Genomic DNA, 56353 nt, shown 5'->3' with positions numbered 1-56353 from the left:
CGGACGGAGACGTCCGGATTGCCCGTGTCGAACTCGAATGCATGCGCACCGCCTGACGACAAGGTCGCCAGCAAGGTGGCAGCGGCAACGGCTGAGAGGCGAAAGGACGAGCGGGTTTCGGCGGATCCCGTCTTGTGGTGGGAGTGATGCACGTGTTTCCAGTTTCTTCGTTGGTGAGTGGGAGGTCTCTCCTGCATATGAGCAGTGACCGGGCGGAATTCTGGGATTCGCGCGCACTCGCCACCCCCTCCTTGGTGGAGGGGGGAGGGGGGTAGGGAAAGTCTGGAGCGGCGCTCAGCCGCCGAGCGCCGTGATCGCAGCCACCAGCGCAGTGCCGAGCCCGACCATCATCAGGCCGACCTTCCAGCTGCCGTACCCGGCGTAGCGGCCCAAGGCGAGGCCGCCGATGAAGAGCATCGTCAGCGCGACGATGCGGGACACGTTCATTGCCGTCCTGACATCCTGGATCAGCGCAAAGGGCAGCACCACCGGAAATGTTGCCGTCACCACGATCAGGAAGATCGCGACCCCGGCGAGCGCGTCACGCCACAACAGCCTCGGCCGCGACGGGATGGACGGCAGGGCCACCATTCGGCTGCGAATCGCCTCGAGTTCGGCCGCCAGCACGAAGCGCGCGCCGACGCGCGACAGGGAACCGGCGACAAGATCACGCCCTGTCTGTGCATCCGCCGCATCGCGGACGGTGCGCACCAGCGTGACCCATCGCCCGCGATCGGTCACCGTGCGGACCAGGTACATGACTGCATCGACCAGTCCCCAGGCGAGGTTGCAGCCCAGCGCGGCGATGAACATCTGCCGCAGATCCTCGCGCCCTGAGTCGGCCACCGACACGGCGCCCGTGAAGGTGAGCGCCATGAAGAGCCCGAAAAGCATTTCCGATACGCGATCGACCGGGCTGAGGACCGGCTCTCTCGCCACTTCGTTTTTGTTTTCGGATTCAGGCTGCATCATTTCTTTTCGGGCGGGTGAATGGAGTCCCCGAGACTGATCAGGTTCTGCGGAATCACGCGGATCACGCCGCCGCGTGGGCTGTCGATGTCGGCAATGAGGAAGAACGCAATGGCCAGGACCAGCGGCAGAACCAGGAGCTGGCTTCGTTCGGCAGTGGCATCACGCACGCCATAGCCCACCAGCAGATGACAGCAGGCCGCGATGCCCAGCATCAGAAGCCATGCGGCGCGGGGAATCCGGTTCCACCAGGCCGCCTGCGTATAGCCCTGCGCATTGAGCACATCGTTCATGCCCGACACCGCGAGCGCGACTGTCGGCGACAGCGGTGCCGCTGCCACCGGGGCCACCACCGCCGACCACAATTGCGTCTGCAGCTTCGCAGTCCGTGCGTTGACTTCAGCCAACTGCCGCTCGTCACGCGTCGTATAGAAAAGAACCCGCTGATCGAAATACTCGCGCAGCAGGCCGCGAACCTTTTCCGCGTCCGCCGCAGGCAGCAAGTCGGCCCGCACGTACTCGGTGCCTATCGCATTGGCTTCCGCTTCTTCGAGGTTCTTGCGCTGGTCGTAGCGGCCAACGGCCATCGAGAAGCCAAACCCGACGAGCAGCCCCAGAAGCGTCAGCGTCGCCCCCACGATGATGCCGAAGTTGTCGCGCGTGCTCTCTTGCGGGCGGCCCCATCTTCTGAGCAGCCGGGCCCCGGCCCACATGCAAAAGGTCAAAAAGAAGAACGTGATGACGAAGACGAGAAGGGGGTAGTCGACCACTTTGATCATTGTTTTTTCCTGGCATTTAGCTTTCGGAAAGCCTTCAGAACGTGAACTTCGTCGAATACTGCAAGCGGTAGTCCACCTGCGAGCCGCCGACCTTGTCTTCGAGGCGCCCCCAGATCAATTCGGTGCCCATGGTCAAGTTCCTGGCGATGGCATAGAGCACGTTGACGGACGAATAGCTTCCCTCATGAAAGGCCGTGGCAATCTGCCCACCGGTATTGTTCTGCCGATGCGCGCTGTAGCCGATCGAACTGCTCCACTTGTCGTTCCAGGCGTGGGTGAAGTAAACAAGCCATCCGACGGAGGGGACCGCCTCGGCCCGCAGGTTGCCGCCGGGCGCGAGGTCGACGCCGCCGTCGTTCATGTAGCTGGCAATGCCGCGCCCCGCTGCAAGTTGCCAATTCAGATGATCCTTGGCGGAGATCTCGAATGCGCCGCCGAGGTTCAGGCCATAGCCGTTGACCGTGCCGGACGGCTTTCCACTGACCGATTCGGTGTTGTGATAGCCCAGTTCCCGAAAGATGGCGGCGGCACGCAAGTGCCCCCACTCCCGTTCGAGCCTGAATGACGCGACAGCGTCCGGGACCGGGTTGTGGCCCGTGATGCCTTGGCCGAGAGCCGGATCGACCCTTGCCAACCTCCCTGCGTCGATCGCCGAACTGGGCGACTCCAGCGTGATCGCCGCCAGCATTCCCGGCCGGTCGAGCGCCACGAATCGAAGCTGCGGCGTTCGCACGAAGACCATGCCGCTCGGCCCCCAGTAGTCAATGACGTCCGGGAGCACATCGATGTCCATGAAGTTCGAATACGTCTGCCCGATGCCGAACCTGTTCCATTCGATCCAGACGTCGAGCAGGTGGGGCTGGGTGCCGCCACTGGTTCCGAACAGGTCCAGGCTCAGGTCGGTCCTGATCGGACCTGCCGACGTCGGGATGAAGGACTTGAAGCCCAGGCTGGATTGCCGCACGCTCAACAAACCCGTGCCGTTGCTGCCGCACCCTGGCGTGCCCGGGCAGACGATCGGAATCTGCGATGGTCGCAGCGTCGCGCGCCAGTCAGGGTGCATGCGCCCGGCGTCGTAGATGGCGTCGAGCATGGCCTGTCCGTAGAACTCGACGCCGGCCTTTCCTTCCTTGGGCGCGTTGGCCCCGTCCGCGTTGTCGGACTGCGCATGTGCTGCGCCGGCGAGGGCGAGCACGACTGCGACGCCGGCGGCGTGTCGTTTCATCTCGTCCCCCACAAGTGACGCCCAAGTCTCGGCGCTCTTCGTCGACGGGAATTGACGTTTCTCAATTTGCCGCTTCGCGACTCATCTAGGATTTGCCGGGTCACCACGGAAGTTCAGGAGCCGGTATGCGATGCAGAGCGAGGGAGAGGTCCCCATCAGGTCCCGGCCTTTCGTCCCTTGTGCTTTTGGCGGCCAGCCTGGCTGCTCCGAAGAGCGCCAACGCGTCGTTTCTTCCGCCCGAGATGATGAGCTCGGCGGCAACCGGGCTCGCTTGGTTCATCATCTTCGCCGTGCCGATCGCCGGCATCGTCCTGTTCTGGATGGTGCACGTGCTGCCGGAAAAGATCGCGCACAAGCGGCACCATCCGCAGCGGGACGCCATCAAGACGCTGTGCCTCCTGTCGCTGTTTTTCGGAGGCCTGCTCTGGCCGCTCGCCTGGCTGTGGGCCTATATCAAGCCGGTGGGCTACCAGGTCGCCTACGGCACCGAAAAGCACGAGGACTACTACCACGAGACGGGCGCGCGGGCACTGTCGGGCGAGCTTCTGGAGCATGAGATCGAGCACCTGCGCGAAGAGCTCGACGCCATGGATGCCAAGGGAGGATTGACCGCCGAGCTCAGGGTTCTGCGCAAGAACCTGGCGGCGGTCACGGCGCGCGGAGGCTTCGCCGCCGCGGCCAGAGATGCGAGCAACTGATGGAAGCACTGCTCCTTGGCATCTACGCCTTCTTCGTCTGGCTCTTCTTCATCAAGCTGAAGTGGCTGCCATGGAACACGGCGACGCAGGTCACGGTGGTGATCATCCCGATCGTCGCGCTGACGATTCTGGTCCTGACGCTCAACGTCGTCGCGCCGTCGACAGGGGACGTGCGCGTGATCAAGTACGTCGTGCAGATCGTGCCGCAAGTGCGAGGCCGCGTGCTGGAGGTGCCCGTCGAACCGAACCGCCTCGTCAAGAAAGGCGAGCTGCTGTTTCGCATCGATCCGACGCAGTACGAGAACGAACTCGCCGCCGCCAAGGCGAGGTTGGTCGCGGACGAGGCCAAGTTCGCGGCGTCTCAGGCGGCCTTGATCGAAGCTTCCGCAGGCGCCCGGCAATTGCAGGAACAGCTCAAGGCCACGACTGGACAGGTCAGGTCGCTGCAGCCGAAGTACGAACTCGCACAAATGCGGGTGCGACAGAACCGCGAATTGGTGTCAAGCGGCGCTGGTGATCGATTCGCACTGGAACAGGCGGAATCGAACCTGTACGACCTGCAAGGGCAGATCGCGACGGCCAACGCGAACGAAGCGCAGGTCACGCAAAAGCTGTCAGGACGCGTGAACGGAGAACAGGCTTCGGTCGCATCGGCGCGCGCCCAGCTTGCCACCGCCAAGGCGCAGGTCGACATCAGCCGCGCGGACCTCGGCAATGCGCAATGGAACCTGGACCAGACGGCCGTCTATGCGCCGACCAGCGGGTACGCCATCAATGTTCAACTGAGGCCAGGCTCGTACGTTGTCTCTGTGCCGCTGGCGCCCGCCATGAGTTTCGTCGAAGAGACCTATCAGGTGGTCGCCCTTTACGACCAGAACGAATTGCGGCTCGTCGAGCCGGGCAACGCAGCGGAGTTCACGCTCAAGACGTACCCGGGACGTGTCATTTCGGCCAAGGTTGATTCGATCGTCTGGGCGCAGGGCCAGGGGCAAGTGGCTCAATCAGGCCAGTTGCCGCAGACCGCCGCGTATCCCCAGATGCCAGGGCGCTTTCCGGTCAAGTTCATCATCGACGAGAAAGACGCGGGGCTTTTTCTTGCGGCGGGCGCGGACGGCCAGGGCGCGATCTATACGGAGCACGTGGAGATGATCCACATCATCCGGATGGTGATCCTCCGGGTCGGCGCCATTACCAACTACCTTGTGCTGAAGCTGCACTGATGCGAACACTTGCGTTTCATCGACGGACTGTCGCGGCGGTGCTGACACTAGCGGCCGTGCTGTGCGGTTGCGCGCTGAAGCTTCCGCCGACGTCGGTCGAGTTGCAGAAGGAAGTGCTGCCCCAGGCGCCGGTGCCTCCGGGGTTCAGGGCCGGCGGTGGAGTGACCGCGCCCGTCGCGGACGGTTGGCTCGCGACCTTCGACGAACCCGCGTTGACTGCGCTCGTCAACGAAGCGCTGGCCTACAACGTCGACCTGCGCGTGGCCGCGGCGCGTGTCGAGCAGGCCGGCGGGTACGTGGAGGCAGCATCGGCCGCATTGCTGCCTGCGGTGGGCGTCGTCGGCCTCGGCGGCGGCAAGTCAGGCGGGAGCGGAGGGCTGCAAGGCATCTTCCTGAACGCATCGCTCGAACTGGATGTGTGGGGGCGGCTGCGCTATGCAAAAGCGGCGGCCAAGGAGCAGTCGCTGGCTGCGGAGGCCGACTATGCCTTTGCGCGCCAGTCGTTGGCGGCCATGGTCGCCAAGGCGTGGTTCCTCTCGGTGGAGGCGGGGTTGCAGCATGCCATCACGCAGGATGCGCTCAGGTCCTCCGAGGTGCTGCTGCAGATGTCGGAGGATCGCTTTCGCATCGGCAATGGCAGCAACGTGGCCGTGGCCCAGTCGCGTGCGAGCGTGGGTTCGTATCGCGATGCACTGAAGCAGGTGGAGTTCGCACGCGAGCAGGCGCTTCGTTCGCTCGAACTGCTGCTGGGTCGCTACCCATCGGCGGAGATCGCCGTCGCGACACAGCTTGCCCGCATGCCTCCCCCTCTGCCGGTCGGCGTGCCGTCCGAGTTGCTGGAGCGCCGGCCCGATCTGGTGGCTGCGGAGCGCCGCGTCGCCGCTGCGTTCGATCGCGTCGGCGAAGCCAAGGCCGCGCAGCTTCCGCGAATCAGCCTCACGGCGGGCGGCAGCAACGTATCGAGCGACCTGCTCGTTCTGAAGGACCAGAGCAGCCCGATCTGGAGCCTGGGCGCCAACCTGATCGCGCCCATCTACCAGGGCGGCGCATTGCGGGCGCAGGTGGAAATCCGCACGGCCGAACAGAAGGTGGCCGTGGCCGACTACGCGCGCGCAGGCCAGAAAGCCTTCGGCGAAGTCGAGAGCGCGTTGAGCGCGGAGTCGATCCTGCGCGAGCGCGAAGCGATCCTCACCGCAACGATCCGCGACAGCGAGCAGGCGCTGGAGCTCACGCGCATCCAGTATCGAGTGGGTTCGATCGATCTGCGCACCGTGCAGGAGAGCCAGCTCACCGTCTACGCGGCGCGCACCTCGCGCCTGCGCGTTCAGGCCGAGCAGTTGGCGCAGCGAACCAACCTGTATCTCGCATTGGGCGGTGGCTTTGACGAGCCGCCCCTGGCAACGGCTGCTTCGCCGTGCTGCACGCAGTGAAGGAGATTCCAAATGGCGCGACTGTTCATTGGAAACATTCCGGATGGGACGACCGATGACGAGATCAAGGCGTTCCTCGTCAAATACGGCTGCCCGGAATTCGACGAAATCCAGCACGTGCCGGGCGCTGGCACCAGGCCTGCGGCCATCATGACCTTCAACGGAGTGCACCCGGAGGCACTCAAGAAGGTCAAAGAGAGGATCCATGACATGTTCTGGAAAACGGGACGCCTCACAGTGCAAGTGCTGAGCGACGACTTCGCCTGATCGATCCTCTACAAGGACGGGCCATGGGACTCATCGGTCGGCTCTTCGGGAACAAAGGCGGCGACAAGGGCGGCGACAGTGACGCGCCGCCGGATGAGGACATCGAGCGGATGGTGGAGCGCGTCATGACCTTGAATCCGCGCCTTCGACTGGCCCGCGGGCATGAAGCGCGCCTGAAGTCGGCAGTCTCGAAAGCAGCGCGCCATCTTCGCGAACTCGTCGCCGGATTTCCCGCGCTGCGAACGCTCGATGCGGCAAGTTGGGCATCCGATCCCTACATCAGGGCGTTCTTCGGCTCGGCGGACGACATCGGGCCGGCGCTCAGCCGGTCTGAAGATCTGCGCCGCTTTCTCGACCAGGAGCCCGCGTTGCGCGAAGTGTTCGCCGTGCTCGGCATGGCGATGAGCGAACGCCGAACCCTCGGTGTCGTCCAGGAAGGTGGCATCACGCGCTCGGACGTTCCGCAGACGACGCTGAGCTTCAGCGACCACCAGATCCGCATCTGCGGCCCCGAAGACGCCGGGCTTCGGCGCGAGATCGTGTTTCGGATGATCGATCAGTTGGCCATCGAGGCGCTGGCGCGGATCGAGGCGGACACTTCGCGGCGAGATGTCCTGCAGCAGGAGCGTGCGCTGCTGACAACGCGCTTGCGCCTGATCGAGCGCCAGGGCACGGGCATGCGATCGATGCTGGGCGGCGAGGCCAAAGGCGATGCCGACCCGGCAGGCTTGCGCACGCAAATGGAAGAGAACGACCGCGAGCTCAAGAGCCTGGGATCGCGCGCCGAGGCGCTTGACCGGCAACTCGACGTCATGTGCGAGGCGTTCGCGGATGCAGGCCGGTTGATCCACGTCACGAAGCGGCGCCTGCGGCTGAGCCGCATGAACGTGGTGCTGCCAGAGCGTCAAGAGCATCCAAACGAGCAGGACGAAGACGGCGGCCACACGCTCGATCTGGAGATCGCGCGTGTCCCCGGCGATCCACCCACCGAGCGCGCGTTCGCGCTGGTGCGGGTGATGCGGGCGGATGTGCCGCAGCGCCGCAATCTGCTGGACGACGCCGCCCGGCTGCTGTGACACAGGACCTTCATCAACGAGGAGCTGGCAATGTCAAAGAGCGACAAGAGACACCATCAGGGCAAATCGAACCACAAGGACGGCGCACAGGAGTTGCCCGAGGCGGCGCAACAAGGCGACGCGAAAGTTGCTGCGGGCGACAAGTCGCAGCCGCTGTCCGGCAAGGACTACGACAAGGCACTGCGCGAACTGCACATCGAACTGGTCAAGTTGCAACAGTGGGTGCAGCACGCGGGCCTGAAGGTCTGCGTGGTCCTGGAGGGGCGCGATGGCGCGGGCAAGGGCGGGACGATCAAGGCGATCACCGAGCGCGTCAGCCCGCGCGTGTTCCGGGTCGTCGCCCTGCCGGCGCCGACGGAGCGGCAGAAGTCGCAGATGTATTTCCAGCGCTACTTCGCGCACCTTCCCGCGGCCGGCGAGATCGTGATCTTCGACCGAAGTTGGTACAACCGCGCGGGCGTGGAGCGTGTGATGGGCTTCTGCACCGACGCGCAGGCCAAGGCGTTTCTGGCCGGCGCACCGCTGGTGGAGCGCGCCATCCTCGATTCCGGAACCATCCTGCTCAAGTACTGGCTCGAAGTCAGCGCCGAAGAGCAGACCCGCCGGCTCGAAGCGCGCATCGAGGACGGACGAAAGATATGGAAGCTGTCGCCGATGGACCTCAAGTCCTACAACCGCTGGTTCGACTATTCGCGCGCGCGCGACGAGATGTTCACGGCCACTGACTTGCCGGCGGCGCCGTGGTTCGTCGTCAACTCGAACGACAAGCGGCGGGCGCGTTTGAACCTCATCAAGCACCTGCTCGCTCACATTCCCTATGAAGAAGTGCCGCGCGAGAAGATCAAGCTGCCGAAGCGGCAAGCGCGGGGCGACTACCGCGAGTCGGACCACCCGTTGAGGGTCGTGCCCGAGATCTATTGAGCATGCGCCATCACTTGCGCGGCCGCGTGGGATTGCCGATCCCGGGCTGGCTTCGCGACTATCGGTCCGAATGGCTCTCCGCGGACGTCGTTGCGGGGCTGATCGCGGCGGCGGTCGTCATTCCCAAAGCCTTCGCCTACGCGACGATCGCGGGTCTGCCGGTGCAGGTCGGCATCTACACAGTGTTCGTCCCGATGGTGATCTACGCGCTCCTCGGGACTTCGCGTCCACTCAGCGTGAGCACGACCACCACGATCGCCATCCTGACGGGCACCGCGTTGGCGGCCGTGGTGCCGGACGACAACGCTGCGGGCCTCGCGACCGCCACCGCGACTCTGGCGCTGATGACCGGCGTCATTCTCGTCGTGGCGGGATTGCTCCGGCTCGGCTTTGTCGCGAACTTCATCTCCGAACCAGTGCTGATCGGATTCAAGGCGGGGATCGGCATCGTCATCGTGGTGGACCAGATCCCCAAGCTGCTCGGCATTCATTTTGCGAAGGGCTCGTTCTTGCACAACGTGGTTTCCGTCGTGCACAGCCTGCCGGATGCATCGGTGCCGACGGTGCTTGTCGGCGTTATCACCGTGATCGCGCTGGTGGCGATGGAGCGCTTCACGCCGCGCGCGCCCGCTCCGCTGATCGCAGTGGCGGGAGGCATCGCCGCGATGAAGTTCCTGGGGCTCGAGAGTTATGGCGTTGCACCGGTAGGGGCGGTGCCAACCGGATTGCCGCCAGTGACGCTGCCGGATTTGCAGCTGATCATTCCGCTCTGGCCTGCGGCGCTGGGGATTGCGCTGATGAGCTTCACCGAGACGATTGCCGCGGGGCGGGCTTTCGCGCGCAGCGGAGATCCGACGCCGGAGCCCAATCGGGAGCTTTGGGCGACAGGACTCGCGAACGTCGGCGGCGCGCTGCTCAATGCAATGCCGGCGGGCGGAGGCACCACGCAGACGGCCGTGAACCAGCTGGGTGGCGCGCGCACCCAGCTTGCCGAACTGGTCACCGCAGCAGCCGCATTGGGCACTGCGCTCTTCCTGGCGCCTTTCATCGGGCTGATGCCGCACGCGACACTGGCAGCGGTGGTCATCGTCTATTCGATGGGCTTGATCAAGCCGGCGGAGTTCAGGGCCATCATCAAGATTCGGCGCACCGAGTTCGTGTGGGCGCTCGTTGCAATGGCGGGCGTGGTGCTTCTCGGAACGCTGCAAGGCATCGTCGCCGCGATCGTGGTGTCGCTCGTCGCGCTGGCCTACCAGATGTCCGATCCGCCCGTGCATGTGCTCGGACGCAAGCCGGGAACGAGCGTGCTGCGGCCGCGAAGCGATGAGCATCCCGAAGATGAATCCTTCGGTGGATTGCTTCTCCTGCGGCCGGAAGGGCGGATCTTCTTCGCCAACGCGGAGCGCATGGGTCTCAAGATGATGGCGCTGGTCGATGCGGCGCACCCGCAGGTGGTCGTTCTCGACATGAGCAGTGTGTTCGATATCGAATACACCGCGCTCAAGATGCTGACCGAAGGCGAGGAAAGGCTGCGCAATGACGGGATCGCGCTCTGGCTCGCGGGCCTGAATCCCGGCGTGCTGGCGATGGTGCAGCGTTCACCGCTGGGCGAACGTCTCGGCCGCGATGGCATGTTCTTCGGCGTCGAACAAGCCATTGCGCGGCATCGAGCCACTGCCTGATGCTCTGGAAGGGGCGGATCAGCTGCCGGGCACGTCCACCTTGCGCCAACTCGAATCCGGGTTGAAGCGCGTGAGGGCGCGTGCCGCGGCATCGGTGTTGGAGCCGAGATCCTTCTCGTACAGGGTGCCGTCATGGCTGACCATGAAGCTCATCACGCCCGTGTCTCCGTAGCGGATCGGCCATGCGATCAGTGCAAAGCCGGCACGCATGCGCCCGCCGATCACATAGTCGTAAGCACCGCCCGGTGCGTCCTTGCCCTGGGCTTTCAGGATGCGGAAGTGATAGCCGTGATAGCCCTCGCTGCTCTTCTGGCCGCCGTAGAGCGGGCCGAGCGGGCTCTCGTCCTGGCCCGTGGCGTCGGGCCAGTAGAGGCCGTCGTGCTTGCCGGGTGAACTCACGAACTTCTGCGCGTATTCGAGCACGCCGTTGTTGTCGCGGTCTTTCTGCGCGTATTCCTTCTGCGCATCGAAGTACGCGAGCGCGGCTTGCATTGCGGCGAGTTCGTTGCGCCCGATGCGCCGGGTGCGCATGACGTCCGCACCGGCGCGCGGATCGAACTTCCAGCCGGCCGCGCTCTTCACGATCGGCACCGGCAGGGTCCAGTCGCTGTCGCCCACGGCGAGCATGGCCTTGCCCGGCGTTTCGAGCACGATCTTGTGCTGCCTGGACCAGGCGCCGAGGAAGTCGTAGATGTCGTCCACATCGACGCCGCCCTCAGGAACGAAGCGCCTCCAGTCGGGGCCGAGCACGAGTGTCAAGGCGGCGGTATCACTGCGGGTGACGGCATCGACGAATGCTTGCGCTGCCGCGTCCGGAGAGGGGTAGGCGTGCTGCGCGAATACAGGGCCTGATGCGAGCGAGAGGGACAACGCCATCGCCGTCCCGGCCGCCAAGGACTTGAACTTGCCCATGTTCAGCCACGATGTCCGCGAGTGCCGTTGAGTGTGTTGCGTCATGAATTCCTCCAGTCGATCACTTCAACGACGGCCGCCGCCACCGCGCCCACCACCGCCGCCGCCTCGCATGCCGCCACCTCCGCCGCCCGCGCGAGCGCCGCCACCACTCATGTGTGCGCCTCCGCCACCACCACCGGCACGAGCGCCACCACCGCCGCCCCCGTAGTTGTGCGACATCGACTGTCGGCTTGCGTCTCCGCGGCTTGTCTGCTGGCGGGCCTGATTTCCGTCGCCGGCGCCTCTCAAGGCGTTGTCGCCGCCGCGTGCCCCGGCACTCCCGGGACCCCCGACGCCTCCGGCGCTGCCCGGTCCTCCAGGACCGCCGATGCCTCCGGCACCTCCGACGCCCCCGACGCCCCCTGGACCACCAGCGCCGCCCGGACGTCCAGCGCCTCCAGGTCCACCCACATTTCCGGGGCCACCCGCGCCGCCGACCCCGCCGACGCCTCCGGCACCACCGACGCCTCCGGGGCCGCCAGCGCCCCCGGGACGGCCAGCGCTGCCCGGACCGCCCACGCCCCCTGCGCCGCCGGGACCGCGACCCGCGCCGCCGGCAGCAGCCTGCGCTCGATCGCGTGTGCCCGGGTCATTGCGAAGCTGATCGCGCCCTTGGCCGGGGTCCATGCCGCGCTGTTGCAACTGAGATTGAGCCTGCTGACGCTGCGCATCCCGGCCGCGGTAGTCGCCGCGCTGGTCTGCGCCTGCCACATTCTTTCCGAACTGCTGCTGGCTGGCCGAATCGCGATATGGCACTCCGCGCCGGTTCGCTGCGTTGTGCTGGAAGTTCGTCTGATTGGCGCTGATCTGCCGATTGGCGTTGACGCTGTTGTACCGATTGACGTTCACGTTGACGTTACCGCCGCCCCAATTGGCATTGCCCCAAAGTGCAGCAGTGGCAGCCACGCCCACGCCGAAGGCGATGCCGGTCGCGAGTGCCGCGCCCGGGTAGTAGTAGGGAGCGGGCGGGTAGTAATAGGGCGGGTAGGCCGGATAGGGCCAGGCGCCATAAACCACCGTCGGGTTATAGGAAGGCACGTAGACCACCTGAGGGTTGGCGGGCTCGATCTTGATGACTGTCTGCTGCGTCTGCGGCTCTTGCTGGACGATGACGTTCTGCTGCTCGGAGCTCTTGAGGTTGCCCGTCTGCTGGGCCTTGGCGCGCAGCCGCTGTGCGGAATCGAGCACGTCCTTGGACGACGCGAGAAATGCATCGCCCAGGTTCTGCACCCAATCCGGCTTGTCGCCCATCATCTGGAGCACCTGGGGAAACGCAACCAGCGACTGCACGCTCGGGTCCCATGGCTGATCGGCCACGAGCTTCAGCGCCGCATCGCCTTTCTCGTCCCGATGCGCCTTGGACCATCGCGCTGCATCCGCGACGTCCGATGGATAGGTCGAGGCCATCAGCACCTGCGACAGCAACTGGTCCGGATACAGCGCGATGGGCGCCATCATCTGGTCCAACTGTTCGCGCGAGAAGGTCTGCCCCTGCTGCGCCCCGGCGAGCGCCGTGAACAGCGACGCAGCGACCATCAGCGAACGGGCAAAGCGGACGATCAGTGCACGCATGGTTCGCCTTCCTTAATTGAGAACGAAGAGCGGAAACGGAGCGAAAGCCTAGGTCTGCACGAAAGCGTCGTCAATGTGGTTCTCCAGAGCGTAGCGAATCAATTCGGCAGTGCTGGAGAGATCCAGCTTTTCCTGAATCCGCGTCTTGTGGGTGCTCACGGTCTTCACCGACAGGTGAAGCGCATCGCCGATGGCGGTGAGCGGTTGGCCTGCAGCCACGCGCCGCAGCACTTCGAGTTCGCGATCGGTCAGCTGCGCATGTCGGGGAGCTTCCGACGATCCATTGAGTTGCTGCACGAACTTCTCGGCCAGGCTCTCGGTGACGTAGGCGCCGCCCGCCGCAACTTTGCGCACCGCACCAACGAGCTCCCTGGCGGCAATGTCCTTGGTGACGTAGCCGTTGGCCCCCGCCTTGAAGGCGCGCATTGCGTACTGCTCTTCGGCGTGCATGCTGAGGACAAGAATGCGGACACGGTTGAAGCCCGACTTGATGCGTTGAACCAGTTCAAGCCCCGTCATGCCGGGCATCGACAGGTCGATGAGTGCGAGGTCGAACTCACTCCCTGCGAGAAGGTCGAGCGCCTGATAGCCAGTCGTCGCCTCGGTCAAGACCCAGTTGTTGGCGGCCGGATCGAGCACTCGGATGAGGCCTTCCCGGACGACCATGTGATCGTCGACCAGGAGTATTCGCAGCGCCGGCGCGGAAGCAGTGGCGTCCATCTCAATACCTCCTCGGACCCAGCAGAACAGAGCTGCCCGGATCTCAGTGTTTATTTCGATCGACTATGACGCCAAACGCGCGGCTTCACAAGACGTTGACAGACTGCGACGTTCGGAATTTTCCTAGCCAGCGTTCGGCGAAATCCGAATCTCCCGGATTGAATCCGCCGTTGTGCAAAGCATCGCACCGATGTTCGTCGGGCAGCTTGCGAGGCAAGCTTCGGCCTCCCGGCCAGTGCCCACAACCTGGAGAGCACGCAATGAACATCCCCCAAGCCCATGAGACTCCGTCGTACTTCAGCGGCAACATCGGCCTGAGGCTTCACGGCAGTGATCGTCGCGACTCGACCCCTCTTCATGACATGCTCGACCTCATCGGCGTGACCGCTGGCGACGATTGGCCCATGTCGACCTTTCAGCCGACGGTGCGCCGACTGCAAACAGGAGAACTTTTGTTTCTAGAAGGTGCGCCGGCGACCTCCATCCACATCGTTCGTACCGGCGTCTTCAAGGTCTTCAGGACTGCCGAGGACGGCTACGAACAGGTGTTCGGCTTCGTCCGCAGGGGGGAACTGCTTGGCTGCGACGCGCTGTTCGACGCTCGCCACCAGATGGCAACCGTCGCACTGGAGGACGCCAGTGTCTTCGCCATCGCCTTGCCCGACTTCCATGCTCTGGCGCAACATCTGCCGTCCTTCGACCGCGGCATCCTGCGGGCGATGGCCAGGGCCATGCTCGACCTGACGCGCGTGTCGGAGATGATGGCTGCCGCCGCGTCCGAGGTGCGGCTGGCGAGATTCCTGCTGCATGTGTCGCGCTGCATGTCGACGTGCGGGCAATCGCCAAGATCGCTGCGCCTACAGATGACGCGCCGCGACATCGGAAGCTACCTGGGGGTGGCCCACGAAACGATCAGCCGGTCGTTTGCTGCATTGATGGAAGCCGGCCTGATCGAAGTCGAGCAGCGCAAGGTGGAGATTCTCGACCTCGGTTCATTGCAGTCGTATGCGCAGGGCACGCGCGCACCTGCAAAGACGCAAAGACCGGCACTCAATTCCTGAGCGCGGCCTAACTCGGCCGACTCGGACTACTGCGCGGATCGGGCGGACTGGGCGATCGAAAGATCCGCAATGAAGTCTCGCGCCTGCTGGAATTCGGTGCTTTTGTCGAAGTAGGCGAGGGCGCCGGCCTTGATGAGCGTGTGGCGCATCGACGTCCAGTTGAACTGCGAAAACATGACGATCTTGATGTGAGGCTCGTGCAGCCTGACATGGCGCAAGACATCGATGCCGCGGTCGTTCCCGCGCAGTTTGGCGTCCAGGACGATGAGATCGGGCGTGCTCGACGCGATGGCTTCGACAGCCGTCGCCAGGTCATCCGCATAACCGACGATTTCGACGCCCGCCGCGGTCGCCAGCAGCGCGCCGAAGCTTCGCTGTATTGCCACGGAATCATCGACCAGCAGCACTTTCACGTCCGGCCCTCGCAAAGTCGTTTGTTGACCCTGCGGCCATGTTGCCGCCGAACAGCCGCACGCAGAATGCGTCTGGTCAATGATTCATCAGAAAGCACGGCATTTTTGAGGCATCCTAGCGGCGGCCTAAAGCCCTAACGCAACTGATCCATCCCTCATGGCTTCATGGTTTGAGAACCTGTCGATCCGGAGCCGAATCGTCCTTCTTGTGGCGGGCGCGCTGCTTCCTCTCGCGGTGCTCGTGACTTGGCTCATCAAGGCCGAGATCGCGGAGGAGCCGAGTTCGGCCGTGTTGGCGATCGTGATCGCCCTCGGTTTGTGCCTCTTCGCACTTGCCTTCGCGTGGCGGCTGGGCGCCGGCATCGTGGATCCCATCGCTCACCTGAAGGAAACCGCCACCTTGATCGCAGCCGGCAAGGAAGCCACTCGGGCCAGCCTCATCGGGCCGCCGGAAATCAGGGCGGTGGCGCAAGAACTCAATCGGGTGATGGATGCCAAGGCGCTGAGTGAGCAAGACCTTCGCGAGAGCGCCTGGAAGCTTCAGGCGGCGCTGACGAGCATGAGCGATGCCGTCTATATCTCTGACGCGCAAGGGCGAATCATCGAGTTCAACGACGCCTTCGCATCCTTGCACGGCTTTGCCGACAAAGCCGCTTGCCGACGCGGCCTGGCGGAATACCTCAAGAGGCTTGAATTGTTCATGCTCGACGGCGAACCGTCGACACGTGAAGAATGGCCGCTGTCGAGGGCGCTGCGAGGAGAAACGGCGACCAATGTCGAATACCGGTTGAGACGCCTGGATTCAGGCGCGTCATTGATCGGCAGCTACAGCTTCGCGCCGATTTGCTCCGAAGGCGGCGCGATTGCGGGCGCCGTGGTGACGGTTCGCAATGTGACTGAGATGAGAGAGGTGCAAGCCGACCTTGCGTCGTCGCATTTGGCGCTGCAACGGCTTATTGCCTCACGCGACCGGGTGCAGGAAGAGGAACGCAAGCGCATCGCACGAGAACTGCACGACGATCTGCAACAGACCTTGTCCGCGATCCGCATGGATCTGCATTTCATTGCCGAGCGCTTGGGAGAGGATGCGCCGGAGCTGCCGCTCCTCCTTGGCAATGTCGATCGTCTCGCAGAAAGAGCAGTCGTTTCGACGCGGCGTATCGTCAACGACCTCCGTCCGCCGATGCTCGAAGACCTGGGCCTGGTGCCGGCGCTGGAGGCCATGGCTGCGCAGTTCGGTCAACAGACCGGCATTGCGTGCAGCGTCGATGCGCCCGAGGAAGTCATTTCAAGCGAATGGGTCGAAGCGCAGCCGATCGCCATTTGCCTCTATCGCGTCGCCCAGGAAGCGCTCAACAACGTGGCCAAGCATTCGCACGCGAGCGAAGTTCAGATCCGGCTCGGAAGTGCGACTCCCGAGTCGATCTCGCTGCAGATCAGCGACAACGGATGCGGACTGGATGCAGGGGACATGCATAAGCACGGGTCTTTCGGAATCCTGGGCATTCGCGAACGGATTCGTGCCCACGGTGGTGTCGTGCGGATCGACCGCGGGCCGGAAGGAGGCACCGTGCTCGATGTGCTGGTTCCATGTGCAGGTGCTCCGGGGTTGCTGGACCACGGTGCCCCGTTGAAAGGTGCAATGAATGGAGACGGACCGCGTAGCGACTTCGACGACGCCCAGGCACTGCCAAGACTGTTGACTCGCGCGACGGACAAGATGCTGCAGGACGTGATCGATGCGATTGCAGGGACTGTCGCAGTCATGGACCGGCGCGGCACGATCCGTTTTGTCAACCGCGCATGGAGCGAATTCGCAAACCACAACGGACAGCCTGATTTCAGCTTGGTCGGTCCGGGCGTGAATTACATGGAGGTGTGTCGGCGCAGTTCGCTCAGCGACGAATCGGCAGTGAAGGTGCTTCGGGGCCTCGAAGGCGTGGTCTACGAGGATCGCAAGACATTTACTTGCGAATACTCCTGTCACTCGCCCGACGAGTTGCGGTGGTTCCGGATGCATGTGACGCCCATGGCCAATGGTGATGTGATGGTCGCCCACTTCTGGATCAACCCGGAAGATCATGCGGTCGGCATCGATGGCGGTGTCGGGGCCGGAAAGTCCTGACGCGATCTGTCAAGGCGCAGGCGCATCGCCGTTGCCGTTTCCGTTGCCGTTTCCGCTGGCGCCCCGTGCCTTGGCCGTCACGGCGCTCCGCACCAGCCCGATGTGCTCCCGCAGCGTGTAGGCCTCGCTCGCGTAGCTCAACGGCGCGCGGATGCGTGCAGCGGCCTGCTCGATGCGGCCGAGGTCGAGCAACCACTGGTCGAGTGGCAGGGTGCCGGTCCGTGTCCTGACGTCCCGTTCGAGCAGTGCCAGCTCTCCATACCAGCGATAGATGCGCGAGCGCATGCGCCAGCGAATCAGTCGCGGCACGACATTGGTCAATGGAACAATCACGAAGATCACCGGCAACAGCAGCACGATCAGGCGTTCGAGGTAAGCGGCGACCGTAAAGGGCAGGTACCGGTGAAGCATGCTCGGGCCGAATCGATGATGGCGGCTCGCATCGCTCGACACCGGCAGGTCGACCATCGACGTATTCGGAAATTCGTCGTCGGCCTCGAAAAATCCCTGATTCCCATGCAGCTCGCGCGCGGCCTCCAGCAGCAAGTTGATGATCGCCGGCGACAGACCGTCGCGCGCGACCAGCATGGCCTTGGTGCCGATCAGCTTCACCTCATCGTTTGGAATGTGCTCTTCGAGATCGATGGTCCCTGGCGGCAAGGTCAGTTTGGTGATGTAGGGAAAGCGGCGCTGATAAGCCTCCGCGCGCCCCAGGCTCAGCAGCTTCAGTTCCGGGTCGTGCAGGGCCTGCCATATGGCCGGAAACTGCGCGGGTCCGATCAGGAACGCGGCGTCTACCGTTCCAGCCTGCAGCGCGCGCAAGGCCTCCAGATTGACCAGCGGCACCAGTTCGGAGTTGAGGCTGGTGATGTTGTTGGCGGCAAGCAGCGGCTCCATGAAGGCCCGCACGCCGCTGCCCGGTGAACCCACGGCGAGGCGCCTGTGGCGAAGCTCGTCGAAGTGCTCGTGGACGACCGTGTCGCGGTAGAAGATCCACAATGGCTCGTAATACAGCGCGGCGAGCATGACCAGGTCGTCGCGCTCGTGGGGGCGCACCACGCCGCCATGCACGAAAGCCACATCCACCCCCGACTTCGGATCGCGCAGCAGGCGCTCGTTTTCGTCGGCGCCTCCAGTGATGCGTTCTTCGACGGTGACACCATCCCGCGCCAGGATCTGCTTGTAGCGCTGCGCGTACTGGTGGTACATACCGTCCGGCAGGCCCGACGCAAGAACGATATGGCGCGGAATCGCACTCAGCAACAGCCATGCGCCCAGAAATGCCAACGCGATGCTCGCCACCGCGATCAGCGTCCAGCGCAGTTGTTCGTGTCGCGGTTCGACAGGGAGGTCACCGAGTCGCATCAGAGCCTGCATCCTGCCATTGGCTGATTGCTTCGCGCTTGAGAGTTGTCAAGTCCAGCAAAACCCATCGCCGGAGAATTCCGAGGTCGTCTACTTTCGAAGGTCGACCCATGACTACGCTTTTAAAGCCGGACCTGGTCCTCGAAACACGGGTCGCCCGAAAGCTGATGGACGTGTTCATCCGCGCCGGGCTGGTCCTCGCACTGACGCTGTTGTGTTTCAAGATCTTCGCGCCGTTCATCTCGATGATGGCTTGGGCGCTGATTCTGGCAGTGACGATCTATCCGGGGCATCAGGCATTGGCTGCCAAGCTGGGCGGCAAACAGGGGCTGGCGGCGACTTTGGTCGTGCTGGGCGGCATCGCGCTGATCGTGGTTCCGATGGCGGTGGTCCTCGGCTCGATGGGTGATTCGGTGCATGAGACCGTTGAGCGGCTGCGGGACAACAAGCTCGCGGTTCCGCCGCCGCCGCCAGGAATCGCGGATTGGCCGGTCATCGGGCCGAAGGTGAGTGGCGCCTGGTCGCTGGCACACAACGACTTGCCGTCGGTCGTCCAGAGAATGCAGCCGCAGCTTGGCGAGCTGGCCTCCAAGGCACTGGAGATGGTGGCGAGCATCGCGGGCACGGTGCTTCTATTCATGTTCTCGTTCGTCATCGCGGGGGTGATCATGGCCTTCGGGGAGTCGGGCGCCGACGCGTCGCGATCGATCCTTGGGCGCATCGTTGGCAACCAGCGGGGCGTGGAGTTCGCTGCGCTGGCCACGTCGACCATCCGCGCAGTCGCATTGGGCGTCGTGGGCGTAGCCTTCATCCAGGCGATGGTGGTGGGCATCGTGATGATCGTCGCCGCCGTTCCATTTGCCGGCGTGCTCGCAATGGTTGTCCTGGTGCTTGGCGTTGCGCAGGTGCCGGCGCTGCTGGTGACGCTGCCCGTCATTGCCTACATCTGGCTGAGCGGCAACTACGACACCATGCCGGCGGTCATCTACTCGGTGCTATTGGCTGTTGCGGGCATGCTCGACAACGTGCTCAAGCCTCTCCTGCTGGGCCGGGGCGTGGATGCGCCCATGCCGGTGGTGCTGCTGGGTGCATTGGGCGGGCTGGCCGGCGCCGGCATTCTCGGCATGTTCATCGGCGCGACCGCGTTGAGCCTTGGCTATCAGATCCTCATGCGGTGGGTGGCGACGGACCCGAACGTCGTCGTCGTGGAGGCGGATTTGCCGAACTTGCCTTGATTCCCCTGGTGCAGGGCACGACGTGCTGAGGAACCTGGCGGTCGGGCTACCGACCATCCTGTTTTGCCTGGTGCTGCAGGCGAGCTTCACGTTCTGGAGCGTTCGCTACTACTCCGGCAGGGCAATTCATCAAGCGGTCATCGCGGGACCGTTTGTGCAGATCCGCTCGCTTCTCGTCGTGATGGTCGTGCTGGTGCTTGGCAATTTCCTTCAGATCATGATTTGGGGATTTCTGTTCATGATGCTGGGCGAGTTCAGCGAGTTGTATGAGGCGGTGTACCACTCGGCAGTGAACTTCAGCTCGCTCGGCTATGGCGATGTCGTGATGACCAAGCCCTGGAAGCTGCTCGGCCCACTGGAGGCCGCAAACGGCGTATTGATGTTCGGTCTGACGGGCGCCGCGCTGATGGCGGTGCTGCAGCAGATGATCAGGGCGCAGGCCGAGAGAGACGGGCAAAGTCTTTGAGCCGGGCGCTTCCCCCATTTGATTGCCGAGGAAGCGGTGGCGCGCTAAAGTGCGGGCGCACCTTGGCGCCGACTTTCACAAACTCAGTGGACCACTGCTAAGAACAATGATCGAACCGAAACAAGCCCTGAAGAGCGTTCTTCGAAAATTCGATCTTGCTCTGGTGAAGGCGGCCAGCCTGGATCACATGCTGAAGACGGATGCTGACATGAAGTTCCTCATGACCATGTCCGACTCAAGCTGCGCAGCGGCCATACTGCAAAACTTCCCGCTGTCGAAAAGTCAGCTTCGGCAAGATCTTTTCGTGCTTTCGGAACTTCAATTCAAGCGAGGCGGGTCCTTCGTTGAGTTCGGCGCCACTGACGGCGTCGGCCTGAGCAACACGCACTTGATGGAAAAGGAGTTCGGCTGGTCCGGCATCCTTGCCGAGCCAGCGCACTCCTGGCATAGCCAGCTTTCGCGAAACAGGACCGCCGCGATTGAACACGAGTGCGTGTGGTCGAAATCGGGACTGAGTCTCGAATTCAACGAAGTCGACGATGCGGAACTCTCGACCGTCGCATCGGTGGCAAGCGGCGACGCGCACGACCGGCAGTCGGGCAGTCGTTACCTGGTGAAAACCATCTCGCTGGACGATATGCTCGACAGGCACCACGCACCGCAGGACATCGACTATTTGTCGATAGATACGGAAGGCAGTGAGTACGAAATTTTGAGCGCGTTTGATTTCGGGAAGCATTCGTTCAAGGTGATCACTTGCGAGCACAACTACACGCCCGCTCGCGAGAAGATCTTTACCCTTTTAAGTCGCAACGGATACACACGGAAACTCGAGGAAATCTCTGGTTTTGATGATTGGTATGTGAGGCAATAGCGCCGGTCCACACCAGCGCGTCGCTGTCAGCGCTCCGCACTGCCATAGATCAGCCCCCCGTTCACAGGCACGCAGCTGGCTGGGACGTTGCTCACGTCCACGTTGGTGACGCTGGTGTTGCGCACGTCGCCGGTGCGGATGCCGGGGATTGGTTTGTGCTGGCGGGCGTAGAGGTGCAACAAGCGATGCACAAAGGTGCAATTTCGTTGGGCGCTCTGTCGGCGGAAGATGTGGGTCGCCGATTCCACACGTGTTTCCTACTGCCGAAGGAGAATCCATGTCCACCGCAAGCAAGCCGAACATTCTTTTCATCATGGCCGACGACATCGGCTGGTTCAATGTCAGCGCCTACAACCTCGGCGTCATGGGGTATCGGACGCCGAACATCGACAGGATCGCCCGACAGGGGGCCTTGTTCACCGACTTCTACGGACAGCAGAGTTGCACAGCAGGACGCGCCGCGTTCATCACCGGGCAGGCGCCGATCCGCACCGGCCTCACGAAGGTGGGAACTCCCGGTGCCACGTTGGGCCTCAGTGCGGAGGACCCGTCCATTGCCGAGTTCCTGAAGGGCTTTGGCTATGCCACTGGGCAGTTCGGCAAGAACCATCTGGGCGACCGCAACGAGCACCTGCCGACGGTGCATGGCTTCGACGAGTTCTTTGGCAACCTGTACCACCTGAACGCTGAAGAGGAGCCGGAGTACGAGAACTATCCGAAGGACCCTGCCTTCCGGAAGAAGTACGGTCCACGCGGCGTGATGAAGTGCAAGGCGACGGACAAGGATGATGCGACCGTCGACGAGCAGTTTGGCAAAGTCGGCAAGCAGGTCATCGAGAACACCGGCCCGCTCACGCGCAAGCGCATGGAAACCGTGGACGAGGAGTTCATCGGCGCCGCATTGGACTTCATGGATCGCAAGACGAAGGAAGGCGCGCCGTGGTTCTGCTACTTCAATCCCACGCGCATGCACGTCTTCACGCACCTGAAGGAATCGTCGCGTGGCAAGACCGGCATCGGACTCTATCCCGACGGCATGGTCGAGCTCGACGGCTACGTTGGGGAACTGCTGCAGAAGCTCGATGACCTCGGCGTCGCCGACAACACCATCGTCGTCTTCACCACCGACAACGGCGCCGAAGTGCTGTCGTGGCCCGACGGTGGCGCCACGCCGTTTCGCGGCGAAAAGGACACCAACTGGGAGGGTGGGTGGCGCATCCCCTGCGTGATGCGCTGGCCGGGCGTCATTGAGCCCGGACGGGTCATCAACGACATCTGCTCGCTGCAGGATTTCATACCCACATTCGCGGCGGCCAACGGCGAACCCGATCTGCCAGCCAAGGTGAAGAAGGGCTACCAGATCGGCGAGAAAACCTACAAAGTCCATCTCGACGGCTACAACCTGATGCCCTTCTTGTCGGGCAAGGAGGAAAAGTGCCCACGCGAAGGGTTTCTCTATTGGAGCGACGACGGCGACATGATGGCGATGCGGATGGGGCGCTTCAAGATCGTCTTTGCCGAGCAGCGCAGCACGGGACTCGCTGTCTGGCGCGAGCCGCTATCGCAGATGCGGATTCCGAAATTCTTCGACCTGCGGGCCGATCCGTTCGAGCGTGGAGAGGAAAGCTTCAAGTACAACGATTGGTTCGTCGAAAACGTTCCTCTGCAATACGCGGCACCCCCGCTGCTTGCCAAGTGGCTGGAGACCTTCAAGGAGTTTCCGCCACGTGCGCGTGCCGCGAGTTTCAGCATCGACCAAGTGGTTGAAAAGTTGATGCCGAAAACCTGAGCGCGGTGCTGAGCCGACGCAACGCTTTGCGGACTCGAGGAATGTAGACCGTGATATGGCCTGCCCGGAGGGGATCGAACCCCCGACAACCTGCTTAGAAGGCAGGTGCTCTATCCAACTGAGCTACGGGCAGTGAATATGTGGCCGGGATTTTACGGTGCCGATCGACCCCGCACTTTCCCGAGTCTCCCCGGTCGCTCGAAACTCAAACCACCATCGGCACGGCGGCCCCATCCATCGACAGGATGGCACCAGAGACATAGCCTGCATTCGGCGATGCGAGAAAGACGACCGCGTTGGCAATGTCCTCCGGCTTGGCGAGCCGGCCGAGCGGCATGCGAGCCTCGGCGTCGCGCAGCACTTCGGCTTCCGTGACCTTTCGCAGTCGCGCATCGGCCGCAATGCCTTCGGCCATCCGGTCGGTCAGGGTCAGTGCCGGATTCACGGCGTTCACGCGAACGCCGCGCGGCCCGTAGGCGGCAGCGAGGCCGGCGGTCGCGAGCATCAACGCAGCGTTGGCCGCGCCGCCCGCGAGATGAGTGGGCGAGGCGATCTTGCCGCCCATGCCGATCACATTCACGATGGAGCCGGAACCGCGCTCGCCCATCCGCTTGATGACCGGATCCATCACATTCACATAGGTAAAAAACTTCGCCTGCATGGCGTCGTGCCACGTCTGCGGCTGCAATTCGTCGAAGGGGGTCCGCCGTGCCGCCCCGGCGGAGTTGACCAGGATGTCGATCGGACCCGATCCGACCTGCGCTGCTTCCACCATCTGCAAAGCCGCGCGCGCGTCCGTGAGGTCTGCGCAATAGCCGCTCACTTTGTGCCCCGCCGAACCCATTTTTGCCACCGCGGCATCGAGATGTGCCTGCGTCCGTCCGGACAGGCTCACGCGGGCGCCTTCTTGCAGGAACGCCAAAGCACACGCCAGGCCGATGCCCCGGCTGCCGCCGGTGACGAGCACATGTTTGCCAGCCAATTGAAGATCCATGTCAGCTCCGATGCGATCGAGAAGCCTGAATTGTGAGTGCGTCAGCGACGGCGTGCGCGCGGGCTGGACTTTGGCCGATACTCCCTTTTTTTTCCGTTCCGTTCCGCTGGCTACCCTGCGAGAGAGTTTTCGCCCGCGCGAGTGTTCGATGTTCTGGAGTTTTGAATGAAGTTCGCCTTGATCCTTGCGGCCGTGCTGTTGTCCGGCTGTGCTCAATTCGGAAAAGTGTCCGGCACCGCCATGAACGATCCACAGGTGGGCAGCTACTGCGAGGCGCCGGTCGCGGGCGCTTGCCTGGGCTGCAACATCTCGTGTCCGGCCGGCGCCAGCGCCAGGGCGAGCTGCAGGGCGGGCGCCACGACCGCGAGCGTGTGCACGCGCGGCGCGGTCTGCGAGTGCCGCTAGCGGCGCAGCAAAGGCATAGGCACGGGTCATGGCCATTCTTGTCGGCACCGCTTCATGGACTGACAAGACGCTGATCGACTGTGGGCGCTTCTATCCAAAGGAAGTGAAGACACCCGAGGCGCGCCTGCGCTTCTACTCTTCCATCTTTCCGCTGGTGGAAGTGGACAGCAGCTATTACGGCATTCCTGCGCCGATGACTGTGTTCAATTGGACCGAACGCACGCCCGAGAACTTCGTCTTCAATGTGAAGGCGTTCCGGCTCTTCACCGGCCATCAGACCGACCCGAAGGTGCTGCACAAGGACATCAAGGAGGCATTGGGCTCGACCAAGACGCTCCACTACCGCACCACGCCGCCGGAGATCCGAACCGAGTTGTGGAGACGGTTCATCGATGCCATCGCGCCGCTCAAGACCGCCGGCAAGCTGGGTCTGGTTCACTTCCAGTTCCCGCCCTGGTTGATGTGCAACCGGGAGGGCTATGCGCATGTCGAGCATTGCATCGAACAGATGGATGGGCACACGGTCAGCGTCGAGTTTCGCCATGCTTCATGGTTCGATGAGTCGAATCGCGCGGACACCATGAGCTTTCTGCGTGAATTGCGCGCTGTTCACACTGTGGTCGATGGGCCTCAGGGCTTTGCGAACAGCGTTCCCTTGCTGGCCGAGACGACGAACCCGGACTACGCACTGGTGCGGCTGCACGGCCGCAATGTCGACACCTACAACACCAAGGGCGCGAGCTCCGCTGCGGAGCGTTTCGACTACGACTACCCGGATCAGGAACTTCGCGAAATCATGGTCGAGGTCATTCGGCTGGCCTACAAAGTGCGCAACACGCATTTGATCTTCAACAACTGCGACGAAGACAAGGGCCAGCGCAACGGTATTGCTTTCATGAAGATGTTGCTGGCGCACGGCTGAAGGGCGCTTGCAAAGCGGTTCTCGCAGGCCTATAAGAATCAGCCGGAAATCGCATTCGGGAGGCCAAATGCCGGACGATCTGAGCAATTTCAAGCCGCTGGATCCGGGTCGCATCAACACTGACGACCGGGTCGAGATCAGGTACTGGTGCGGGCAATTGCACTGTAGCGAGGCGGCGCTGCAGAGCGCCTTGTCCAAAGTCGGCAACCACGTGAGCGCCGTGCGGGAGCATCTGGAGTCGAGTGGGAGAGCGGGCTGAGCTTGCAGGGCGCCCAAATGGGAACGGGGGCCAAATGGAAACGGGGACAACGGCATTGGCCGTTGTCCCCGTTCACGATGGATGGTCGGGGCGAAAGGATTCGAACCTTCGACCCTCTGGTCCCAAACCAGATGCGCTACCAGGCTGCGCTACACCCCGACAAGCCCGCGATTCTAACCTGACGAAAAGCGCGTTTTGCTTTTTTGCGGTCAGCGACGTTGATATTGCGATTTGCCGAACAGGATTTCCCGTTCCTTGTCGCCTGTGATCGGCGTGCGCAGGTCTGCGAGCACCTTGACGCCGCGTTGCACTGCGGGCCGGGCCGCGATGCCGTCAAACCACTGCTTGAGGTGCGGATACTCGGTGAGCACGATGCCTTGGTTTTCCCAGCTGCGCAACCAGGGAAAGATCGCGATGTCGGCGATCGAATAGGTCTCGCCGGCAATGAACTCGTTGGCCGAAAGCTGTTTGTCTATCACGCCGTAGATGCGCTTGGCTTCGTTCGAATAGCGGTCGATCGCATAGCCGATCTTCTCGGGTGCGTAGTTGCGAAAGTGATGAGCCTGGCCGAGCATCGGGCCGACGCTGCCCATCTGGAACATCAGCCACTCGAGCACCGCATACCGGCCTCGAACATCGGTCGGCAGGAACTTGCCGGTCTTGCCTGCAAGGTAGACGAGGATCGCACCCGACTCGAAGAGCGAGATCGGTTTGCCGTCCGGGCCCTCGGGGTCGGTGATGGCCGGGATCTTGTTGTTGGGGCTGATCTTCAGGAATGCGGGATCGAACTGATCGCCTTTGCCGATATTGACCGGGTGTGCGCGATAAGGGAGGCCGCATTCCTCCAACATGATGTGAATCTTGTGGCCGTTGGGCGTGGCCCAGGAATAGGCGTCGATGGGTGCTTGGGGCATGTCTCTGGATCCAGATGTGGTGACAAGGCCGGCCAGCATAGCTTTTGCCGGCCTTTCGTGCAGGACAGGGCGTGCAGGGCAGGCGGTGGAGGGATCGGATCAGCCCACCTGCGCTTCGTGCGCGTAGCACCACATCCAGTCTTCGCCGCGCTCGAGGGAGGCGACCACCGGATGTCCGGTTGCCTTGTAGTGCCGCGTCGCGTGCCGGTTCTTGGACGAGTCGCAGCAGCCTACGTGGCCGCAATGGACGCAAAGACGCAGATGGACCCACTGGTCGCCCATGGCGAGGCATTCCTCGCATCCGGCCGACTTGGGCGGAACGATCGTGTCGGGCACGTGGGAACAAGGACGGATGCTGGACATCGGGTGCTTCCTCAAGGTTGAGTCGATGACGCAAGGTGTTGATGGATGAGTGCGACCACTGCCGCGCCTTCGCCGATTGCGCCGCCGACGCGCTTGACGGAGCCCGAGCGCACGTCGCCGACCGCGAAGACGCCCGGCACACTCGATTCGAGCGGCGCCGCGACTTTCGCCGGAAAGCCGCCGCGCGCCTCTGGCCCGGTCAGCACGAAGCCGTGCTTGTCGAGCGCGACACCGCAGCCTTCGAGCCAATCCGTCTCGGGCACGGCGCCGATGAAGAGAAAGATATTGCGTGCGGGGCAGTCATGCTGATTGCCGCTGCGGCGGTCGCGCCATGTGGCGCCGTTCAGGCCGGTCGATGGCTCGCCTTGCAACTCCACGAGTTCGGTATGCGGATGAAGCTCGATGTTGGGCGTCGCTTCGATGCGATCGATCAGGTAGCGCGACATGGTTGCCGCGAGCGAGGGCCCGCGCACCAGCACGTTGACCTTGACCGCGTGTTGCGAAAGAAATACCGCCGCCTGCCCTGCAGAATTGCCGCCGCCGACCAAGGCGACCTCCTGATGCGCGCAGAGCTTGGCCTCCAGCGCCGACGCCCAGTACCAGATGCCGCGCCCCTCAAATTCGGCCAGCCGCGGCACTTCGGGGCGGCGATAACGCGCGCCGCTGGCAATCACCAGAGTCCTGCACCGGAGCTTGCGCCCGTCGACCAGCTGCACGGAGACTTCGCCGTCCGACTCGGCCCGGCTGCAATCGAGCGAGGCGACCTGCGCCGGAATCAGCATCTCGACGCCGAACTTCTGCGCCTGCACGTAGGCGCGGCCGGCAAGGGCGCCTCCGGAGATGCCGGTCGGAAAGCCGAGGTAGTTTTCAATACGGGCGCTGGCGCCTGCCTGGCCGCCGAAGAAGCGGCAGTCCACGACGATGACGCGCAAGCCTTCCGATGCGGCGTAGACGGCGGTTGCCAGGCCCGCCGGTCCGGCGCCGACCACCAGCACATCGAAAAGATCTTCGTGCTCGATGGAGTCGACCATGCCGAGACAGCGCGCCAGCGCGTTCTCAGTCGGATTGGCCATGACGGACCCGTTCGGGCACACAACCAGCAGATCGACCTCGCCGTACTGCTCGAGCAGCGCGGCGGCGTCGGCGTCTTGCGTGGCGTCGACGACGTGGTAGGGATGCCCGTTGCGACCGAGGAAGTTCTGGATTCGCATCACCTCGGCCGATTGCGGCGGGCCGATCAGCACAGGGCCGCTGGCGCCCGATTCGATGAGAGCCACGCGCCGCAGGATCATGGCGCGGACCAGCCTTTCGCCGAGATCGGCCTCGGCAATGATGAGGGCGCGCAATTGCTCCGGCGGCACCAGCAGCGTTTCGACTTCGCTTTCCGCATGCCCGTCGACCAGCGCCGGCCGGCCCGAAAGCTGCGCGACTTCGGCGAGGAACTGGCCTGGCCCTTGGCGTTCGATCGGCACGACATGCCCGAGCCCGTCGCGTTGGCTGATCGCCACCACGCCTTCGAGCACGACGAACATGCCGGGTCCGGGTTCCCCGGCCGTGAAGAGACACGCGCCGGCGTGGTAATGACGGACGCTCCCGAAGCGCCTGATGCGTGAGATGTCCTGCGCGCTCAGCTTGGGGAACATCTGATGGCGGCGGGTTTCGACCTCCACCCTGGTTTCGTTGGCCATGAAATCTCCGTTGGCGAATCTTCGGCATTAAACGATGAAGCGCGAGGCTTCGCGCGCGTCACGCAAATGCCACCCGACTGACATGCTTGTTTCACTTCATGTCCCGAGACTCCGTCTGCAGAAAGGGACCCGAATGAAAGAACTGCCCACACCGACGTTTCCGTTCTCGCAACTGGGTTTGCGTCCTGCTTTCTGGCCGGGCTCGGGTGCGACTCAGCGTCCAGCAGCAATACTTGTGCCCAAAACATCGCAGGTGCCGGCGGCGCCAGAGCCTTTGGCCGGCGGCATCAGCGTGAGCTGGGCGCGCCACCAGGACGACGTCCGTGCAGCGCAGCGCCTGCGCTTCGAAGTCTTTGCAGGCGAGATGGGCGCGCGCCTGGCGACGCCGATCGAAAACCACGACATCGACCTGTTCGACGACTTTTGCGAGCATCTTCTGGTCCGAGACGACGCGACTGGCCGCGTCATCGGCACCTATCGCGTGCTTACGCCCGCCCAGGCGAAGCGTGTCGGCAGCACCTACAGCGATACTGAATTCGATCTGACTCGCTTGCGTGACTTGCGCGAGCGCATGGTCGAGCTGGGCCGAAGCTGCGTGCATGCGGACCATCGTCAAGGCGGAGTGATTCTGGCGCTGTGGGGCGCACTGGCTGCTTTCATGAAGCGCAACAAGCTGGACACGATGATCGGCTGCGCCAGCATCCCGATGTGCCATCACGGTGTGACCAGCGGCGATGCGGCCGCCAGCATTTGGCGCCAGCTTTCGGCAACCCACATGGCGCCCATTCAGTACCACGTCCAGCCGCGGCTGCCGCTGCCGGTGCATCGGCTCGACAGCGCCCTGGACATCGAGCCGCCGGCCCTGATCAAAGGCTACCTTCGGCTGGGGGCCAAGGTTCTCGGGCCACCGGCCTGGGACCCGGACTTCAACACGGCCGATTTGCCGATGCTGATGCGCATCGACGATCTGCCTGCACGCTATCGAAAGCACTTTCTCGGCCATTGATACCAAGGGCGACACAAAGGGCGACGAGGCCGTCACGCCGTTGTCATGCAACTGTCACGATGGACGTGGAAACTGTCATGTTTTGGCTTATGGTTGAGTCCGTGCCGGTCGTACCAGAATTTTTATCCACGCCGCCCGAAACCGTCGACAGTCTGGCTGTCGCCGGCAAGCCGGCACTGACGCTGCTCGACCGCGACCACAGCATCCTGGCTTTCAATGAACGGGTGCTCGATTGGGCGCAGCGCCCCGAGGTGCCGCTGATAGAGCGGCTGCGTTATCTCTGCATCGTTTCGTCCAACCTCGACGAGTTTTTCGAAGTTCGCGCCGCGCCGCACCTGGGGGCGAGCGTGGCGGGCGTGCGCAAGGGCAGCTACAGCGTCGATTCCTTCGAGCGGCTGGCCGAGGCGGCGCATGCGCTGGTGGCGCAGCAATACTCGCTCTACAACGACAAGCTGATTCCTGCCTTTGCGAGCCAAGGCATCCGGATCGTCTCGCATGGGGAGCGCAATCCGGTCCAGCGCAAGTGGGTCAGCGACTATTTCGAGCGCGAAGTTCGGCCGCTGCTGATCCCTGTCGGGTTGGACCCGGCGCATCCGTTTCCGCAAGTCGCCAACAAGTCGCTCAACTTCATCGTGCGGCTCAGCGGCAAGGATGCCTTCGGCCGCGAGAACCCGATCGCCATCGTGAAGGTGCCGCGGGTTCTGCCGCGCGTGATCCGGCTGCCGGCGAAGGTATCGGGCGGCAAGACGCTGTTCATCGCGCTGTCGAGCATCGTGCGGGCGCATCTTTCGAGCATGTTTCCGGGGCGCGAAGTTGGGGAGTTTTCGCAGTTTCGGGTGACGCGCCATTCCGACCTCGCCGTTGACGAGGAAGACGTCAAGAACCTGCGTACTGCGCTGCGACAGGGCTTGCAGCACCGGCACTATGGGCAGGCCGTTCGGCTGGAGGTGTCGTCGAGCTGTGCCGAATCGCTGGCGAGTTTCCTGCTGGCGCAGTTCAACCTGCCGACGCAGGCGCTTTACCGCGTGCACGGGCCGGTCAATCTCGCTCGGCTGACGCAGCTCATCGACTTGCTCGACGAGCCGCAGCTGCGGTTTCAGCCTTATGAGGCCTCCTACCCGATCACGCTTTCGCCGGGGCAGTCCTTCTTCGACAGGCTGCGGCGCGGCGACGCGCTCATCCACCAGCCGTTCGAGAGCTTCGAGGGCGTGTTGGCCTTCCTGCGAGAGGCAGTTCAGGACCCGCAGGTGCTGGCGATCAAGCAGACGATCTACCGCACGGGCACCGACTCCGAGCTGATGGATCTGCTGCGCGAGGCAGTGCGCCGTGGCAAGGAAGTGACGGTGGTTGTCGAGCTCAAGGCGCGCTTCGATGAAGAGGCGAACATCAACTGGGCGGAAATGCTGGAGTCGATCGGCGCGCAGGTCGTCTACGGCGTCGTCGGCCTGAAGACGCACGCGAAGATGCTGCTGATCACGCGACGTGAAGGCAAGCACATGCGCCGCTACGGCCATCTTTCGACCGGCAACTACAACCCGCGCACGGCGGCGCTCTACACGGATATCAGCCATCTGACCGCCGACCCCTTGTTGACGGCGGACATGGAAGCGGTCTTCGTCCACATGGCCAGCCAGAGCCGCCTGCCGAAGCTCAATCGCATGTGGGTCGCGCCCTTCGACCTGCATCGCAATCTCATCGCCCGCATCAACGCGCTCGGTGCGGCCTCGGAAGCCGGCGAGCCGACGCGCATCGTCGCCAAGATGAATGCGCTGACTGACGAAGACCTGATCGCCGCACTCGTCAGCGCGGGGCAGAAGGGCGTGAAGATCGACCTGATCGTGCGCGGTGCATGCACGCTGCCGGCCCGCATGCCCGGCGTGACGGACAACATCCGCGTGCGTTCGGTCATCGGACGCTTTCTGGAGCACTCGCGGGTTTTCTACTTCCGGCAGGCGCTTGACGAATCGCTTTACCTGTCGAGCGCGGACTGGATGAATCGCAATATGCTGCGCCGGGTCGAGCTGGCCTGGCCGGTGACCGATCCGGTGCTGCGCCAGCGTCTCATCGACGAATGTCTGGTGGCCTATCTGCACGATGGGCGTGATGCCTGGGACCTGGGTTCGGACGGCGTCTACAGGCGCGTCGACAAGGACACCCATCCGGGTGAGGAGGGCGCTTCGCGCGCCATTGAAGCGCATGGTGCGCAGACGGCCCTGATGAACCGCTACGCGTCGCGCGGACTGCGGCGCGCCGCATTACGAGACTGATCCATGGACCTGATTTTCTGGCGCCACGCTGAAGCGGACGATTGGACGGAGGGCTGCGACGACATGCAGCGTTCCCTGACGTCGCGAGGCGAAAAACAGGCCAAGCGCATGGCCGCATGGCTCGATCGCCAATTGCCCGACGGCACCCGCATCGTCTGCAGCCCGGCGCGCCGCTGCGAGCAGACGGCGCTGGCGCTCGGCCGCAAGTACAAGCTTCGCGGCGAACTGGCGCCCGACACCACGCCCGACGCGCTGCTTTCCGTGGCGGGTTGGCCGAACGGCAAGTCGGTGGTGCTCCTGATCGGCCACCAGCCATCGCTCGGGCAGGCCATCTCGCTGCTGCTGGGTCTGCAGCAGGACAGCTGCCCCGTGCGCAAGGGCGCGGTTTGGTGGATTCGCACCCGCGAGCGCGACGGCGACGTGCAGACCGTGGTCGTCACGGTTCAGGCGCCGGAGTTGCTTTGAACCCCCGCTGACCTCAGACCTTGGCGAGCTCGACCCGCCAGTTGGTCTTTTGCCAAGCCAGTACCTCTTCGCGCAGCAGATGCGCGGATTGCGGATAGAGCTCGACCCACTGCGAGCGGCAGGCGATCGTGAAGATCTTCTCGTCGCGCCGCGAGATGCGCAGTCCGGCGAGGTCGGGATCTCGCCGGGCATGGCAAAGGATCACGGCCACCCGCAGAGCCAACAGTTGCAGCACGAAGGTGGGGTCGTCCAGCACGGTTTCGAGCTTGCGCAGCTTGCCCCGGTGGCCGAGCACCAGTTGGCTCAGCCAGTGCATCTCGTTGACGGCAAAGCCCGGCGCATCGGCGTTGTCGAGGATGTATGCGCCGTGCTTGTGGTATTCGCTGTGCGAGATGTGGGTGCCGATCTCGTGCAACTGCGCGGCCCAGCTCAGTTTTCGCAGCGAGCGGCCGGCGCGACTTGCGGTGTCGGCGCCCCGGGCGCTCGGATCGAGCTGCAGAAACAGCGTCGCGGCCGTTTCGCCGACGCGCTTGACCTGCGCTCCATCCACTGCGAAGCGGGTTGCCAGCCGGGCCACCGTGCCGACGCGCAGGTCGGCAACCGTGTCGTCGCGCTCGAGCAATTCGTAGAGCACGCCGTGGCGCAGTGCGCCTTGGGCGACTCTCATCTCGTCGATTTCCAGCAGATCGAATACCGCGCGAAGCACGCTCACGCCGCCGCCGATCACCGCCTTGCGATCTTCCCGCATGCCTTCGATGCGCAGGCGGTCGGCACTGCCGGCCTTCAGCAGGCGGTCGAGGAGCCAATCCAGGCCCTCGCGAGTGATCAGGCCCGGCTCGTTGCCGGCAACCGCCAGCACGTCGCCCACCGCGCCGATCGTTCCGGACGCGCCATAGGCCACGTCCCACCGATCCGGCACATAGGTCGATAGCGCGTCGTCGAGCACCGCCTTGGCAGCGACTTCGGCGGCCTTGAAAGCCGAAGTCGTGAAGACGCCTTGCGGAAAATGCTTCATCGACCAGGCCACGCTGCCGACGCGATAAGACTCCATCACCTCCGCCTTGGGGCCTTGCCCAATGATCATTTCGGTGGAACGGCCGCCGATGTCGATGACCAGACGGCGCTCGCGGTTCGTCGCTTCGGTGTGCGGCAGCATGTGCGCCACGCCTTGGTAGATCAGGCGCGCTTCTTCGCGGCCCGTGATGACGTCGATGCCGAATCCCAGAATGGTGCGCGCGCGCAGCAGGAACTCGTCCCGGTTGCGCGCTTCACGCAGGGTCTGCGTGGCGACCGCGCGGACTTCGGAGCGCTTGAATCCTGCGAGGCGTTCGCCGAAGCGCGCCAGCGCATCCCAGCCGCGCTGCATCGCATCGGGCGTGAGGTTGCGCGAAGAATCGAGTCCGTTGCCTTGGCGAACGGTCTCCTTGATGTATTCGGCCCGGTGAATCTGGCCGTGATCGACGCGACCGATTTCGAGGCGATAGCTGTTCGAGCCGAGATCGACCGCAGCGAGGCGGGTTCCGTTTTGCATGGTGAGGAGGAAATGTCGGGGCCTGATCGTAGCGCCGCAGGCTAGGTGCGGCGCATGACGTTTGTGTGACAGCGTCATTCCGAGTCGGGCGCATCGGGGCATTTTCCCCTCTGTGGGCAGATGTCATCGCACTGTCACAGAAGCTTTCTAGAGTCCGTCCCAAGCCCTCTGAAGGGTTTCTATGCAGCTAAAGGAAGCATCATGAAAACGACGTTCAAATTCGCAGCTGTCGGCCTCCTGGCCTCGGCGTTCTTCCATGTTTCCGCCTTTGCGGACGAGGCCACCGGTGCCGGCGCCAGCTTCCCGGCGCCGCTGTATTCAAAGTGGGCCTCCGACTTCAACAAGGCCACGGGGGCCAAAATCAACTACCAGTCCGTGGGTTCTGGCGCGGGCATCAAGCAGATCGATGCGAAGACGGTCGATTTCGGCGCATCGGACATGCCCCTTTCGGACGATGAGCTCAAGACCAAAGGGCTGATGCAGTTCCCGACCGTCATCGGCGGTGTGGTCCCGGTGATCAACATCCAGGGCATCAAGCCGGGCGAACTCAAGCTCAGCGGACAGGTTCTCGGCGACATCTACCTGGGCAAGATCACCAAGTGGAACGATCCGGCCGTGAAGGCGCTGAACCCCAGCCTGGCGCTGCCCGATGCACCGATTGCCACGGTGCGCCGCGCCGACGGTTCGGGTACGACGTTCCTGTTCACCAACTACCTGAGCAAAGCCAATCCCGAGTGGAAGGCCAAGGTCGGCGACGGCACGGCAGTCAATTGGCCCAACGGTGCGGGCGGCAAGGGCAACGAAGGTGTCGCAGCCTTCGTGAACCGCCTGCCGAACTCGATCGGCTATGTCGAATATGCGTACGTCAAGCAGAACAAGATGAACTACGCGCTGATGCAGAACAAGGACGGCGCCTTCGTGTCGCCGGACGATTCGGCATTCAAGGCCGCCGCGGCAGGCGCGGACTGGTCGAAGACCTTCTACCAGGTGCTGACCGACCAGTCGGGCAAGGATTCGTGGCCCATCACCGGCGCGACCTTCATCCTGATGCACAAGACGCAGGACAAGCCCGTGCAAGCCGCCACGACGCTCAAGTTCTTCGACTGGGCCTACAAGACTGGCGACAAGACCGCTGCGGATCTCGACTACGTGCCAATGCCCGACAAGGTCAAGGGCGTCATCTCCAGCGCCTGGGGCGACATCAAGGACGCGTCGGGCAAGCCCGTCGCTTTCAAGTAAGCAAGACACGACGGCGCGCGCATGAGCACTCCGCTTGATCGCGCGCCGCATTCGGAGCGAACCGTGTCAACCACATTCCCCGCAAGCGCCAGCCCGCTCGATCGCTCAGCCGAGCGTGCCCGCGTCACGGCAAGTCCGCCGCCGGCCAAGCGGCCACGCAGCGGCGCCACCACCGATCGCCTGTTCGGCATGGCCGCCAAGGGCGCCGCGCTGCTCACGCTGGCGATGCTGATCGGCATCCTGCTTTCGCTGCTGGTCGGCGCCTGGCCGGCCATCTCGAAGTTCGGGCTCGGGTTTCTCACGAGCAGCGTCTGGGATCCGGTGCAGGACCAGTACGGCGGCCTCGTGATGATCTACGGGACGCTCGCGACCTCCGCCATTGCGTTGGTCATCGCGGTGCCGGTGAGCTTCGGCATCGCGCTGTTCCTGACCGAAATGTCCCCGTCCTGGCTGAAGCGCCCGCTGGGCACCGCCATCGAATTGCTCGCGGCGGTGCCTTCGATCGTCTACGGCATGTGGGGCTTGCTGGTCTTCGGGCCGATTCTTTCCACCTTCGTGCAGCAGCCGCTGCAGAAGCTCTTTGCGGGCGTTCCTTACCTGGGCGCACTGGTGTCGGGGCCGCCGGTAGGCATCGGCATTCTGTCGGCCGGCATCATCCTGGCGATCATGATCATTCCGTTCATTGCTTCGGTGATGCGGGACGTATTCGAAGTGACGCCGCCGCTGCTCAAGGAATCCGCCTACGGGCTCGGTTCGACCACCTGGGAAGTGGTGTCGAAGGTCGTGCTGCCTTACACCAAGGCCGGTGTCGTCGGGGGCATCATGCTCGGCCTCGGCCGTGCCTTGGGCGAGACCATGGCCGTCACGTTCGTGATCGGCAACACCAACCAACTCAACTCACTCTCGGTCTTCGAGGCGGCCAACAGCATCACTTCGGTGCTTGCCAATGAGTTTGCAGAGGCGGGGGCTGGCTTGCACCAGGCTTCGCTGATGTATCTCGGCCTGGTGCTTTTCTTCATCACCTTCGTCGTGCTGTCGCTGTCCAAGCTGCTGCTCCAGCAGATGCGCAAGAGCGAAGGAACCAAATCATGACCACGGCTGAACGTCTGCTGAGCGCCAAGACACTCCAGGAAACGCGCGCGGCCAAGTTCGCCGGCCGAAAGCGGGTGAACATCGTCGCGCTGACGCTGTCATTGGCTGCGATGGCTTTCGGGGTCTTCTGGCTCGTCTGGATTCTGTGGGAGACCCTGCGCCTGGGCATCGGTGGCCTCACTTTGAGCGCGCTGACCGAAATAACGCCGCCACCCAACGAAGAGGGAGGCATTGCCAACGCCATCTTCGGTTCGCTTGCGATGGTGGGGGTTGCCACTTTCATCGGTACGCCGATCGGGATCATGGCGGGCATTTACCTTGCCGAATACAACCCCAAGGGGTGGCTCTCGAGCGTGGTGCGCTTCGTCAACGACATCCTGCTGTCGGCGCCGTCGATCGTCATCGGCCTGTTCGTCTATGCGATCGTCGTGGCGTACTTGAAGTCGTTCTCAGGCTTGGCCGGTGCGTTGGCCCTGGCGTTGATCGTGATTCCGGTCGTGATCCGCACGACCGAAAACATGCTGCAACTCGTGCCGCCTGGTTTGCGCGAAGCGGCCTATGCGCTCGGCACACCGAAGTGGAAGGTCATCCTGAGCATCACTTTGCGCGCAGCGCGAGCCGGCGTGGTAACGGGCGTGCTTCTGGCAGTGGCGCGCATTGCCGGCGAAACCGCGCCGCTGCTTTTCACCGCGCTCAGCAACCAGTTCTGGACGGCGGACATGCGTCAGCCCATGGCGAGCCTGCCGGTGACGATCTTCAAGTTCGCGATGAGCCCGTACGAGAACTGGCAGCACCTGGCCTGGGCCGGCGTGTTCCTGATCACCGTCGCGGTCCTCGCCCTCAATATCCTCGCGCGCGTTCTCACGCGAAACAAGCTCTGAACACCATGTCAACCACCATCGCTCAACCGACCCGCGCGAAGATCTCGGTCAAGGACCTGAACTTCTATTACGGCAAGTTCCACGCGCTCAAGGGCATCAACCTCGAAATACCGGAGAACAAGGTCACGGCCTTCATCGGACCTTCGGGCTGCGGCAAATCGACCTTGCTCCGCACCTTCAACCGGATGTTCGAGCTTTACCCCGAACAGCGCGCGGAAGGCACCATCGCCTTGGACGGTGAAAACCTGCTGACGTCGAAACAGGACGTCGCCCTGATCCGCGCCAAGGTCGGCATGGTGTTCCAGAAGCCGACACCTTTCCCGATGTCGATCTACGACAACATCGCGTTCGGCGTGAAGCTGTTCGAGAATCTCAGCGCTTCCGAGATGGACGATCGGGTGGAGTGGGCGCTCAAGAAGGCCGCCCTGTGGACCGAAGTGCGCGACAAGCTCCAGCAGAGCGGCTCGGGCCTTTCAGGCGGCCAGCAGCAGCGCCTTTGCATCGCGCGCGGCATCGCCATCAAGCCCGAAGTGCTATTGCTGGACGAGCCGTGCTCGGCGCTCGACCCGATTTCCACGGCCAAGATCGAAGAGTTGATCGCCGAGCTGAAAAGCGAGTACACCGTTGTCATCGTGACCCACAACATGCAGCAGGCTGCTCGCTGCAGCGACTACACCGCCTACATGTACCTCGGCGACCTGATCGAGTTCGGAGCGACCGAAGAACTCTTCTTCAAGCCGAAGCGCAAAGAGACGGAAGACTACATCACGGGCCGCTTCGGCTAAGGAGACCGACATGACCGAAAAGCATCTTTCCAGCCAATTCGACAGCGAGCTCAACGCCGTCTCCTCCCGCGTGATGGAGCTTGGCGGAATGGTCGAAGCGCAGATCCACCAGGCGGTGTATGCGCTGCAGCAATTCGACGCTGAAACGGCCGACCGTGTGATGGAGACAGAGCACCGCGTGAACGCGATGGAAATCGAGATCGACCGTGATCTGTCGTCGATCATCGCCCGCCGCCAGCCGACCGCGCGCGACCTGCGCCTCTTGATCGCCATTTCGAAGACAACCGCCAATCTGGAGCGAGTGGGCGACGAGGCCAACAAGATCGCCCGCATGGTCAAGTCGATCATCGAAAGCGGATCGGCGCGCGCCTTGCCTTCGATGGAACTGCGCATTGCGGCCGACCTGGCTTCGGGGCTTCTGCGCAAGGCGCTCGACGCCTTTGCAAGGCTGGACACCGCTGCGGCGCTGTCGATCCTGAAGGACGACGACCTGATCGACAAGGAATTCGACGGATTCGTTCGCAAGCTGGTCACCTACATGATGGAAGACCCACGCACAATTTCCGCGAGCCTCGACCTGCTGTTCCTGGCAAAAGCCATCGAGCGCATCGGCGACCACGCGAAGAACATTGCCGAATTCATCATCTACATCGTCAAGGGCGCGGACGTGCGGCACACTTCCATGCAGGAAATCGAGTCGGCGTTGCAGTGATCGCCATCGAATGGAAAATTTGAGGATTCATGAAGAAACCCCGCATCCTGATCGTTGAAGACGAGTCTTCGATTGCCGAACTGATCGCAGTGAACTTGCGGCACAACGGCTTCGAGCCGATCTGGGCCGAAGACGGCGCCGCGGCGCAGCGCGAGATCGATGCTTTCTTGCCCGACCTCGTGCTCCTGGACTGGATGCTGCCGGGCCAGAGTGGCTTGCAGTTGGCCCGTCAATGGCGCAAGGATTCGCGCACCAAGGCAATCCCGATCCTCATGCTGACTGCGCGCGGCGACGAGCCCGACAAGGTGGCGGGCCTCGACGCCGGTGCGGACGACTACATCACGAAGCCTTTTTCGACGCAGGAGATGCTGGCGCGCATCCGCGCGGTGTTGCGCCGGCGCGCGCCGGAGGTCGTGACGGAACGTGTCGAGATCGGCGAACTCGCGCTCGACACGGCCACGCACCGCGTCACCTGGCAGGGCACTCCGCTGAAAGTGGGTCCGACCGAATTCAAGCTGCTGGGCTTTCTCATGCAGCACGCCGAACGCGTGCACAGCCGCGCGCAGTTGCTCGACAAGGTCTGGGGCGACCACGTCTACATCGAGGAGCGCACGGTCGATGTGCACGTCAAGCGCCTGCGCGAGTCGCTCGGCCCGGCCGCGCCGATGGTCGAGACGGTGCGCGGCGCAGGCTACCGGCTCACGGCCCAGGCTACGGTTTGAGAAGGCTCGCCGGTGAAGACCGGGCGAGATAATGAACCTGCATGCCGTTTCGTATCGCGACTTTCCTGATTGCTTCGCTCGTCGGCGGCGGCGTGGCTGCGGCCTTCGGCTGGCGTTTCGCCTGGCTGGGGGCATGGCTGGGCGCGGTCGTTTGGCTGGTGCTCGACGCCTGGCGTGCTCAGCGGCTTCTCGATGTGCTGCGCAAGGATGCTTCCGGGCTGCCTTCTCGCGGATCAGGCGTCTGGGGCGAACTCGCTGAGCGGATCCGCAAACTGCTGCGGGACCGCGAAAAGCAGACTCAGCAAGCCGAGGAGCGCCTCCAGGAGTTTCTGGCGGCCATCCAGGCATCGCCCAACGGTGTGGTGCTGCTCGATCAGCAAGGTCGCATCGAATGGTGCAACCAGACGGCGGCGGGGCAGTTCGGCATCGACGCCGAGCGCGATCTGCTCCAGCATCTTGCCAATCTGGTCCGCGATCCGGCTTTCGTTGCGTACCTGGCCTCGTGGAACTACAGCCGCGACGTCGTCATCGATGCACCGTCGACGCTGCCGCAACGCAGCCATCCGGTGCGGCTTTCGGTGCAGGTGCATCCCTATGCAGGCAACCGGCGGATGCTGCTCACGCGCGACATCACTTCTCTGGAGCAGGCGGACGCGATGCGGCGCGATTTCGTCGCCAATGTCTCGCATGAAATCCGCACGCCGCTCACGGTGCTTGCGGGCTTCGTCGAGACATTGCAGAACCTCCCACTCGATACAGAGGAGCGCTCGCGCTATCTCGGGCTGATGAGTCAGCAGTCCCATCGCATGGAAACGCTGGTGAATGACCTGCTGACCTTGTCGCGCCTGGAAGGCAGTGCGCTGCCGCCGGCCAACCGCTGGACCCGCGTGCGGGCCCTGATGGCGCAATGCGAGGACGAAGGTCGGGGACTCTCCAGCCGACTCTCGCCGCAAGGGCATCAATTGTCGTTCTCGCTGGAAGCGGACAGCGAGATTGCAGGCGCGCCCACTGAACTGCAGAGCGCGATGTCGAACTTGCTGACCAACGCGATTCGCTACACGCCCGCCGGCGGACAGGTGGCCGTGACCTGGCGCCTTCTGCCTGACGGACGGGGCGAATACGCAGTACGCGACAGCGGACCCGGCATCGCTGCCGAGCACATCCCGCGGCTGACCGAGCGCTTCTATCGCATCGACCGCAGCCGATCACGCGAGACAGGCGGCACCGGGCTCGGGCTCGCGATCGTCAAGCACATCGCACAGCGGCATGGGGCCGAGCTGCGCATCGAGAGCACGGTCGGCAAGGGATCGCGCTTTGCGCTCGTGTTTCCGGTCGTGCGACTGCGACTGGCGTCAGCGGTCAGCGCGGTCGTCTGACGGTTCGCGCAAGCAGGATCAGAAACAGCAAGGCGGTGATGAGAAGCGCAATCCCGCCCATGAGCCAGAAGGCCAGCGGAGATTGCATCGCGGGCCACGGGCCGATGCCGCGATAGGCCAGCAGGTAGCTGCCGCCGAGTCCGACGCCCCACAGCAGAGTGCAGTAGAGGATCAGCGGCATCACCGTGACCCGATAACAACGCAGGACGAAGACGCAAAGTGTCTGCAGAGCATCGGCGAAGTGATAGCCGGCGGTGACCAGAATCAACGTCGCACCGAGAGCGATCACGTCGGGATTGGCTGAATAGATGGCAGCGAGTTGCCAGCGGAACAAGGCCATCGATCCGGCGAAGAGCAGGGCGAGGCACATCGTCAGTTCGAAGCCTCTGCGGCCAGCGCCTCGGGCGAGGCCATCCTCACCGGCACCCAGCCAGTAGCTGACCCGCGCGCTGGTCGCGATGGAGAGCGACAGCGGCATCATGTAGGCCACAGCGGTGAGGTTCGCCGCGATCTGGTGCGCAGCCGACGCCGCCGTGCCAAGGCGTGCGATGAAGAGTGCCATCAGTGTGAACGAGGTCACCTCGACCAGCACAGCCAAGCCAGCCGGAACACCCAGCCTTGCGAATTGGCGCAACTGCGCCCAGTCCGGCGCTTCGATGCGCTGCCAGAAGCGATATTCGCGATAGGAGGGCTCATTGCGCAGCAGCCAGATCGCTGCGCCCAGCATGGTGTAGTTGACGATCAACGTAGCCCATCCGCAGCCGACCAGCCCCATCGCGGGCACCCCCGCGCCACCGAAGGTGAACCAGATCGACAAGGGCAGCTTGACGCACAGCGATCCCAATTGCAGCCAAGTCACCAACTGGGGTTTGCCAAGGCTTTGGTTGAGCGTGCTGAACAGCCGGAACAGCAAGGCGGGCGGTAGCGCAAAGGCGAGCACCCGCAAATACGCTTGAACGTCGTCGCGCATGCCGGCCGGCACTTCGGTCCACCGGAGCATCGGCGCGGGAAAAAGCAGGATCGTCATGCCTATGACGACCGCGGCGGCGCAGACATAGAGCGACTGGCGCACCGAGCGGCCGACTTCCGCCGTACGTTGCGCGCCGTGGAGTTCGGCCCATACCGGCAAGAGCGCCTGCAGGGCACCCATCAAGGCAACGAAGACGCTGATGAATATCGCCGAGCCGACCGACAGCGCCGCAAGAGCGCCTTCGGCATAGCGCCCGGCCACGATCGTGTCGGTGACGCCGAAGGCCATCACGGCCAGCTGCCCCACCAGTACCGTCCCTGCGTGGCGCGCGATCACACGCCGTTCGCTAGTCACCTGCGGGAATGATCCGTTGGAAGAGCAGCAGGTCGTCCGCCGGGCTGGTCGGACGACGCAGCGTCCCGATGAGTCGCCAGGCGTCGAGGTTGACGATCTCGTGAAGGCTCACGATCGCACTCGGGCTGACGAGCAGCCAAGGGCAGGCTTGCCCGCTCAGCAGCGGCTGCAAGTCGAAGTTGCCGTGATGGCGAAGCGCGGCGATGTGCGGCCGGTCGAGTGCGAGCTCGGAAATGCACGAAGGCTGGCCGACGCGCTCTGAAATCGCGCGCACCTGCGGGGCATAGCTGCGCGCATAGTCGAGCGCTGGCAACCACAGCGTCATCACGAGCGTCCAGCACAAGGCAGCACCGCCGGCCGGCAAGACCAGCGTCTTCCACAGGGCGGCGCGGTGGCGCCCGGTGCGCCATCGCACCAGCCATGCCCAGGCGAGCGTCGCCGTCAGTGCAAAGACAAAGGCGACCGCGGAAAACTCTGGCACGAAGCCCGGCGCGAGCTTCGCGACGTTGGCCGCGGGCTTGGCGGGCACGCCCGTCTGCATTGCAACCCAGATCACCCAGATGATGATGGCCGAACCGCTGAAGAACAGCAGCGTGAACCAGTCGATCAGCGCCGCCACGCTTCGGCGGAAAGTCGGGAGCGCGAACGCTGCCAAGGTAGCGAACGCGGGCAAGCCGAGCAACAGCGAGCGTTCCGAAAAATTCGTGGTCCAGGTGGCGAGCAGGGGCACGACCACGAACCACAGAGGCAGGGCGACATGCCGGGCCGTCAATTGCCGGCGCCATCGCCACAACGTCCAGATGGCCAGCGGCCAGGCCGGCCAAGTGAACCACAGCAACAGCTTGGCCTGATCGCGTATTTCGGCGACGGCGCGGTGGCTTCCGGGGAGTTCGATCTTCCATTGCAGCAGGCCGAGGACCGCAGCCAATATTCCTGCAAGAAGCGTCGCGCCGAACACGGCCACGATGGCGCCCTTCGTGTAGATGGGCTCGGAGTCTCCGGGCTGATCGGCCGCGCCGCGCCTGCGTTCTTCGACGAGGATCACCCCGCATCCGATGCCCAGTGCGAGCCCGACGGTCGGGCCGCCGCTCAGCGTCATGCCAACCGTGCCGATCAACAGGACGACGAAGGCACCCGCGCGCCGATATGGCAGTGCGGCAACGCCATAGAACAGGAGTGATGCAAAGAAGAGCTGGGCGAGTGCGGGAGTGGTTTCGTGCCCCAGCTGAGCAAGTCCGAGGCAGGCGATCAGCGCCAGCAAAGCGCCATCTGCCATCGCGCGCGCATAGTCCGTCGGCTGAGCTTCACCCCCGAAAGCGAAAGCCACCGGCTGTGCCCGCGAAGTGCGCGCCAAGTAGTAGACGGCATACCAGGTTGCGGTGAAGGTGCCGGCGAGGAGCAGGGCGAACGCGATGCGCACCGCAAGATCGGGGTTGATCCAGGCCGGCGCGATCTTGATGGCCCAGGCGCCGATCCAGTAGGGAATCAGCGCGGGCGTCTCGGGTCGCATTCCGAGAAGCATCGGGTCGAACCACCGCGCGATGCCTTCGGTGGTGCGAGCCAGTTCCGCCATGTAGCCGAATGCCGTGATGTCGGCGCTTTTCCATGGACCGCGGCCCAGCAGGCCCGGCATGAGGTACGCCGCGCACAGCAGTAGCAATGCAACCCGCGGCAGGCGGCGCACAGCGCTCTGGGCAACGATGGCGGGCGTCGGCTGGTTCAACTGCGAAGGAAGGGGAGGGGACGGTCAGTTGGAAAGAAAAAGGGCAGCGCGGTGACCCGGGCTGCCCTATGTACGGAAGCGCCTTCCTTACTTGGAAGCAGTCTTGCCGAAGCGGTTGCGGAATTTCTCGACGCGGCCGCCCATGTTGTCCACCGACTTTTGCGTACCGGTATAGAAGGGGTGCGATTCGCTCGAGGTGTCGAGCTTGTAAAGAGGCAGTTCACGACCGTCGTCGGTCTTGCCCATTTCCTTGGTGTTCGCGCACGAACGGGTCACGAACTTGAAGCCGTTCGACAGGTCGACGAACAGAACTTCACGGTAGTTCGGGTGAATGCCTTCTTTCATGATCTTTCCTTTGGGTCGATGCGAGAGCCACAAAAATCCGTCCTTGGTGGTTGATTTACCTTGGCGGATGACACGACACAACGTCGCGCTGCACTTTTCGCGAAGCCGGCAATTATCGCATACTGGTCTCTTTTAGCGCCAGAGGCTCACCCCCATGCCACCATCGAATTTGCGCGCCGGCCTCGTCGGCTATGGATTTGCCGGGCAGACCTTTCATGCCCCGGTCATTTCCGCCGTTCCGGGCCTTGAACTCGGCGCCGTTGCAAGTTCGCAACCGCACAAAGTCCATGCCGACTGGCCGGGTGTGGACGTGGTTCCCGACGTTAATGCGCTGGTCAGCCGAGCCGATATCGATCTGATCGTCGTGGCGACCCCCAACGCCCAGCACCATCCGGTCGCCAAGGCTGCACTCGCGGCCGGCAAGCACGTGGTGGTGGACAAACCCTTTACCCTGGACGCCGCCCAGGCGCGCGAACTCGCCGGGTTGGCTGCAGGCAAGAAGCGCGTGCTGTCGGTCTATCAAAACCGCCGCCTGGACGCGGATTTCCTGACCTTGCGAGACGTCCTCGCGAGCGGGGAGTTGGGACGGCCGGTGTACTTCGAATCGCATTTCGATCGCTATCGACCCGAGGTGCGCGCGCGTTGGCGCGAGCAGCCGGTGCCGGGTGCGGGATTGTGGGTCGATCTCGGGTCGCATCTGCTCGACCAGACGATCCAACTCTTCGGGCGACCGGACACACTGCAACTGGACAGCGCCATCTTGCGAGACGGCGCATTGGTCGAAGATTATTTCCATGCGGTGCTTCGCTACGAGACCGGGCTGCACGCGCCGCTGCGAGTGATTCTGCACGCGACGACGTTGGCTGGATATGCCGCGCCGCGCTACATCCTCCACGGCGTGCGCGGCAGCTACCTCAAGCGCGGCGTCGATCCACAGGAAGACGCCTTGCGCGCCGGTGGGCGACCCACGGATCCAGGATGGGGTGCCGATCCGATAGAAGGCGAACTCACCGTTGCGGCAAAGGATGGTCGGATGCAGACGCGAAAGCTACCCACGCGTGCGGGCAACTACGTCGACTACTACGTCGCCGTGCGGGATGCGATTCTCGGTAAAGGCCCGAATCCGGTCACGCCGGAGCAGGCGGTCGAGCTGATGGAATTGCTCGACCTCGGCCGACAAAGCGCAGCCGAAGGGCGCGCATTGCCGGCTCGCTGATCAGCCGCCGCGACGCATCATGTCGAAGAATTCGACATTGGTCTTGGTGGCCTTCATGTTCTTCAGCATGAGCTCCATCGCCTCGATCTCGTCCATGTTGTACATGAGCTGGCGAAGGATCCGGGTTTTCTGAAGAATTTCAGGCGGCAACAGCAGTTCCTCGCGGCGGGTGCCGCTGCGATTGAGCTGGATGGAGGGGAACACGCGCTTTTCGTACAGGCGGCGGTCCAGATGGATTTCGGAGTTGCCCGTACCCTTGAACTCTTCGAAGATCACCTCATCCATGCGGCTGCCGGTGTCGATCAGGGCTGTGCCGATGATCGTGAGCGAGCCGCCTTCTTCGACATTGCGCGCTGCGCCGAGGAAGCGCTTGGGGCGCTGCAGGGCGTTGGAGTCCACGCCGCCGGTCAGCACCTTGCCTGATGAAGGCACCACGTTGTTGTAGGCGCGGGCGAGGCGGGTGATCGAGTCGAGCAGGATCACGACGTCCTTCTTGAGCTCGACCAGGCGCTTGGCGCGCTCGATGACCATTTCGGCAACGTGCACGTGGCGGGCCGCCGGTTCGTCGAAGGTCGACGCAATGACTTCGCCCTTCACGGTGCGCTGCATTTCGGTCACTTCTTCGGGCCGCTCGTCCACGAGCAGCACCATCATGTGAACCTCCGGATAGTTCGCGCTGATCGCGTGCGCGATATGCTGCATCATGACCGTCTTGCCGCTCTTGGGCGGCGCTACCAGCAGGGCGCGCTGGCCTTTGCCGATTGGCGCGATGATGTCGATGATGCGCCCGGTGATGTTTTCGTCGCCCTTGAAGTTGTCGCGTTCCAGGCGCATCAGCTGCTTGGGAAACAGCGGCGTCAGGTTCTCGAACATCACTTTGTGCTTGTTCGCTTCAGGCAGGCCGTCGTTGACCTTGTCGAGCTTGGTCAGCGCAAAGTAGCGCTCGCCGTCCTTGGGCGTGCGCACCTCACCTTCGATCATGTCGCCGGTGTGCAGATTGAAGCGTCGAACCTGGCTGGGCGAGATGTAGATGTCGTCCGTGCTGGCGGTGAAGCTGGTGTCGGGGCTGCGCAGGAAGCCGAAGCCGTCCGGCAGGATCTCGAGCACGCCGTCGGCGAAAACCTGTTCGCCAGCCTTCGCACGCTTCTTGATGATTGCGAACATCAACTCCTGCTTGCGCATGCGGCCGACGTTTTCGATCTCAAGGGCTTCAGCCTGCTTGAGGACTTCGGACACATGGAGTGCCTTGAGTTCGTTTAAGTGCATGGAGCGACCCCTTGCGGGGAAATCTGTCAAAACGAGGAGGGGGAGGTCTGATGTAAGGCGAGAGATGCCTCACAAACCGGGGAACTCGAACCGGGTGCCTGAATGGGCCGGTGAACTGTGGGGAATTATGACAGGAAAAACGAGAAAGCTGCCGACGCGTTGCGCGGCGGCAGCAGGGAACATCAAGCGAGCTGCTGATCGATGAAGGCGGTGAGCTGGGCCTTGCTCATTGCGCCGACCTTGGTGGCGGCCAACTGACCGTCCTTGAACAGCATGAGCGTCGGGATCCCGCGGATGCCGAACTTGGCCGGGATGTCGCGGTTCTCGTCGACGTTCATCTTGGCGATCTGCAGCTTGCCTTCATAGGTGCTGGAGACCTCGTCCAGGATCGGCGCGATCATCTTGCAGGGACCGCACCACTCGGCCCAATAGTCCACCAAGACAGGCTTGCCGGACTTGAGCACGTCGGCTTCGAAAGAAGAGTCGGAGATATGTTTGATGAGGTCGCTGGCCATGGATGTGTCCTTCTGCGCGGGGAGTTTCGGTGCAGCTAAAGTGCGGTTCATTGTGACAGAAACCAAGTATTGGCGTGGTCGGGCGGAAAGCTATGGCGCCGATAGTCAACACTCCTCGGAACCCCCAATGCATCCTTTTGAGCGCCATCCCGCGCATGCGCTTTGGTGCGACCCCGAAGCCGGTCTCGTCGGGCGCATTTCCCGCCTGCTGGCCGAGCGTCGCCTGCACCCTTCCCGTACCATGGTTCTCGTGCCCTATGCGCAATTGATGCAGGTCGCGCGCAACATGTGGATCGCGAACGGCGCGTCGGGTTTCGCCCCCCGGTTCGAGACCACGCGCAACTGGGCGCGCAGCGTGGGCGGCTTCGTGCCAGATGCCGACGACCTCGCATTCGACATGGCGCGCGACCTGATCACGGCGCAGTCATTGCTGGTTCGCGCAGGCTTCTCGGGTTCGCGGAATGCGCTCGCCGGCAGGTTGGTGGATATTGCGCTTCAACTCTCGCCACTGGCCGCTGCCGAGCGGCCCGAAGAACGTTCCGCCTGGGCCGATCGGGTCCGCGGGGCCATCGATGCGGGCAAGGGCTCGGAGTGGTTCAACATGGAAAGCGCCTTGAACGGCATCGCGCTCGCCTGGACGGCCAACTCGGGCTACGCCACCGACGTGCTTTATTCGAACGCCGCACAGGCGCAGGTCGATCAGCTCATCGTCCTCGATGGCCTTCAGGCTGATCCGCTCACTCGAAAGCTGGCAGAGCTTTTCGGCGAGCGCTGCTTGCGTCTGCCGCTTGCAACGATGGATGCGCCGTCATGCGTCGCCAGCCTGCATGCGGCGGCCGGTCCCGAGGACGAAGCCGAGCGCGCTGCGGCGTGTGTCGTCCGTCAGCTATCGGAAGGCCACGCACCCGTTGCGCTGGTGGCGACCGACCGCGCGCTGACCCGCCGGATCATGGCGCATCTGGTTGCACGCGGAGTCATTCCTCGCGATGAAACCGGCTGGAAGCTGTCGACCACGCGAGTGGCCGCGAGCCTGATGAGCGCACTGCGAGCTTGTGCCCACGACGCCAGCAGCGATCAGGTATTGGACTGGCTCAAGCATGCGAGCAAGTTCAATCGTCGCGAAGTCCTGCTGCTGGAATCACGCCTGCGGGACCGCGGAATGCGCGACTGGCGCACGTGGCGTTCGTACGTCGTGGCGAGCACGAGGCCGGAAGATGTCGAGCTCGTCGCTACCACTGATGTGCTCGAGAACATGCGCAGCGAGATGGCGCGTGCCAGGCCGCTTGGCGAATGGCTCGCAGCGGCGCGCACGCTGCTGCAAGCCAGCGGCCAATGGTCTGCGCTCACCAGCGATGCCGTCGGTATTGAACTGATTGGCGCCCTGTATCTCGACGCTGAAGAGGGGGAGATCCGAGGAGCGCGCTGCACGTTGGCCGAGTTCACTGGTTGGGCTCGCGACGTGCTGGAAGCGGCGAGCTTCGTGCACGTACCGACCGATGCCGATGCGCCGCAGGTCGTCGTTCTCCCGCTGTATCAGTTGCTCGGACGCGCCTTTGCCGCCGTTGTGGTGCCCGGCTGCGATGACCAGCGCTTGCCCGCTTCGCCAGAACCTCCCGGCGACTGGAGCGCGGCACAGCGCACTGCGCTGTCGCTGCCTTCGCGCGATGCGCTGGAGGCGGCGCAGCGCTCCGCGTGGGCCATTGCAATGAGCGCGCCGCATTGTGATGTTCTATGGCGTCAGTTCGACGCCAGCGGCGAGCCGGTGCGGCCGAGCCCGCTCGTTCAGATGCTGCACCTGGATCACGCGGCTGAAATGGCTGCCGATCCGCGGCTTTCGGTGACAGTCGCTGCGCGCCCCACGCTGCACCCGCTGCCGCGAGGCGGCGCGCTTGTGCCAGCGACTTTGTCATCGACTGCCTATGAGGATCTCCGCCGCTGCCCCTATCGGTTTTTTGCCATGCGCCAGTTGGGTCTGCGCAGCAGCGACGAATTGGATGCAGAGGTCGACAAGCGCGATTTCGGCAACTGGCTGCATGCCGTGCTCGGCCATTTCCATGAAGCTTTGAAAGCAGATCCCACAACCGACTTGGAGATTCGGCGAACGATGATGGCTGCCGCCGAGGTGCAGGCCACCAGTGAGTTCGGATTGTCCGAAGCTGAATTCCTGCCATTCGCCGCTGCGTGGCCGGCGACCGGCGATGGTTACCTGGCTTGGCTAGCCGGGCACGAAGCTGCCGAAGGCGCGATTTTTGTCGAATCCGAGCCGTGGAAGGAAGTGCCACTGGGTCGTGTGAAGCTGATCGGGCGGCTCGACCGTGTCGATGCGGTTCCCGACGGCAGGGTCTTCGTGATCGACTACAAGACCGAGTCCGCCGACAAGACGCGAGAGCGAATCAAGGATCCGTCAGAAGACACGCAGCTTGCGTTTTATGCCGCGCTCTTTCCGGACGACAGCTTGCGGGCAGCCTACGTCAACGTCGGCGAAAAGGCCTCCGGGACACGCACCTTCGAGCAACTGGACGTCGTCGCTGCGCGGGACGCACTGGTGACCGGTGTGATGGATGACCTTGCGCGCATCGCAGGCGGCGCCGCGCTGCCCGCGTTGGGAGAGGGCCAGGTCTGCGAACACTGCGGTGCGCGCGGGCTATGCCGGAAGGACTTCTGGGAGGGTCCGGCATGACCGCACCGGCCTACGAACACAACGGCGCGCACGTCAGCCGTGAGCGCTTCTATGCGATCGCGTGCGACCCCCGTCGCTCCGTCGCAGTGGAAGCCTGCGCGGGGGCAGGCAAGACCTGGATGCTGGTGTCGCGCATCTTGCGCGCGTTGCTCGAAGAGGGCGAAAGCGCTTGCGCACCGCACGAGATTCTGGCGATCACCTTCACCAAGAAGGCAGCCGGCGAAATGCGGGAACGTCTGGACCAGTGGCTGGAGAAATTCTCGCAACAGCCGGTGGCCGAACTGGTGCCTGAACTTGTGATGCGCGGCATGGCATGGCCCGATGCGGAAGCCGCCGCCCCGCGGCTGCAGGGCCTCTATCGAGAGCTTCTCGCGGGCGGACGGCCCGTTCAGTTTCGCACCTTCCACGCCTGGTTCGCCGGCCTGCTGCGAAGCGCTCCGGTGGCCGTTCTCGAGAAGCTGCGGCTACCGGCCAACTATCAACTGCTCGAAGACGACGCCGAGGCGAGGGTGCGCGTGCGGCGCCCGTTCTATGCGGCAGTGGCGGCTGACGAGGACGCCTCGGCCGACTACCGCGCGCTGGTCGCGACGCATGGCCGTTCGCAGATCGGCAAGGCCTTGGACGAAGCGCTGACGCGGCGTGTCGAGTTCGTGCTCGCCGATGCTCATGCAGCGGTCGATCGCGCCGTCACGCCAATGGCAGAGATGTATCCCGCATTTGAGGGGGCTGAATCTCCGGAAGACGTATTGCTCGGTGACTCGGTGTGGCGCGGTGCACTGCTGGCAGCTGCTCGCGCACTCGGCCGCGCCAGCGCTCCAACCTTTTCACGACGCGGCGTAGAACTCGAACAGGCCGTCACCGAACGGCACGCCGACGGGGTGCTCGACGCACTCCTCACGCAGAAGGGCGAGCCCCGCAAGTTCAGCGAAAAGCTCGCGGGGCTCGATGACGTGCGCGCCGCACAGGAGCGCGTGTTGCAGTACTGCGCGGCGCGGGCCCAACACGATGCGTGGCTCTATCAGCAGCGAATGGCGAGGTTGACGCGTTTGCTGATCACCTGCTTCGCGGACGTAAAGATCTCTAACGGCTGGGTCGACATGAACGACGTCGAACAGGCTGCGCACCTGCTTCTGGGCAACGCCGAACTGTGGGGATGGGTGCAGGAGCGCCTGGACGCGCGGGTGCGCCATCTGCTCATCGACGAGTTCCAGGACACCAACCCGCTGCAATGGCAGGCGCTCAACGGATGGCTCGGAAGCTACGCTGGAGCGGCAGGGCGGCGACCGGGCGTTTTCATCGTCGGCGATCCGAAGCAAAGCATCTATCGCTTTCGGCGTGCGGAACCGCAGGTCTTCATCGCCGCCAAGCAGTTCGTCCAGCAGGGGCTGAACGGCGATCTGCTCAATTGCGATCACACGCATCGCAATGCGCAAGCGGTGATCGAGCTCGTCAACGCTGCCATGCAAGAGGCGCAGCGAGTCGGCGAATTCAGCGGATTTCGCGACCATACGACTGAATCGATCACAGTGGGTCAGGTTCGCAAGCTGCCGCAGATTGGCCGGCATGCGATCGCCAGTGCCGCGTCGCCCGGCGAAGCATCGTCAGACGGCTTGCTGCCTTGGCGCGACAGCCTCACTACGCCTCGCGTGCTCCCCGAGGAAAAGCTGCTGCAGAAGGAATGCGAGCAGGCGGCGCGCTGGATTGCGGGGCGTATTGCGTCGGGGCTTGCTCCGAGCCGGATCATGGTGTTGGCGCGGCGCCGCAGTCGACTGGCCGTAATGCAGGACGAGCTGCGAAAGCTGCACATCGCCGTCCAGCAGCCGGAAAAAAATGAACTGAACGACGCGCCCGAGGTGCAGGACGTCGTCGCGCTCATCGATGCGCTGGTGTCGCCGGACCACGACCTGTCTCTTGCACGAGCGCTGAAATCACCGATCTTCGGCCTCGACGACGACGCGCTCGTGCAGATCGCGCTGAAGCGACGTGAAACACGAGCGAGCTGGTTCGATGTGCTGCAGGCCCCGGGGTGGCCCGCACCGCTCGCCGGCGTCGGCGCGCGGCTGCGGACTTGGCAAGGCTGGCTCGACACGTTGCCGCCGCACGATGCGTTGAGTGCTATCTATCACGATGCCGGGGTGCTCTCGGCCTTTGCCGCAGCGGCTCCGACGGCCATGCGCGCCAGCGTGCTCGCGAACTTGCGTGGGCTGCTGGCAGCATCGCTCGAACTCGATGGTGCGCGCTTCGCGACACCTTACGGGCTGGTTCGGGCATTGCGCGCTGGGGGGGTCAGGGCGCCGTCGGTGGCGGTCATCGACGCCGTTCAGTTGCTGACGGTTCACGGCGCCAAGGGCCTGGAGGCGGACTTGGTGCTGCTCCTGGACACGGACGCCTCGGCGGAGCGGGCGCAGACCATGGGCGTGCTCGTGAAGTGGCCTGGACATGCTGTTGCGCCCGAGCGCTTCGTGTTCGTGGCGAGCGAGAAGAATCCGCCCGCGTGCGCCACGGAAGACCTTGCACAGGAGCAGGCCGCGCGCCATCGGGAGGAAATCAACGGGCTCTACGTCGCGACGACCCGCGCGCGGGCGGAGCTCGTCATCTCGGCTGTCGCCGCCGCGAGGACCAGCGGTGAGAGTTGGTGGGCGCGGCTGGAAGCGCTGAGTGATCCGATCGACGATGTGGCGCCCGTGGCTGCAGTGTCTCCCTCGACGGCGCCGGCTGAATTCCCAATGCTGGAGCTGCCCGCGCTAGCGACTGCCGATCACGGCCATCCTGTCATGGCTCAACCTCGCGATGCCGAAACGCGCGCTTCTGCACTGGGGCAGGCCATGCACCGTCTGCTCGAATGGGCTCAACCGGGAGTGCCTTTGCCAACGGAACACGTGCGCGCCGCAGCACGCGAATTTGCACTCGATCTTCACGCGACCCGCTCGGCGGCCGCACTGGCGGAGCGTATTCGTGCCGGCGCAGGCGCGTGGGCGTGGGACGCCGAAGCACTCGACTGGCATGGCAACGAAGTCACGTTGATCCACCAGGGCCAGACCCTGCGCATCGATCGCCTGGTGCGCCATCGCGAGAGCGGCGCGTGGTGGGTGCTCGACTATAAATCGGCCGCGCGACCTGAGCGGGATGCGGAATTGATCGCTCAACTGAACCGCTATCGAGATGCGGTACAAGAAGCCTATCCCGGCGAGACGGTGCGCGCCGCGTTCCTGACCGGCCAGGGCGAACTGGTCACACTCGAATGATTCAAGAAAAAAACGTTGCCGTGGTCGGCGGTGGGCCCGCCGGATTGATGGCGGCTGAAGTGCTCAGCGCGCGCGGCATTCAGGTGCATTTGTACGACGCCAAGCCATCCGTCGGGCGCAAGTTTCTGCTTGCCGGCCGAGGCGGCCTGAACCTCACGCATTCGGAGCCACTCGGCAAGTTCGTCGAACGGTTCGGCGACCGCCGTGCCGAGATCGAGGGCTTGCTTCATCGTTTCGGCCCTGATGCGATGCGCGAATGGGCGCACGGACTCGGGATCGACACCTTCGTCGGCACCTCGGGCCGAGTGTTCCCGAAAGACATGAAGGCGGCGCCGTTGTTGCGTGCGTGGCTGCACCGTCTCAGGCAAGCTGGCGTGCGATTTCACATGCGACATCGCTGGCTCGGATGGGATGAGGCGGCGGCATCGCCGACTTCGTTGCGATTCGCGACGCCTGGCGGTGAGATGAGGTCGCAGCATGACGCCGTGGTGCTTGCGCTCGGCGGCGCCAGTTGGTCGCGGCTCGGGTCCGACGGTGCGTGGGCACCGTGGCTGGCCGATCGCGGCGTCGATGTTGCGCCCTTGCTGCCTGCCAACTGCGGCTTCGATCTCGTCTGGACTCCCTATTTCGCGGAACGATTTGCAGGCGTGCCCTTCAAGTCGGTGGCCATATCGTTCACTCATTCGGAGGGTCGCGCCTTCGCGCGAAAAGGCGAGTTCGTTGCGACGGCCAGCGGCATCGAAGGCAGCCTCGTCTACGCTGCCTCGGCGCTGCTGCGCGATGAGGTCGCCCGCAGCGGCGGCGCCACGCTTCTCCTCGACCTATTGCCGGACCGAACCTTGGAGCAGGTGCGCGCCGCTGTATCGCATCCGCGTGGCTCGCGTTCGGTGGCAAGCCATCTCAAAAGTCGATTGAGCCTGGACGGCATCAAGATGGCCGTGCTGCACGAAGTGCTCACGCGTGACGACATGCATGTCCCTGAAAAGGTCGCCGACACCATCAAGGCGCTGCCGCTCAAACTGACTGCACCAAGGCCCATCGATGAAGCCATTAGCACCGCCGGCGGCGTGCGTTTCGAGGCGCTCGACAGCCATTTGATGAGCGGCTCGATGCCGGGCGTGTTCTTTGCTGGTGAGATGCTCGATTGGGAGGCTCCCACGGGCGGCTATTTGCTCACGGCGACGATGGCCAGCGGCGCAGTGGCGGCGGACGGCGTGCTGCTGCGGTTGAAGTAGAACTTTGTTGTGGCGCTCGCCCAAACGCTGTTGGCGTCAGCGCTGCGATGGCTGCCAGTGCTGAATCGTCGTCGCGATCACCTTCGCTGCCTGTTCCCTGATGGTCCCGAGGCTTGACCGGTCACGCGCAACCGGAAACGGCCAGGAGGCTCGGCTGACGAGCGGCTTCGGCGTGAATGGAAGCACTGGAAGCCCACGCGCGGTGGCTCGAAGGGGAGCAAAGGGAGAAGGGGGAATCATGACGTCGCCTCGATGTTGTTCTTGGGGACGACGAATTCTACCGGATCCACTGTATTTGCGTACAGTGTTTTGCGAGGCTGGAGCGCCGAGGGCATGAGACCCTTGGCGCGATCCGCGGCGCGATGCTTCGCGCGATATGAGGTTGACGAGCCTTACCCCCGGCACTGGCTACGCAGTTAGGGCTGCTTGGTTCCCCACCTGACCCGGTTGGCCACTTCACCATGCGGGGAGGCCCGTCAGCGGGGGATTGTAGGCGACGTTTCATCACCCCGATATTGCGTGGGATGAAGCAACGGAGACCTCGGTCGGCCGACCCTAAAATGCGCCGATGGCCTATCTCGTGCTCGCTCGCAAACACCGCCCGAAAACCTTCAGCGAGATGGTCGGCCAGGAGCATGTCGTCCAGGCGCTCGAAAACGCGCTGACCTCGCAACGACTGCACCACGCGTATCTTTTCACCGGAACGCGGGGCGTGGGCAAGACCACGGTTTCACGCATCTTGGCCAAGTCGCTCAACTGCCAGGGGCCGGACGGGCAGGGCGGCATCACCGCCACGCCGTGCGGCATATGCCAGGCGTGCCGCGACATCGATTCAGGTCGATTCGTCGACTACACGGAACTCGATGCAGCATCGAACCGGGGCGTCGATGAAGTGCAGGCATTGCTGGAACAAGCGGTCTACAAACCCGTCCAGGGGCGCTTCAAGGTCTTCATGATCGACGAAGTGCACATGCTCACGGGCCACGCGTTCAACGCCATGCTGAAGACGCTGGAAGAGCCGCCCGAATACCTCAAGTTTGTGCTGGCGACGACCGATCCGCAGAAGGTGCCTGTCACCGTGCTTTCGCGCTGCCTGCAGTTCAACTTGCGGCCGATGGCGCCCGAGACGGTGCTCGAACACCTCACGCGCGTCCTGCAGACCGAGACGGTGCCGGCCGAGCCGCATGCGCTGCGGCTCATCGCACGCGCCGCGCGCGGATCGATGCGCGACGCCTTGTCCCTGACCGATCAGGCGATCGCATTCGGCAACGGAGAGTTGCTGGAAGCCGGTGTGCGGCAGATGCTCGGGAGCGTCGATCGCGGTCACGTATTCCAGCTGATCGAGGCGCTCGCCAAGGGCGACGGCAAGACAGTCGTCGAGACATCGGAAGGATTGCGGCGCGATGGGCTTTCCGCCGCTTCGACACTCGAAGAGATGACGGCCGTGCTGCAGGGCATGGCGGTCTTGCAGGCAGTGCCGTCGCGCGTCGGATCTGACAACGGCGCAGACCCCGATGCTGCGGAAACGGCGCGACTCGCTGCGATGATGCCGGCGGACGAAACGCAGTTGCTGTACAGCCTCTGCTTGCACGGACGTGCCGAACTGGGCCTCGCGCCCGACGAATATGCGGCGCTCACGATGGTGCTGTTGCGTTTGCTGGCGTTCAAGCCCGGTGGCGCAGCATCGGAGGAAAAAAAAACTCTGAATGAAGCTCCGCGGGCCGAACCGGCGCTGCCGCGCGCAGCGTCTGTCGAGTCCGCCAAGCCCGCCATGCCAGCACCGGCGGTGCAACGCCTTTCATCGCCACCCGCGGCTTCATCGCCTTCGTCGCCTTCAGTCGCGCCCATCGAGCGCCCTGGTCACCGTCTCCCCGTGGTCGACGCTCCGGCGCTGCATACATCGCCACCGCCCCGCCCAGCTGCCGAAGAATCCGCACCAACGGCGACCAAGGTCATGGCGATGCCCGTACGCATCCAGCCGCCGCCCGGCGCGCGAGAAGGCGAGTCCGCCGCGCCGTCGGCGCCGATCCCGCCGAGCGAGGAGGGCGACTTCTGGCACGCCACCGTCACGCAGATGGTGGCCGCCGAGTCGATCACCGCGCTGGCCCGCGAACTGGCTTTGCAGTCGCAGCTGGTGGCTCGCGACGTCGACCAGTGGCTGCTGCGGGTCGAGCGTGAATCACTCAACCAGCCCGGCAGTCGAGACAAGGTTCAGGCAGCACTTGCTGCGCTCGGCCATGGTGTGAAAATCGCCATCGAAGTCGGTGCCGTCGTCGACAGTCCGGCACGACGCAACAAGCAGGCTGCAGAGGAGCGTCAGCGGATCGCCGAAGAGGCCATAC

The 56353-nt window shown here is 63.8% G+C and carries 51 protein-coding genes, 2 tRNA genes and 1 other RNA gene (2 of these 54 cut by a window edge); 31 read left to right on the top strand and 23 right to left on the bottom strand.

What is annotated here, in order from left to right:
* From AC1DMA_RS03040 to AC1DMA_RS03025, 4 genes are all read right to left on the bottom strand, one after another.
* Window positions 1–152 carry the beginning of a DUF1302 domain-containing protein gene (locus AC1DMA_RS03040; protein WP_478143171.1) on the bottom strand. It extends 1546 nt beyond the left edge of the window, so the window shows 152 of its 1698 coding nt (coding positions 1–152); its start codon is at window positions 150–152; its stop codon lies off the left edge, out of view.
* Window positions 153–294: 142 nt separating this feature from the next.
* Window positions 295–969 (bottom strand): hypothetical protein, encoded by a 675-nt coding sequence (locus tag AC1DMA_RS03035; protein ID WP_478143170.1) that lies wholly within the window; start codon window positions 967–969, stop codon window positions 295–297.
* Window positions 969–1748 carry a bestrophin-like domain gene (locus AC1DMA_RS03030; RefSeq protein WP_478143169.1) on the bottom strand — a complete coding sequence of 260 codons (780 nt, stop codon included), beginning with the start codon at window positions 1746–1748 and terminating at the stop codon, window positions 969–971. The genes AC1DMA_RS03035 and AC1DMA_RS03030 overlap by 1 nt, the downstream gene beginning before the upstream one ends.
* Before the next feature lie 34 nt (window positions 1749–1782).
* Window positions 1783–2973, bottom strand: coding sequence for a hypothetical protein (locus tag AC1DMA_RS03025; RefSeq protein WP_478143168.1), 1191 nt, complete (start codon window positions 2971–2973; stop codon window positions 1783–1785).
* A 245-nt stretch (window positions 2974–3218) separates the two neighbouring features.
* On the opposite strand from AC1DMA_RS03025, the gene AC1DMA_RS03020 reads away from it, so the two are divergent.
* From AC1DMA_RS03020 to AC1DMA_RS02990, 7 genes are read left to right on the top strand one after another with little or no spacing between them, the layout of a single operon-like run.
* Entirely contained in the window at window positions 3219–3671 is a 453-nt protein-coding gene (locus AC1DMA_RS03020) for a DUF3302 domain-containing protein (protein WP_478126509.1), read from the top strand.
* A complete protein-coding gene (locus AC1DMA_RS03015; RefSeq protein ID WP_478143167.1) occupies window positions 3671–4891 on the top strand; it encodes an HlyD family secretion protein in 1221 nt (406 codons plus the stop codon). The genes AC1DMA_RS03020 and AC1DMA_RS03015 overlap by 1 nt, the downstream gene beginning before the upstream one ends.
* Window positions 4891–6321 (top strand): TolC family protein, encoded by a 1431-nt coding sequence (locus AC1DMA_RS03010; RefSeq protein WP_478143166.1) that lies wholly within the window; start codon window positions 4891–4893, stop codon window positions 6319–6321. The genes AC1DMA_RS03015 and AC1DMA_RS03010 overlap by 1 nt, the downstream gene beginning before the upstream one ends.
* A gap of 12 nt (window positions 6322–6333) precedes the next feature.
* Window positions 6334–6588 (top strand): RNA-binding protein, encoded by a 255-nt coding sequence (locus AC1DMA_RS03005; RefSeq protein WP_478126506.1) that lies wholly within the window; start codon window positions 6334–6336, stop codon window positions 6586–6588.
* 23 nt (window positions 6589–6611) lie between these two features.
* Window positions 6612–7664 (top strand): hypothetical protein, encoded by a 1053-nt coding sequence (locus AC1DMA_RS03000; RefSeq protein WP_478143165.1) that lies wholly within the window; start codon window positions 6612–6614, stop codon window positions 7662–7664.
* 30 nt (window positions 7665–7694) lie between these two features.
* Window positions 7695–8585: a polyphosphate kinase 2 gene (gene ppk2, locus AC1DMA_RS02995; RefSeq protein WP_478143164.1), complete on the top strand. Its 891-nt coding sequence runs from the start codon at window positions 7695–7697 to the stop codon at window positions 8583–8585.
* 2 nt (window positions 8586–8587) lie between these two features.
* Window positions 8588–10267 (top strand): SulP family inorganic anion transporter, encoded by a 1680-nt coding sequence (locus AC1DMA_RS02990; protein ID WP_478143163.1) that lies wholly within the window; start codon window positions 8588–8590, stop codon window positions 10265–10267.
* An 18-nt stretch (window positions 10268–10285) separates the two neighbouring features.
* Here AC1DMA_RS02990 and AC1DMA_RS02985 read toward each other — a convergent pair whose 3' ends face one another.
* The 3 genes from AC1DMA_RS02985 to AC1DMA_RS02975 are packed head-to-tail and all read right to left on the bottom strand — an operon-like array spanning window position 10286 to window position 13513.
* Window positions 10286–11224 (bottom strand): DUF2950 domain-containing protein, encoded by a 939-nt coding sequence (locus AC1DMA_RS02985; protein WP_478143162.1) that lies wholly within the window; start codon window positions 11222–11224, stop codon window positions 10286–10288.
* A 21-nt stretch (window positions 11225–11245) separates the two neighbouring features.
* Window positions 11246–12793, bottom strand: coding sequence for a DUF3300 domain-containing protein (locus tag AC1DMA_RS02980; protein WP_478143161.1), 1548 nt, complete (start codon window positions 12791–12793; stop codon window positions 11246–11248).
* Between the two features lie 48 nt (window positions 12794–12841).
* Window positions 12842–13513, bottom strand: a complete 672-nt coding sequence (locus tag AC1DMA_RS02975) for a response regulator (protein WP_478126500.1) — start codon at window positions 13511–13513, stop codon at window positions 12842–12844.
* A gap of 260 nt (window positions 13514–13773) precedes the next feature.
* On the opposite strand from AC1DMA_RS02975, the gene AC1DMA_RS02970 reads away from it, so the two are divergent.
* Entirely contained in the window at window positions 13774–14574 is an 801-nt protein-coding gene (locus AC1DMA_RS02970; RefSeq protein ID WP_478126499.1) for a Crp/Fnr family transcriptional regulator, read from the top strand.
* Window positions 14575–14600: 26 nt separating this feature from the next.
* Here the strand turns inward: AC1DMA_RS02970 and AC1DMA_RS02965 are convergent, their stop codons facing one another.
* On the bottom strand, window positions 14601–14987 hold the full coding sequence (locus AC1DMA_RS02965; protein ID WP_478126498.1) for a response regulator: 387 nt from the start codon (window positions 14985–14987) through the stop codon (window positions 14601–14603).
* Window positions 14988–15144: 157 nt separating this feature from the next.
* Between AC1DMA_RS02965 and AC1DMA_RS02960 the strand changes: the two genes are divergently transcribed.
* The gene (locus AC1DMA_RS02960) at window positions 15145–17112 is read left to right on the top strand and encodes a PAS domain-containing sensor histidine kinase (protein ID WP_478143160.1); all 1968 of its coding nucleotides are present in this window, start codon (window positions 15145–15147) and stop codon (window positions 17110–17112) included.
* Window positions 17113–17121: 9 nt separating this feature from the next.
* Here AC1DMA_RS02960 and AC1DMA_RS02955 read toward each other — a convergent pair whose 3' ends face one another.
* Window positions 17122–18477, bottom strand: a complete 1356-nt coding sequence (locus tag AC1DMA_RS02955) for a TAXI family TRAP transporter solute-binding subunit (RefSeq protein ID WP_478143159.1) — start codon at window positions 18475–18477, stop codon at window positions 17122–17124.
* Window positions 18478–18587: 110 nt separating this feature from the next.
* On the opposite strand from AC1DMA_RS02955, the gene AC1DMA_RS02950 reads away from it, so the two are divergent.
* From AC1DMA_RS02950 to AC1DMA_RS02940, 3 genes are all read left to right on the top strand, one after another.
* The gene (locus tag AC1DMA_RS02950; RefSeq protein ID WP_478143158.1) at window positions 18588–19712 is read left to right on the top strand and encodes an AI-2E family transporter; all 1125 of its coding nucleotides are present in this window, start codon (window positions 18588–18590) and stop codon (window positions 19710–19712) included.
* Between the two features lie 22 nt (window positions 19713–19734).
* Complete coding sequence (locus AC1DMA_RS02945) at window positions 19735–20178, top strand: ion channel (protein ID WP_478143157.1); 444 nt, start codon at window positions 19735–19737, stop codon at window positions 20176–20178.
* A gap of 106 nt (window positions 20179–20284) precedes the next feature.
* Window positions 20285–21052, top strand: a complete 768-nt coding sequence (locus AC1DMA_RS02940) for an FkbM family methyltransferase (RefSeq protein ID WP_478143156.1) — start codon at window positions 20285–20287, stop codon at window positions 21050–21052.
* Window positions 21053–21078: 26 nt separating this feature from the next.
* Here the strand turns inward: AC1DMA_RS02940 and AC1DMA_RS02935 are convergent, their stop codons facing one another.
* Entirely contained in the window at window positions 21079–21300 is a 222-nt protein-coding gene (locus AC1DMA_RS02935) for a hypothetical protein (protein WP_478126492.1), read from the bottom strand.
* Between the two features lie 29 nt (window positions 21301–21329).
* Here AC1DMA_RS02935 and AC1DMA_RS02930 point away from each other — a divergent pair, with 29 nt between their 5' ends.
* Window positions 21330–22841, top strand: coding sequence for an arylsulfatase (locus AC1DMA_RS02930; protein WP_478126491.1), 1512 nt, complete (start codon window positions 21330–21332; stop codon window positions 22839–22841).
* Between the two features lie 56 nt (window positions 22842–22897).
* Here the strand turns inward: AC1DMA_RS02930 and AC1DMA_RS02925 are convergent.
* A tRNA-Arg gene (locus tag AC1DMA_RS02925) sits at window positions 22898–22974 on the bottom strand.
* A gap of 72 nt (window positions 22975–23046) precedes the next feature.
* Window positions 23047–23835, bottom strand: coding sequence for an SDR family NAD(P)-dependent oxidoreductase (locus tag AC1DMA_RS02920; RefSeq protein ID WP_478143155.1), 789 nt, complete (start codon window positions 23833–23835; stop codon window positions 23047–23049).
* Window positions 23836–24000: 165 nt separating this feature from the next.
* Here AC1DMA_RS02920 and AC1DMA_RS02915 point away from each other — a divergent pair, with 165 nt between their 5' ends.
* The 3 genes from AC1DMA_RS02915 (at window position 24001) to AC1DMA_RS02905 (ending at window position 25421) form a co-directional block, all read left to right on the top strand.
* The gene (locus tag AC1DMA_RS02915) at window positions 24001–24240 is read left to right on the top strand and encodes a hypothetical protein (protein WP_478143154.1); all 240 of its coding nucleotides are present in this window, start codon (window positions 24001–24003) and stop codon (window positions 24238–24240) included.
* Between the two features lie 28 nt (window positions 24241–24268).
* Window positions 24269–25162: a DUF72 domain-containing protein gene (locus AC1DMA_RS02910; protein WP_478143153.1), complete on the top strand. Its 894-nt coding sequence runs from the start codon at window positions 24269–24271 to the stop codon at window positions 25160–25162.
* 67 nt (window positions 25163–25229) lie between these two features.
* Window positions 25230–25421 carry a DUF3606 domain-containing protein gene (locus AC1DMA_RS02905; RefSeq protein ID WP_478143152.1) on the top strand — a complete coding sequence of 64 codons (192 nt, stop codon included), beginning with the start codon at window positions 25230–25232 and terminating at the stop codon, window positions 25419–25421.
* An 82-nt stretch (window positions 25422–25503) separates the two neighbouring features.
* Here the strand turns inward: AC1DMA_RS02905 and AC1DMA_RS02900 are convergent.
* The 4 genes from AC1DMA_RS02900 to AC1DMA_RS02885 form a co-directional block, all read right to left on the bottom strand.
* Window positions 25504–25580 (bottom strand) — tRNA-Pro (locus tag AC1DMA_RS02900).
* Between the two features lie 50 nt (window positions 25581–25630).
* Complete coding sequence (locus tag AC1DMA_RS02895; RefSeq protein WP_478143151.1) at window positions 25631–26335, bottom strand: glutathione binding-like protein; 705 nt, start codon at window positions 26333–26335, stop codon at window positions 25631–25633.
* Between the two features lie 99 nt (window positions 26336–26434).
* A complete protein-coding gene (locus tag AC1DMA_RS02890; protein WP_478126485.1) occupies window positions 26435–26698 on the bottom strand; it encodes a UBP-type zinc finger domain-containing protein in 264 nt (87 codons plus the stop codon).
* A gap of 11 nt (window positions 26699–26709) precedes the next feature.
* Window positions 26710–28386: an FAD-dependent oxidoreductase gene (locus tag AC1DMA_RS02885; RefSeq protein ID WP_478143150.1), complete on the bottom strand. Its 1677-nt coding sequence runs from the start codon at window positions 28384–28386 to the stop codon at window positions 26710–26712.
* A gap of 133 nt (window positions 28387–28519) precedes the next feature.
* On the opposite strand from AC1DMA_RS02885, the gene AC1DMA_RS02880 reads away from it, so the two are divergent.
* The 3 genes from AC1DMA_RS02880 (at window position 28520) to AC1DMA_RS02870 (ending at window position 32124) form a co-directional block, all read left to right on the top strand.
* On the top strand, window positions 28520–29392 hold the full coding sequence (locus tag AC1DMA_RS02880; RefSeq protein ID WP_478126483.1) for a GNAT family N-acetyltransferase: 873 nt from the start codon (window positions 28520–28522) through the stop codon (window positions 29390–29392).
* Window positions 29393–29481: 89 nt separating this feature from the next.
* Window positions 29482–31659, top strand: coding sequence for a polyphosphate kinase 1 (ppk1, locus tag AC1DMA_RS02875; protein ID WP_478143347.1), 2178 nt, complete (start codon window positions 29482–29484; stop codon window positions 31657–31659).
* Between the two features lie 3 nt (window positions 31660–31662).
* A complete protein-coding gene (locus AC1DMA_RS02870; RefSeq protein ID WP_478126482.1) occupies window positions 31663–32124 on the top strand; it encodes a SixA phosphatase family protein in 462 nt (153 codons plus the stop codon).
* Window positions 32125–32137: 13 nt separating this feature from the next.
* Here the strand turns inward: AC1DMA_RS02870 and AC1DMA_RS02865 are convergent, their stop codons facing one another.
* On the bottom strand, window positions 32138–33655 hold the full coding sequence (locus AC1DMA_RS02865) for a Ppx/GppA phosphatase family protein (protein WP_478126481.1): 1518 nt from the start codon (window positions 33653–33655) through the stop codon (window positions 32138–32140).
* A gap of 201 nt (window positions 33656–33856) precedes the next feature.
* Between AC1DMA_RS02865 and pstS the strand changes: the two genes are divergently transcribed.
* Genes pstS through phoR form a run of 7 tightly spaced genes read left to right on the top strand, consistent with a single transcriptional unit; the run spans window position 33857 to window position 40462 of the window.
* Window positions 33857–34894, top strand: coding sequence for a phosphate ABC transporter substrate-binding protein PstS (pstS, locus tag AC1DMA_RS02860; protein ID WP_478143149.1), 1038 nt, complete (start codon window positions 33857–33859; stop codon window positions 34892–34894).
* A 21-nt stretch (window positions 34895–34915) separates the two neighbouring features.
* Window positions 34916–35986: a phosphate ABC transporter permease subunit PstC gene (pstC, locus tag AC1DMA_RS02855; RefSeq protein WP_478126479.1), complete on the top strand. Its 1071-nt coding sequence runs from the start codon at window positions 34916–34918 to the stop codon at window positions 35984–35986.
* Complete coding sequence (gene pstA / locus AC1DMA_RS02850; protein ID WP_478126478.1) at window positions 35983–36867, top strand: phosphate ABC transporter permease PstA; 885 nt, start codon at window positions 35983–35985, stop codon at window positions 36865–36867. Before pstC ends, pstA begins: the two co-directional genes overlap by 4 nt.
* A gap of 5 nt (window positions 36868–36872) precedes the next feature.
* Window positions 36873–37652 carry a phosphate ABC transporter ATP-binding protein PstB gene (gene pstB, locus AC1DMA_RS02845; RefSeq protein ID WP_478126477.1) on the top strand — a complete coding sequence of 260 codons (780 nt, stop codon included), beginning with the start codon at window positions 36873–36875 and terminating at the stop codon, window positions 37650–37652.
* A gap of 10 nt (window positions 37653–37662) precedes the next feature.
* Complete coding sequence (gene phoU / locus AC1DMA_RS02840) at window positions 37663–38364, top strand: phosphate signaling complex protein PhoU (RefSeq protein WP_478126476.1); 702 nt, start codon at window positions 37663–37665, stop codon at window positions 38362–38364.
* 29 nt (window positions 38365–38393) lie between these two features.
* Window positions 38394–39086, top strand: a complete 693-nt coding sequence (gene phoB, locus AC1DMA_RS02835) for a phosphate regulon transcriptional regulator PhoB (protein ID WP_478126475.1) — start codon at window positions 38394–38396, stop codon at window positions 39084–39086.
* Between the two features lie 41 nt (window positions 39087–39127).
* Complete coding sequence (gene phoR / locus AC1DMA_RS02830; RefSeq protein ID WP_478143148.1) at window positions 39128–40462, top strand: phosphate regulon sensor histidine kinase PhoR; 1335 nt, start codon at window positions 39128–39130, stop codon at window positions 40460–40462.
* Here the strand turns inward: phoR and AC1DMA_RS02825 are convergent.
* The 3 genes from AC1DMA_RS02825 to AC1DMA_RS02815 form a co-directional block, all read right to left on the bottom strand.
* On the bottom strand, window positions 40446–41786 hold the full coding sequence (locus AC1DMA_RS02825) for an MATE family efflux transporter (RefSeq protein ID WP_478143147.1): 1341 nt from the start codon (window positions 41784–41786) through the stop codon (window positions 40446–40448). The genes phoR and AC1DMA_RS02825 overlap by 17 nt on opposite strands.
* A complete protein-coding gene (locus tag AC1DMA_RS02820; protein WP_478143146.1) occupies window positions 41779–43509 on the bottom strand; it encodes a hypothetical protein in 1731 nt (576 codons plus the stop codon). The genes AC1DMA_RS02825 and AC1DMA_RS02820 overlap by 8 nt, the downstream gene beginning before the upstream one ends.
* Before the next feature lie 87 nt (window positions 43510–43596).
* Window positions 43597–43854 carry a type B 50S ribosomal protein L31 gene (locus AC1DMA_RS02815; protein ID WP_478104079.1) on the bottom strand — a complete coding sequence of 86 codons (258 nt, stop codon included), beginning with the start codon at window positions 43852–43854 and terminating at the stop codon, window positions 43597–43599.
* Between the two features lie 154 nt (window positions 43855–44008).
* Between AC1DMA_RS02815 and AC1DMA_RS02810 the strand changes: the two genes are divergently transcribed.
* Complete coding sequence (locus tag AC1DMA_RS02810; RefSeq protein ID WP_478143145.1) at window positions 44009–45070, top strand: oxidoreductase; 1062 nt, start codon at window positions 44009–44011, stop codon at window positions 45068–45070.
* On the opposite strand, the gene rho is transcribed toward AC1DMA_RS02810, so the two are convergent.
* Together rho and trxA are read right to left on the bottom strand one after the other, a co-directional pair.
* A complete protein-coding gene (gene rho, locus AC1DMA_RS02805) occupies window positions 45071–46336 on the bottom strand; it encodes a transcription termination factor Rho (RefSeq protein WP_478126470.1) in 1266 nt (421 codons plus the stop codon). It abuts the gene before it with no gap.
* A gap of 182 nt (window positions 46337–46518) precedes the next feature.
* Complete coding sequence (gene trxA / locus AC1DMA_RS02800) at window positions 46519–46851, bottom strand: thioredoxin TrxA (protein ID WP_183023723.1); 333 nt, start codon at window positions 46849–46851, stop codon at window positions 46519–46521.
* Between the two features lie 127 nt (window positions 46852–46978).
* Between trxA and AC1DMA_RS02795 the strand changes: the two genes are divergently transcribed.
* Genes AC1DMA_RS02795 through AC1DMA_RS02785 form a run of 3 tightly spaced genes read left to right on the top strand, consistent with a single transcriptional unit; the run spans window position 46979 to window position 54011 of the window.
* Window positions 46979–49531 (top strand): PD-(D/E)XK nuclease family protein, encoded by a 2553-nt coding sequence (locus tag AC1DMA_RS02795; protein WP_478143144.1) that lies wholly within the window; start codon window positions 46979–46981, stop codon window positions 49529–49531.
* Window positions 49528–52776, top strand: coding sequence for a UvrD-helicase domain-containing protein (locus tag AC1DMA_RS02790; protein WP_478143143.1), 3249 nt, complete (start codon window positions 49528–49530; stop codon window positions 52774–52776). Before AC1DMA_RS02795 ends, AC1DMA_RS02790 begins: the two co-directional genes overlap by 4 nt.
* Window positions 52773–54011 carry a TIGR03862 family flavoprotein gene (locus tag AC1DMA_RS02785; RefSeq protein WP_478143142.1) on the top strand — a complete coding sequence of 413 codons (1239 nt, stop codon included), beginning with the start codon at window positions 52773–52775 and terminating at the stop codon, window positions 54009–54011. Before AC1DMA_RS02790 ends, AC1DMA_RS02785 begins: the two co-directional genes overlap by 4 nt.
* Before the next feature lie 381 nt (window positions 54012–54392).
* Here AC1DMA_RS02785 and ffs read toward each other — a convergent pair.
* Window positions 54393–54489, bottom strand: an RNA gene (gene ffs, locus AC1DMA_RS02780) — signal recognition particle sRNA small type.
* A 90-nt stretch (window positions 54490–54579) separates the two neighbouring features.
* Between ffs and dnaX the strand changes: the two genes are divergently transcribed.
* Window positions 54580–56353 carry the 5' portion of a DNA polymerase III subunit gamma/tau gene (gene dnaX, locus AC1DMA_RS02775; protein WP_478143141.1) on the top strand. 77 nt of this gene lie beyond the right edge of the window, so only the first 1774 of its 1851 coding nucleotides appear in the window; the start codon lies at window positions 54580–54582; the stop codon falls past the right edge of the window.

The organism is Variovorax sp. 05N34, assembly GCF_056397405.1.
The sequence above is the reverse complement of the archived record's forward strand: the minus strand, read 5'-3'. Positions and strand labels throughout refer to the sequence as shown.

Excerpts from the sequence above, each read along its gene's own strand:
- AC1DMA_RS03035 (WP_478143170.1), bottom strand. The coding sequence starts at position 969 with ATGCAGCCTGAATCCGAAAACAAAAACGAAGTGGCGAGAGAGCCGGTC.
- AC1DMA_RS03030 (WP_478143169.1), bottom strand. The coding sequence starts at position 1,748 with ATGATCAAAGTGGTCGACTACCCCCTTCTCGTCTTCGTCATCACGTTC.
- AC1DMA_RS03025 (WP_478143168.1), bottom strand. The coding sequence starts at position 2,973 with ATGAAACGACACGCCGCCGGCGTCGCAGTCGTGCTCGCCCTCGCCGGC.
- AC1DMA_RS03020 (WP_478126509.1), top strand. The coding sequence starts at position 3,219 with ATGAGCTCGGCGGCAACCGGGCTCGCTTGGTTCATCATCTTCGCCGTG.
- AC1DMA_RS03015 (WP_478143167.1), top strand. The coding sequence starts at position 3,671 with ATGGAAGCACTGCTCCTTGGCATCTACGCCTTCTTCGTCTGGCTCTTC.
- AC1DMA_RS03010 (WP_478143166.1), top strand. The coding sequence starts at position 4,891 with ATGCGAACACTTGCGTTTCATCGACGGACTGTCGCGGCGGTGCTGACA.
- AC1DMA_RS03005 (WP_478126506.1), top strand. The coding sequence starts at position 6,334 with ATGGCGCGACTGTTCATTGGAAACATTCCGGATGGGACGACCGATGAC.
- AC1DMA_RS03000 (WP_478143165.1), top strand. The coding sequence starts at position 6,612 with ATGGGACTCATCGGTCGGCTCTTCGGGAACAAAGGCGGCGACAAGGGC.
- ppk2 (WP_478143164.1), top strand. The coding sequence starts at position 7,695 with ATGTCAAAGAGCGACAAGAGACACCATCAGGGCAAATCGAACCACAAG.
- AC1DMA_RS02990 (WP_478143163.1), top strand. The coding sequence starts at position 8,588 with ATGCGCCATCACTTGCGCGGCCGCGTGGGATTGCCGATCCCGGGCTGG.
- AC1DMA_RS02985 (WP_478143162.1), bottom strand. The coding sequence starts at position 11,224 with ATGACGCAACACACTCAACGGCACTCGCGGACATCGTGGCTGAACATG.
- AC1DMA_RS02980 (WP_478143161.1), bottom strand. The coding sequence starts at position 12,793 with ATGCGTGCACTGATCGTCCGCTTTGCCCGTTCGCTGATGGTCGCTGCG.
- AC1DMA_RS02975 (WP_478126500.1), bottom strand. The coding sequence starts at position 13,513 with ATGGACGCCACTGCTTCCGCGCCGGCGCTGCGAATACTCCTGGTCGAC.
- AC1DMA_RS02970 (WP_478126499.1), top strand. The coding sequence starts at position 13,774 with ATGAACATCCCCCAAGCCCATGAGACTCCGTCGTACTTCAGCGGCAAC.
- AC1DMA_RS02960 (WP_478143160.1), top strand. The coding sequence starts at position 15,145 with ATGGCTTCATGGTTTGAGAACCTGTCGATCCGGAGCCGAATCGTCCTT.
- AC1DMA_RS02955 (WP_478143159.1), bottom strand. The coding sequence starts at position 18,477 with ATGCGACTCGGTGACCTCCCTGTCGAACCGCGACACGAACAACTGCGC.
- AC1DMA_RS02950 (WP_478143158.1), top strand. The coding sequence starts at position 18,588 with ATGACTACGCTTTTAAAGCCGGACCTGGTCCTCGAAACACGGGTCGCC.
- AC1DMA_RS02940 (WP_478143156.1), top strand. The coding sequence starts at position 20,285 with ATGATCGAACCGAAACAAGCCCTGAAGAGCGTTCTTCGAAAATTCGAT.
- AC1DMA_RS02930 (WP_478126491.1), top strand. The coding sequence starts at position 21,330 with ATGTCCACCGCAAGCAAGCCGAACATTCTTTTCATCATGGCCGACGAC.
- AC1DMA_RS02920 (WP_478143155.1), bottom strand. The coding sequence starts at position 23,835 with ATGGATCTTCAATTGGCTGGCAAACATGTGCTCGTCACCGGCGGCAGC.
- AC1DMA_RS02915 (WP_478143154.1), top strand. The coding sequence starts at position 24,001 with ATGAAGTTCGCCTTGATCCTTGCGGCCGTGCTGTTGTCCGGCTGTGCT.
- AC1DMA_RS02910 (WP_478143153.1), top strand. The coding sequence starts at position 24,269 with ATGGCCATTCTTGTCGGCACCGCTTCATGGACTGACAAGACGCTGATC.
- AC1DMA_RS02905 (WP_478143152.1), top strand. The coding sequence starts at position 25,230 with ATGCCGGACGATCTGAGCAATTTCAAGCCGCTGGATCCGGGTCGCATC.
- AC1DMA_RS02895 (WP_478143151.1), bottom strand. The coding sequence starts at position 26,335 with ATGCCCCAAGCACCCATCGACGCCTATTCCTGGGCCACGCCCAACGGC.
- AC1DMA_RS02890 (WP_478126485.1), bottom strand. The coding sequence starts at position 26,698 with ATGTCCAGCATCCGTCCTTGTTCCCACGTGCCCGACACGATCGTTCCG.
- AC1DMA_RS02885 (WP_478143150.1), bottom strand. The coding sequence starts at position 28,386 with ATGGCCAACGAAACCAGGGTGGAGGTCGAAACCCGCCGCCATCAGATG.
- AC1DMA_RS02880 (WP_478126483.1), top strand. The coding sequence starts at position 28,520 with ATGAAAGAACTGCCCACACCGACGTTTCCGTTCTCGCAACTGGGTTTG.
- ppk1 (WP_478143347.1), top strand. The coding sequence starts at position 29,482 with ATGGTTGAGTCCGTGCCGGTCGTACCAGAATTTTTATCCACGCCGCCC.
- AC1DMA_RS02870 (WP_478126482.1), top strand. The coding sequence starts at position 31,663 with ATGGACCTGATTTTCTGGCGCCACGCTGAAGCGGACGATTGGACGGAG.
- AC1DMA_RS02865 (WP_478126481.1), bottom strand. The coding sequence starts at position 33,655 with ATGCAAAACGGAACCCGCCTCGCTGCGGTCGATCTCGGCTCGAACAGC.
- pstS (WP_478143149.1), top strand. The coding sequence starts at position 33,857 with ATGAAAACGACGTTCAAATTCGCAGCTGTCGGCCTCCTGGCCTCGGCG.
- pstC (WP_478126479.1), top strand. The coding sequence starts at position 34,916 with ATGAGCACTCCGCTTGATCGCGCGCCGCATTCGGAGCGAACCGTGTCA.
- pstA (WP_478126478.1), top strand. The coding sequence starts at position 35,983 with ATGACCACGGCTGAACGTCTGCTGAGCGCCAAGACACTCCAGGAAACG.
- pstB (WP_478126477.1), top strand. The coding sequence starts at position 36,873 with ATGTCAACCACCATCGCTCAACCGACCCGCGCGAAGATCTCGGTCAAG.
- phoU (WP_478126476.1), top strand. The coding sequence starts at position 37,663 with ATGACCGAAAAGCATCTTTCCAGCCAATTCGACAGCGAGCTCAACGCC.
- phoB (WP_478126475.1), top strand. The coding sequence starts at position 38,394 with ATGAAGAAACCCCGCATCCTGATCGTTGAAGACGAGTCTTCGATTGCC.
- phoR (WP_478143148.1), top strand. The coding sequence starts at position 39,128 with ATGCCGTTTCGTATCGCGACTTTCCTGATTGCTTCGCTCGTCGGCGGC.
- AC1DMA_RS02815 (WP_478104079.1), bottom strand. The coding sequence starts at position 43,854 with ATGAAAGAAGGCATTCACCCGAACTACCGTGAAGTTCTGTTCGTCGAC.
- AC1DMA_RS02810 (WP_478143145.1), top strand. The coding sequence starts at position 44,009 with ATGCCACCATCGAATTTGCGCGCCGGCCTCGTCGGCTATGGATTTGCC.
- rho (WP_478126470.1), bottom strand. The coding sequence starts at position 46,336 with ATGCACTTAAACGAACTCAAGGCACTCCATGTGTCCGAAGTCCTCAAG.
- trxA (WP_183023723.1), bottom strand. The coding sequence starts at position 46,851 with ATGGCCAGCGACCTCATCAAACATATCTCCGACTCTTCTTTCGAAGCC.
- AC1DMA_RS02795 (WP_478143144.1), top strand. The coding sequence starts at position 46,979 with ATGCATCCTTTTGAGCGCCATCCCGCGCATGCGCTTTGGTGCGACCCC.
- AC1DMA_RS02790 (WP_478143143.1), top strand. The coding sequence starts at position 49,528 with ATGACCGCACCGGCCTACGAACACAACGGCGCGCACGTCAGCCGTGAG.
- AC1DMA_RS02785 (WP_478143142.1), top strand. The coding sequence starts at position 52,773 with ATGATTCAAGAAAAAAACGTTGCCGTGGTCGGCGGTGGGCCCGCCGGA.